This is a genomic window from Magnetococcus sp. PR-3, from assembly GCF_036689865.1.
GTDB lineage: Bacteria > Pseudomonadota > Magnetococcia > Magnetococcales > Magnetococcaceae > Magnetococcus.
Genome location: NZ_JBAHUQ010000018.1, coordinates 1 through 57671, shown reverse-complemented (window position 1 = coordinate 57671; position 57671 = coordinate 1). Strand labels below are relative to the sequence as shown.

General features: G+C 49.6%; 32 protein-coding genes. 19 read left to right on the top strand and 13 right to left on the bottom strand.

Annotation, left to right across the window (positions count from 1 at the left end; genetic code table 11):
• Positions 1-307 precede the first annotated feature (307 nt).
• From V5T57_RS11705 to V5T57_RS11695, 3 genes are read right to left on the bottom strand one after another with little or no spacing between them, the layout of a single operon-like run.
• Positions 308-1258 carry a hydrogen peroxide-inducible genes activator gene (locus V5T57_RS11705; protein WP_332891403.1) on the bottom strand — a complete coding sequence of 317 codons (951 nt, stop codon included), beginning with the start codon at positions 1256-1258 and terminating at the stop codon, positions 308-310.
• The gene (locus V5T57_RS11700) at positions 1255-1647 is read right to left on the bottom strand and encodes a hypothetical protein (protein WP_332891402.1); all 393 of its coding nucleotides are present in this window, start codon (positions 1645-1647) and stop codon (positions 1255-1257) included. The genes V5T57_RS11705 and V5T57_RS11700 overlap by 4 nt, the downstream gene beginning before the upstream one ends.
• Positions 1625-2566 carry an exopolyphosphatase gene (locus tag V5T57_RS11695; protein WP_332891401.1) on the bottom strand — a complete coding sequence of 314 codons (942 nt, stop codon included), beginning with the start codon at positions 2564-2566 and terminating at the stop codon, positions 1625-1627. Before V5T57_RS11695 ends, V5T57_RS11700 begins: the two co-directional genes overlap by 23 nt.
• A 300-nt stretch (positions 2567-2866) precedes the next feature.
• Here V5T57_RS11695 and V5T57_RS11690 point away from each other — a divergent pair, with 300 nt between their 5' ends.
• From V5T57_RS11690 to V5T57_RS11675, 4 genes are all read left to right on the top strand, one after another.
• Positions 2867-3976, top strand: a complete 1110-nt coding sequence (locus V5T57_RS11690; protein WP_332891400.1) for a DUF3179 domain-containing protein — start codon at positions 2867-2869, stop codon at positions 3974-3976.
• 96 nt (positions 3977-4072) lie between these two features.
• Complete coding sequence (gene modA, locus V5T57_RS11685) at positions 4073-4840, top strand: molybdate ABC transporter substrate-binding protein (protein WP_332891399.1); 768 nt, start codon at positions 4073-4075, stop codon at positions 4838-4840.
• Positions 4837-7032, top strand: coding sequence for a sensor histidine kinase (locus tag V5T57_RS11680; RefSeq protein ID WP_332891398.1), 2196 nt, complete (start codon positions 4837-4839; stop codon positions 7030-7032). The genes modA and V5T57_RS11680 overlap by 4 nt, the downstream gene beginning before the upstream one ends.
• Positions 7033-7044: 12 nt before the next feature.
• Positions 7045-7926 carry a radical SAM protein gene (locus V5T57_RS11675; RefSeq protein ID WP_332891397.1) on the top strand — a complete coding sequence of 294 codons (882 nt, stop codon included), beginning with the start codon at positions 7045-7047 and terminating at the stop codon, positions 7924-7926.
• Here the strand turns inward: V5T57_RS11675 and V5T57_RS11670 are convergent.
• A complete protein-coding gene (locus V5T57_RS11670; protein ID WP_332891396.1) occupies positions 7923-8786 on the bottom strand; it encodes an alpha/beta fold hydrolase in 864 nt (287 codons plus the stop codon). The two genes, V5T57_RS11675 and V5T57_RS11670, sit on opposite strands and share 4 nt — an antisense overlap.
• 943 nt (positions 8787-9729) lie before the next feature.
• On the opposite strand from V5T57_RS11670, the gene leuA reads away from it, so the two are divergent.
• From leuA to V5T57_RS11655, 3 genes are all read left to right on the top strand, one after another.
• A complete protein-coding gene (gene leuA / locus V5T57_RS11665) occupies positions 9730-11397 on the top strand; it encodes a 2-isopropylmalate synthase (protein WP_332891395.1) in 1668 nt (555 codons plus the stop codon).
• A 795-nt stretch (positions 11398-12192) separates the two neighbouring features.
• Positions 12193-13533 (top strand): M48 family metalloprotease, encoded by a 1341-nt coding sequence (locus tag V5T57_RS11660; RefSeq protein ID WP_332891394.1) that lies wholly within the window; start codon positions 12193-12195, stop codon positions 13531-13533.
• On the top strand, positions 13533-14207 hold the full coding sequence (locus V5T57_RS11655; protein ID WP_332891393.1) for a pseudouridine synthase family protein: 675 nt from the start codon (positions 13533-13535) through the stop codon (positions 14205-14207). Before V5T57_RS11660 ends, V5T57_RS11655 begins: the two co-directional genes overlap by 1 nt.
• Here the strand turns inward: V5T57_RS11655 and V5T57_RS11650 are convergent.
• Entirely contained in the window at positions 14182-16206 is a 2025-nt protein-coding gene (locus V5T57_RS11650; protein ID WP_332891392.1) for an ATP-binding protein, read from the bottom strand. The two genes, V5T57_RS11655 and V5T57_RS11650, sit on opposite strands and share 26 nt — an antisense overlap.
• A gap of 321 nt (positions 16207-16527) precedes the next feature.
• On the opposite strand from V5T57_RS11650, the gene V5T57_RS11645 reads away from it, so the two are divergent.
• The 3 genes from V5T57_RS11645 to arsJ all read left to right on the top strand — a co-directional run bounded on the left by V5T57_RS11645 (position 16528) and on the right by arsJ (position 19669).
• A complete protein-coding gene (locus V5T57_RS11645) occupies positions 16528-16890 on the top strand; it encodes a metalloregulator ArsR/SmtB family transcription factor (protein WP_332891391.1) in 363 nt (120 codons plus the stop codon).
• Positions 16891-17234: 344 nt separating this feature from the next.
• Positions 17235-18236: an ArsJ-associated glyceraldehyde-3-phosphate dehydrogenase gene (locus V5T57_RS11640; protein WP_332891390.1), complete on the top strand. Its 1002-nt coding sequence runs from the start codon at positions 17235-17237 to the stop codon at positions 18234-18236.
• A 221-nt stretch (positions 18237-18457) separates the two neighbouring features.
• Positions 18458-19669 (top strand): organoarsenical effux MFS transporter ArsJ, encoded by a 1212-nt coding sequence (gene arsJ / locus V5T57_RS11635; protein ID WP_332891389.1) that lies wholly within the window; start codon positions 18458-18460, stop codon positions 19667-19669.
• Here arsJ and V5T57_RS11630 read toward each other — a convergent pair.
• Positions 19648-23064, bottom strand: coding sequence for a bifunctional diguanylate cyclase/phosphodiesterase (locus tag V5T57_RS11630; protein WP_332891388.1), 3417 nt, complete (start codon positions 23062-23064; stop codon positions 19648-19650). The two genes, arsJ and V5T57_RS11630, sit on opposite strands and share 22 nt — an antisense overlap.
• Positions 23065-23468: 404 nt before the next feature.
• Positions 23469-25532, bottom strand: a complete 2064-nt coding sequence (locus tag V5T57_RS11625) for a sensor domain-containing diguanylate cyclase (protein ID WP_332891387.1) — start codon at positions 25530-25532, stop codon at positions 23469-23471.
• Between the two features lie 762 nt (positions 25533-26294).
• On the opposite strand from V5T57_RS11625, the gene V5T57_RS11620 reads away from it, so the two are divergent.
• The 9 genes from V5T57_RS11620 (at position 26295) to pelG (ending at position 41745) form a co-directional block, all read left to right on the top strand.
• Complete coding sequence (locus tag V5T57_RS11620) at positions 26295-27167, top strand: glycoside hydrolase family 191 protein (RefSeq protein ID WP_332891386.1); 873 nt, start codon at positions 26295-26297, stop codon at positions 27165-27167.
• Positions 27164-29545, top strand: a complete 2382-nt coding sequence (locus V5T57_RS11615; protein ID WP_332891385.1) for a polysaccharide deacetylase family protein — start codon at positions 27164-27166, stop codon at positions 29543-29545. The genes V5T57_RS11620 and V5T57_RS11615 overlap by 4 nt, the downstream gene beginning before the upstream one ends.
• Complete coding sequence (locus V5T57_RS11610; RefSeq protein ID WP_332891384.1) at positions 29542-32247, top strand: tetratricopeptide repeat protein; 2706 nt, start codon at positions 29542-29544, stop codon at positions 32245-32247. Before V5T57_RS11615 ends, V5T57_RS11610 begins: the two co-directional genes overlap by 4 nt.
• Positions 32244-35096 carry a tetratricopeptide repeat protein gene (locus V5T57_RS11605; RefSeq protein WP_332891383.1) on the top strand — a complete coding sequence of 951 codons (2853 nt, stop codon included), beginning with the start codon at positions 32244-32246 and terminating at the stop codon, positions 35094-35096. The genes V5T57_RS11610 and V5T57_RS11605 overlap by 4 nt, the downstream gene beginning before the upstream one ends.
• A gap of 136 nt (positions 35097-35232) precedes the next feature.
• Positions 35233-35784 carry a CsgG/HfaB family protein gene (locus tag V5T57_RS11600; RefSeq protein WP_332891382.1) on the top strand — a complete coding sequence of 184 codons (552 nt, stop codon included), beginning with the start codon at positions 35233-35235 and terminating at the stop codon, positions 35782-35784.
• Positions 35785-35801: 17 nt separating this feature from the next.
• A complete protein-coding gene (locus V5T57_RS11595) occupies positions 35802-37334 on the top strand; it encodes a GAF domain-containing protein (RefSeq protein WP_332891381.1) in 1533 nt (510 codons plus the stop codon).
• A complete protein-coding gene (locus V5T57_RS11590; RefSeq protein WP_332891380.1) occupies positions 37331-38518 on the top strand; it encodes a tetratricopeptide repeat protein in 1188 nt (395 codons plus the stop codon). The genes V5T57_RS11595 and V5T57_RS11590 overlap by 4 nt, the downstream gene beginning before the upstream one ends.
• Positions 38515-40359, top strand: a complete 1845-nt coding sequence (pelF, locus tag V5T57_RS11585) for a GT4 family glycosyltransferase PelF (protein WP_332891379.1) — start codon at positions 38515-38517, stop codon at positions 40357-40359. Before V5T57_RS11590 ends, pelF begins: the two co-directional genes overlap by 4 nt.
• 3 nt (positions 40360-40362) lie before the next feature.
• Positions 40363-41745 (top strand): exopolysaccharide Pel transporter PelG, encoded by a 1383-nt coding sequence (gene pelG / locus V5T57_RS11580; protein ID WP_332891378.1) that lies wholly within the window; start codon positions 40363-40365, stop codon positions 41743-41745.
• A gap of 216 nt (positions 41746-41961) precedes the next feature.
• On the opposite strand, the gene V5T57_RS11575 is transcribed toward pelG, so the two are convergent.
• The 6 genes from V5T57_RS11575 to V5T57_RS11550 all read right to left on the bottom strand — a co-directional run.
• On the bottom strand, positions 41962-44262 hold the full coding sequence (locus tag V5T57_RS11575) for a hypothetical protein (RefSeq protein WP_332891377.1): 2301 nt from the start codon (positions 44260-44262) through the stop codon (positions 41962-41964).
• Positions 44263-44325: 63 nt separating this feature from the next.
• Complete coding sequence (locus tag V5T57_RS11570; RefSeq protein WP_332891376.1) at positions 44326-45099, bottom strand: glycosyltransferase family protein; 774 nt, start codon at positions 45097-45099, stop codon at positions 44326-44328.
• A 58-nt stretch (positions 45100-45157) separates the two neighbouring features.
• Positions 45158-48343 (bottom strand): tetratricopeptide repeat protein, encoded by a 3186-nt coding sequence (locus V5T57_RS11565; protein ID WP_332891375.1) that lies wholly within the window; start codon positions 48341-48343, stop codon positions 45158-45160.
• A 41-nt stretch (positions 48344-48384) separates the two neighbouring features.
• Positions 48385-49716: an HlyD family type I secretion periplasmic adaptor subunit gene (locus V5T57_RS11560; protein WP_332891374.1), complete on the bottom strand. Its 1332-nt coding sequence runs from the start codon at positions 49714-49716 to the stop codon at positions 48385-48387.
• Positions 49716-51542 (bottom strand): ATP-binding cassette domain-containing protein, encoded by a 1827-nt coding sequence (locus V5T57_RS11555; RefSeq protein ID WP_332891373.1) that lies wholly within the window; start codon positions 51540-51542, stop codon positions 49716-49718. Before V5T57_RS11555 ends, V5T57_RS11560 begins: the two co-directional genes overlap by 1 nt.
• A 771-nt stretch (positions 51543-52313) precedes the next feature.
• Positions 52314-57671 (bottom strand): beta strand repeat-containing protein (locus V5T57_RS11550; RefSeq protein WP_332891372.1); only part of this gene is annotated, 5358 nt, incomplete at its 5' end.

Below are 57671 nucleotides of genomic sequence, written 5' to 3'. Positions count from 1 at the left end.
TACCTTGAAAATCACAAGGCTCAAACCACACAGCCAAACAACGGGGAAAAATAGATTAAATACCTTTTAACAATCCTCATTTGAGCAAGTTTTACCGACCTTCAGACCTCACCTTTTATGCCATAGGGCTTACAACGATAGCTCCAGGGCCTTTTATTCATCATTGTCCACAGAATAAAAAAGGATCCTCACCAGGCTTAAGATCACCGATCTTGCCCGGGTAGTGCGCCAAAACAGCGCAGACACACGCGGCTCGACCCGACTATGTATAAGGCGGCAAACAGTAACAGCCTTTTGTGATGGATGCTTAGAGCTCTTTCATTTGCTTTGGCATACCAGCCTGGAGCGCTTGAACTACCTGTTCAAAAATTTCTGGGTTGGGGAAGGACTCTCGCCAAGCCAAAGCCACCCGCCGCACAGGGGCAGGATCTTTAAAATAAGCATAGCGCAGCGCCGAGCGGCTCTGTTCTGGACAGTTCATCGCACTACAAACCATGGTGGTAATAGAGCCCAGCGGTAACACCGTAATACCCACACCTGAAGCAACCATATGCCGAATGGTCTCCAGTGAACTCCCTTCAATAATATTGTGCATGCCTGTCACCGTATCGGCTACCTGATGGCAAGCAGGGCAGATTTCCAAAACTTGATCACGAAAGCAGTGCCCTTTTCCCAACAACAACAACTGCTCAGAGGCCAGATCATTTCCATCCAGATCATTACGATCCACCCAGCCATGATCAGCAGGCACCCCAACGACAAAAGGCTCATCATAGATCGGCTGGGTAACAATACCTGGTTCATCATAGGGCAAGGCGATGACCATTGCATCCAGCTCCCCCCGTTTCAGCTTTTCTGACAAAACCGCTGTAAAGTTCTCTTCCAACAGTAGCGTCAGATCAGGGGCTTGCCGATGAAGCTCCGGTACAAAGCCAGGGAACAGATAAGGAGCGATGGTAAAGATAGCACCTAAGCGCAAAGAGCCCTTTAGAGGATCGGCATCCTCTCCCCGTGCGGTTTGACGAATATGCTCCACCGCCTCAAGGGCCTGTTTAATCCGTACCAGGACCCGCTCCCCTTCAGGGGTTACCCGCACCTCATGTTTAAAGCGCTCAAATAAGATCACCTCAAGCTCCTCTTCCAGGTTGCGTACGGCAACACTGAGAGAGGGTTGGCTGACGTGACAGCGCTTGGCTGCACGACTAAAATTACCCTCTTGGGCAACCGCGAGCACATAACGTAGCTGATTAAGATTCATCGCCCCTCACTTTCCAAGCTCTGCATACCCCATGCACCACCCCCACACCACGGCACCCATACGACCCCTTGCAGGATATCCACCCCACTCACATCCTCAAGCTGCCATTCCCACATCCCTGCCAACTGCACATGCTCTAAAAATGCGGATAGATGGCTGGACGGCAAAGCCTCAAAGGGAATGATCATACCATCCAACCCATGAGGCTCCAGGCGTTGCACCACAGCGCCACTTTTTTCTAAAGCTGCGCAGACTTGAGGAACCAACCGTGACAATTCACCGCCTGGTGACCAGACCTGTAAATGACAAACGCCGACCCTAAGGTCGGCGTTTGTCGGTGCATCTGCAGGTAGATTAGTGTGCGGATCAACCATCGCTAATAATGGCATCCAGCAACTCTTTTTGAACCCGCATATAATCTTCATTAGGAACCTGACAGGTTCCTGCAGCATGGTGACCACCCCCACCATACTTCAAACACAGCTCACCAATATTGGTTTTGGAACTGCGGTTGAAAATGGATTTACCCAAAGCAAACACCGTATTTTTACGATCTTTACCCCACAAAACGTGCATGGAGATGTTGCACTGAGGATAGAGCGCATAAACGATGAAGCGGTTACCTGCATGAATGGTTTCATCCATACGCAGATCAAGGATCGCCAAATTTTCTTTAATTTTGGTACGCATCTGAATTTGGGTTTTGAACAGTGTTTCCTGTTCAAAGTAAAGATCAACCCGCTCTTTAACATCCGGCAGCGCCAAAATTTCTTCGATCGTATGGTTACGGCAATAATCGATCAACTGCATCATCAACTCATAGTTGGAGATGCGGAAATGACGAAAACGGCCAAGCCCAGTCCGAGCGTCCATTAAGAAGTTCATCAACGCCCAACCGTCGGCAAACAGAACTTCCTCTTCATTGTACTGGGCAGAGTCAGCTTTATCGACCTCAACCATCATATCATCAGAAATGGTCGGGAACTTCTCTTTGCCACCATAGTAGTCATAGACTACACGGGCTGCAGAGGGCGCTGCACCATCAATGATCATATTTTCAGGCAAACCATTACCCTGGTTCACACGCACAGTTTCACTGTGGTGGTGATCAAAGCAGAGGTGGCAGCCAGGTACATATGGCAAGTTGGTCGTGATATCCCGTTCGGTGATATGGATGGTACCATCCTGCATATCCTTGGGATGTACAAACTTGATGTCATCGATCATATCCAGCTCTTTGAAGAGCACGGCACAGACCAGACCATCAAAATCACTACGGGTTACAAGGCGGAATTTATCGGATGCCATTCTTTAAAGTCCCTCAAAATCAAGGCTGCCCTGGTTCTCATTCAGACGCACGGCAGATTAAACAACAGTACGCCACAAGCCCCCACAGACCAACCCATTGGCAAAACGGTGACATGACATATCTTCACCGGATGAACTTAACCCAACCAGCAAGCTTGGGTAAAGCCCTAAATGGGGGAATTAACCGGTATTTAGCCTTTAAAAGACGCTTTTACAGATCATCTTCCCCATGTAGGTGTGAACCATTCATCGACTAAAAGGTTCAAAACAGTAATCGGATCTATAGGTGGGGAGGATAAGATGAAACGCTTAGCTCAGCTCTTAACTCTATTCTTGACACTACTGACACACCCCCTTTGGGGTAGCCCGTTCGGCGCTGACTGGTCACAGACAGATTTTTCAAAAAAAAACGTAGACCTTGCACAAATTCAATCTGGCGGCCCCGGTAAAGATGGTATTCCAGCCATCGACCACCCCCACTTTGTATCCCCCGACCAAGCCCGTCAGTGGCTGCATGACAAAGAACCCGTCATTGCCCTGGTGCTGGGTGATGATGCCCGAGCCTACCCTCTACAAATTTTAATCTGGCATGAAATCGTCAATGACGTGGTGCAAGGCCAGCCGGTTATGGTCACCTTCTGTCCGTTATGTAATGCGGCCATGAGTTTTAAACGCACCCTTAAGAATAAGGTCTATGATTTTGGTGTCAGTGGCCTGCTGCGACACAGTGATATGGTGATGTACGATCGCCAAACCCATAGTTGGTGGCAGCAATTTACAGGTACTGGAATTGTCGGCACCCATACAGGGACACAACTGCACACGCTGCCTAGCCCCATTATCAGCTTTGCCCATTTTTATAAAGCACACCCTGAAGGCAAAGTGCTCTCTCGCCAGACTGGTCATTCTCGTCAATATGGCCATAACCCATACCGAGGCTATGACCGGATCGGCAACGATCCCTTTCTGTTAGAAGGCGATGCCGACCCTAGACTGCCAGCCATGGAGCGGGTTCTTGGCTTAAGTGACGGACAACAGATGCACCGCATCTACCCTTTTCAATTCCTTCAAGAACACCCCCTTTTTCAGGATCAATTTCAGGAAACACCCTTGGTAATTTTCAGCCGTATGGGCACACTCTCTGCGCTGGATGCCGGTAAAATCCACCAAGGTCGCGAAATTTTACAAGCGGCAGCCTATGATCGTCGCCTAAAAGATCACGGCACCTTAGATTTTATCCAGCACCAGGGGGAGATTTTAGATAAGCAGACACGCTCCCACTGGAATCTCTTAGGACAAGCTGTTTCTGGGCCTCTTCGTGGTCAACGGCTCTCACAAAAGGATCAAGGCGTTCACTTTGCTTTTGCATGGTTGGTGTTCCGACCAAGCTCTGAGATCAAACAACCCTGACATTCTCATTCACACCCTCTGCACAATGGGCTATGATCAGTTCATGACAGATATCACTTTAGGCGCACAGCCTCCGTGGCGAGGGGGAGTAGAGCAATGAAGGGAAGCAAACCACTATGGGTCCTCATATGGATTCTCATAACCGCCTATCCCTTTTCGGCACCTGCTGAACCCCTTACACTTGCGGTGGCCAACTCTACTTGCAATCTTTTTCACGCTCTCTCCAGCCACTATTCACCCCAACACCCCATTACGATCCTGTGCAAATCTTCAGGGCGGTTGGCAAAAGGCTTGGATGGGGATGCCATTCATGCTGACTACTATCTATCGGCCAACAAAAAATGGATGGACTTTATGGTGTCACAGCAACTGGTGACCCCGGCAACCCGGCATATACCGTGGAGTAACCGCCTCGTCGTTGCCTCATCCCAAAAAGATCGCATCGAACTGAACACCCTTGAGGATCTGGATTCACCAAAAATCCATACCATTTTAATTGGTGACCCCAGCACAGCACCTTTTGGACGGTATGCCAAGCAGGCCTTAAAACAGAGTGGTATTTGGAACCAGGTTCGCGCCAAAGTTATCACCCGAAAGCATATTACTCTGCTGGCTGATGATTTGGCGGAATCATCCGAAGGCACAGTGGGCATCCTGTTTTCAACCAACTTAAGCAAACACCATAAAGAGATACATTCCATCTCTGCGGAGCGTCACACCCCTATTCGCTATCATGGTGCCATACTGACACAAAGCCGCAACAAGAGTGAGGCAAAGCGCTTCATCACCTTTTTGCAGAGCCAAACTGCACAAGCAGTCATGACCAAATTTGGATTCATCCCTCTGCACCCGGAATCTCCATGACTGGCCTAAAATCCTACCGGAATCTTCCGCTCTATTGGCAACTTTTAGCCCCCATGTTGTTGGTCATCACCCTATGGTTTGGCAACACGGTCCATGCTCTCATGGGGCTAGAAGAAGCTCAAACACGACTTAAAGGCCTCTATGCCGATGAAGTTCATACCGTTATTGCGGTTGAACAACTTCAAATGCGCATTACCCGCATGCACCTTTCACTACTCAAGCATCTCACCAGTGAAAGCGCCACTAAGATGGCTCAGTTGGAAATGTCTCTGGACACCAATACCCAGAAGTTACAAAAGATGCTTTTGGACCTTGAGTACACCGTTTCCAATACCCACCCAGCTCATGAGATTAATCTGGAAAAAATGCGTAATGCCTACCAGTGGTATTTAACCTCTCTGGCCCGGGTGTTGGATCTGAGCGCTGACTTTGAAAAAGAGCAGGCGCTGCGCCTTTTGGAAGATGAGACAGGGCCTGCATTGGAGGCTGTCAACCAACAGACGATGAACCTGGCTCATCTGGAAGAGGGCCATATGGCAGGGGGCTTTGAAGAAGCTCTTAATCTAGAACAAGACAGTTTTTTCACCACATTTGTGGTGAGTATTTTCATGGCACTACTCTCCTGGTTGATCATCTGGCTCACATCACGCAGCACCTCTATGCGGCTCAGCCAGTTGGTCGGTAGTGCAGAATCCTTAGGACAAGGCAACCTAAACACCCGCATAGAAAGCGATACCCAGGATGAAATCGGTCGCCTTGGTCAAAGTTTGAATACCATGGCCATCAAGCTGGAAGAGGCCATGACCGAAGAGCATTTGGCCTCGGTCGCGGTACAGCAAGCCAACCAAAAGTTGCGCATGGCACAAGACCGGTTGGAAGAGCGGGTTAAAACTCGGACCGAAAGTTTGACCCAAAGTGAGCAACGACTCCTCTCTGAAGTCACCATCCGTTCAGCCCTAAACACCTTACTTGAGCGCTCTTTCTCGGCAAATACCATTCAGGAATTAATGGAGGTCTGCCTAGAGACCTTGCTTGCCCAACCCTTTTTAGGTCTCGCCCACCAAGGTGGCTTTTTCCTTATTCATCCTGAAAAGCGCCACCTTGAGCTGCGTTGCGCGGTTGATTTCCCGCAGCCTTTGACAGATATGTGCCGGATGGATGAAGAGCAGCCGTGCATATGCCATAAAGTACTGAGTGACGGAAAAGTACGCTTTGACCGTTTACAACAGCCCCTACGTTCAGATGAAACATCCGATATTCTTGAATTTTACGCCGTACCAGTTTTGGTTGAGGGTGGCATGTCCGGCGTCATCATTCTTATGGCAGAACAACACGGGGCCAACCGCATAGAAACGATTGATTTTCTTCAATCAACAGCACGGGTAATTGCGACAGCCCTTAAACGTCTCTCTTTGCAAAGTTTAATGCTGCAACAGGAAAAACTGGTCTCCCTTGGTGAGATGGTTGCAGGTGTCGCCCATGAGGTAAACACCCCGGTAGGCATTGGTGTAACTGCATCTTCTGAGCTGGCGGATACCACCCGCCAATTTAAGCAGCTGCTGCAGAAAGAGGGCATCAGCCAAGAAGAGCTCGAAGACTATTTGAATACAGTGGATGGCTTTAGTCGACTCATTCAGGAGAGCATGCAACGCGCGGCTACCTTGGTACGTAGTTTTAAAATGGTTTCGGTGGATCAATCCAGCGAAGAACGCCGTCATTTTAAATTAAAACAGCATATTGAGGCCGTCACCACCAGCCTGCAGCACCAACTAAAAAGTGCACAGGTACAGATCCAACTCACCTGCCCTGAGCAGCTGGAACTTAATAGCTTTCCAGGCGCTTACGCACAAATATTCACCAACCTTATTCAAAATTCCATTGTGCATGGCTTTGTGCAACAAACCAATCAGTCTGGGTTGATTGATATTGAGATTTCACAACAAGGCATGATGCTTCAGCTGCTCTATCGGGATAATGGGTGCGGCATTGACCCGATAGCACGACAGAAGATTTTTGAGCCCTTTTTCACCACCCAGCGGAATCGGGGTGGTAGCGGTTTAGGCATGCACATTGTCTTTAACCTCATTACTGGCCGTCTGGAAGGGACCATCGTCTGTGAGGAGCCAACCACACATGGCGCTCAATTCCGGATTAATTTACCTCTCCTTGAAACACCACCTCTGAGCGATTAAAGATGCCCCACCATGCTTAGTTATGAACAGCCGTTGTACCGTCCCCCTTCAGAAGGGGATAACCTGATTTTGCAGGCCACCATTGGTTGCAGTTACAATCGCTGTACATTTTGCAGCATGTACCACCACAAAACATTCCGGGCCAAACCGCTGGATCACATGCTCGCTGAGATCGACCAAGCAGCTTTAGATTGGACAGATGCCCGCCGTATTTTTTTAGCCGATGGGGATGCCCTGGTTCTGCCGACAGACCATTTAGAACATATTCTCGATCATTTAATCTTACGTTTCCCCCGCTTACAGCGGGTTAGCAGCTATGCACTACCTTCAAATTTAAGCAAAAAAAGTGTTGAGGAACTCACACGATTAGCGGACAAAAAATTAAACCTGCTCTATTACGGTATTGAAAGTGGTGATACAGAAATTCTCAAGATTATTCAGAAAGGGACCTCGCCCCAAAGCATGGTGCGTGGGTTATGGAAGGCGCATGAGGCGGGCATGAAGGTTTCGGCCACAGTCATTCTTGGCCTGGGCGGATCACAACGTTGGCAACAGCATATAACCCATACAGCAGAGCTGATTAATCAAGCTCCTCTGAACTACCTCTCTACATTGCAGCTACATCTCGACCCTGCGGTGGAACAACAGTTTTTGAATAGCTTTAAAACCCCCTTTAACTTTCAAGAAGATACCGCAATCTTGAAAGAGCTTGCCTTGCTTTTAGAAGGGATCACCGCTCCCCCCAGACGCTTGATCTTTCGCTCCAACCATGCCTCCAACGCTTTAGCTCTTGCAGGCAACCTGCCGGACCATCGCGAAAAGTTACTGGCTCAGATTCATCAGGCTTTGGATCATACAGAAATGCTGAGACCCACCTGGATGCGTAGCCTTTAGCCACCCTGGAGTTGCTGATTAAACCGCTGTAGCTGTGCCACAAATTGCTCAGGCTGATCGGCATGCACCCAATGGTCGGCCGCAGAGATCTCAACCCCTTCAATACACGGGTTACAGGCGACCATAGCATCAAACGTATCACGTGGCAGGTAGCGTGAACTCTGCCCACGCATCAGCAAGGTCGGCCGGTTTAACGCTTCAATTTGATCCCAACGGGCACGATCTGTAGACCGGGCAACACTGGCCACAATACCGGGCTTATAGAAGCGCCAATCAGCCTCCCCCGATGCGTGTTCAATTAAGTTGGAATAGAGATAGGGACCCAAGGTTTCAACCTTTTCCCAGCCAGCGGCTAAAGCCTGATGTGGAAACTCCGTCTCAAAATAGAGTTTAGCGGCCTCTTTACTCTCAAAAGGAGTAGGGACCATCTCCAACAACTGTACTGTCCGATCAGCTGCCCCACTATGGCCACCTGGACCAATATCCACGATCACTAAGCCTTGTAGTCGTTCAGGATAGAGATGCGCAAAGGTCATGGCGACCCGCCCTCCCAGACTGTGCCCGACCAAAACGATTTTCTGCCAATCTAAGGCATCCAGCAGCGCCTTAAGATCTTCGGCATAATCTTCCAACGCATAACCATCCCTTGGTTTAAATGAGCGCCCATGCCCACGCTGATCATAGGTTAAAATCTGCCGATCTGACTGCAGGGCACGCACAATTTTGCGCCAGTTATTACCTGACCCCATCAAACCATGTAAAAACACCCAACGGTTTTGGGTGTTTTCCCCAGCAACTTGATGATGAAAAGAGGATAAAACATCCATAAGCACCCCACCCTTAACAAGAAGAAAAGCCATGCAGATCATACCTGCTTACAGGTAAGAGGCTCTAGCGTAAAAAAAGGTTTTGCATCTTTCATGAACCAAGCTGAAGTAATTAAGAGTGCTCTGTTCATACAGTCATGAAAGATCAAAATTTTTAATAAGACGAACCTGAAACATATTGGCATGATACATAAAAAAAACACCCTTACTTTTGCAGCCTTAACGATACCGGTACTGACTCAATCATCCCGCATCCTGTGTGTTAAGCAGCCTATGTTGACCCTAAACAGGAGCACAAACATGACTTCTTTTAACACCTCCCCACCCCCAAAAGCGTCATGGGCACCCCCCCTTATACAAACAACGGACAATAATCGGTTAATTCTCCATACGCTGGTTATCCTCCTCCTCTCAAGCTCACTGCAGCTTGCGACATGGGTCTTCCTTAGCCCGCTTCCTCAGCATCCGTTAGCCCCACCCCCTGATCTAGGCCACATAAGCTACCAAGGCTAACCCCCCTACAAAAAACAAGCTTTAGCATGTTTTTTGCTTTACAAAATCACACCATCCCTTTTAGGGTATGTAGACCGTTTTCGTATTCTTTTTTTAAGAAGCTTGTGATGATGTCACACATCTACGCATATATCGCTTCTCAAGCGAACTCCCCCAGGCCCGCCCTACTATGGCGCCACGGCCTACCCCTGCTGCTGCCGTAAGGCAGATACGCACGCATCACCCCAAGGTCGGTACCTACCTAAAATGGTACACCCCCAATGCGTTACAAAAACCTGCCAACAGGAGGGCAAGGTGAACACCATGTGCATCCGTTTTTATTCCGATTTGCGTCTAACCCCAAATCAGCTAGGCCCGCGACTAGCGTAGTTTACGCACGGCCTCAACTTTACGCGACGCCCAGAACTGGGCCATAAATCGGATAAAACACCACTTGGTGAATGAACATTTTAGGAGCAGCACCATGACCATGCCCTTTAATAAATATACAGCTTACCCCCCTATTGATCTCCCCAACCGTCAGTGGCCCACACGCACCCTGCAACAGGCACCAACTTGGTGCAGCGTCGATTTGCGTGATGGTAACCAAGCCTTGGCCAACCCTATGGGACCAGAGGCCAAACGACGCATGTTTGATTTGTTGGTGAAGATTGGCTTTAAGGAAATTGAAATTGGTTTTCCCTCAGCCTCACGGGACGATTTCCAGTTTTTGCGGGATTTAATTGAACAAAACGCCATTCCGGACGATGTCACCGTACAGATGTTGGTGCAGTCCCGTGCCCATTTGATTGAGCGTACTTTTGAGGCTCTCCAGGGCGCCAAACGGGCCATTGTGCATCTCTACACCCCCACCTCAACGTTGCAGCGTCGGGTTGTGTTCAATAAAAGCCAGCAAGAGATTATAGATGTTGCTGTCGAAGGTACCCGCATGATCAAAGAGCACGCTCAACGCTGCTCGGATACAGAGATAGTGTTGGAGTTTTCTCCAGAGAGCTTCACCGGCACAGAGTTGGATTTTGCCTTGCGCATTAGTGAAGCGGTCCAGGATGCATGGCAACCGACACCTGATAATCCGTTAATCCTTAACCTTCCCGCCACGGTAGAGATGTCGACACCCAACATCTATGCCGATCAAATCGAGTGGGTACGTAACCACCTTAAGGATCCAGATAGTGTGGTCATCAGCCTGCATGCCCACAATGACCGTGGCACAGCCGTGGCGGCCACCGAGCTGGCCATGTTAGCGGGTGCAGGTCGTGTAGAGGGCACCTTGTTTGGTAATGGGGAACGCACAGGTAACACCGATATTGTAGCTGTTGCCATGAACCTGCATAGCCAAGGGATCGATCCAGAATTGGATTTTTCCGACATGCCTAACATCATCCAAACCAGCGAAAGCTGCACCGGTATGGATGTACCCCCGCGTCAACCTTATGCGGGAGAGCTGGTCTTTACAGCCTTTTCTGGCAGCCACCAAGATGCTATCCGCAAAGGATTACATATCCATAAAGAGGAACAAGCCAGTCAATGGACGGTTCCCTACTTGCCCATTGATCCAGAAGATCTTGGACGCCACTACGAACCGGTTATCCGTATCAATAGTCAATCGGGCAAAGGGGGTATGGCTTTTGTTATGGAGGAGCGTTGTGGCATCCATATGCCTAAATCCATGCAGGTTGAGTTCAGCCGCGTGGTGCAGAGCATGGCTGATGAAATGGGCCGTGAGCTTGAACCTGAAGAGATCGAGCGTGCGTTCTTCCAAAACTTTGTCATGCAAGAGACCCCCTATCAATTGGGACAGGTCGAACATCGGGAAGAGTCTGAGGAAGTTCATCATCTCCATGTTGACCTTACCCATGATCAGCAAACACAAACCTTACAGGCACAAGGTACAGGGCCCATGAGTGCCTTGGTCAACGCCTTGGAAGCCAGCTATGGTCATGCTATCCGCATTCATGACTACCACCAGCATGCCCGAACTGCAGGCCGGGATTCTGAAGCCGTGAGTTTTGTACAGATTACCATTGATGGATCAGACCCTATTTTTGGTGTTGGCGTACATACCGACAGTAGCCGCTCTGCATTGGAAGCTGTTTTATGTAGCATCAACCGTGCATTAGCCAGTCACTAAGCGTTGTTAAGGCGGGTCACCAATCGGTGACCCGCCCCCCCTTCTTTATCAATTCCTTACCGTCACACCCCTGCTCTACCCCAAGATCCCCCCCTAGAAACTTGGCCTGTTAATGCTCAAGACATCTCGCATAAACACATGTGTCTAGCCTTCCATCTCAATCGTTCATCTATGGGTATAAAAACAAGCCGTTTCTCCACCTCTATTTTCAGAAGAAGCCAGATGATTATCACCAATGCAACCCTATGATAGACCATAATTTACTAGGTGGTCTTGCTGTCGGTGCCCCCCTTATAGGTAGATCATCACGACACGTGGTTAGCGCTTACACACCATGCCCCCTTATTTAAACCCAGCAGACTCAAAGACAGCATGGTTTTAGCCCAATTCAGCCAACCTAGAACACACGTCTTTCTTGGTGGCTTCATAACCGCAAACGAACACAACGACCCTTTCATAATCATAAAGGTATCGTGGCTTTGCGACAGAGTAGCGGGAGAGATCATGAATAACGATGAATAGGTACCAACAGATTGTGGGCCATCCATCGTGAGATGAATGTTGTGACCAAGCTATGGAGCTGTTAGAACCTCTGAATCCTAAAGAGGTATGGCACAACCTGCACCAGCCCTACACCACCCTGCGTTATCCCCCCCTATTTTACCGCAACCCCCTGCACTGTATGCGTCACCCAAACATGAGATACAGCAGCCGTGTTGATGCTTCTCCTATCTCAGCAAACCCGTTAGAATAGCCTGACTCAATGTCCAGCGTGCGATCATGAGGAGCAAACAGATGTCCAGCCGTCAACACCTCTATAGCCGACGTAAAGCCATGCAACTCATGGCAATGACCACAGCGGGAATAGCGACACCGCCCCTACTCAGCGGCTGTTCCGTTAATCCTGTCACCGGCGAAAAACAACTGATGTTGATGAGCGAATCGCAAGAGTTGGCGCTTGATCGAAAACATGCACCTCAGCAATTTTCTAATGATTATGGCTCGATCCAAAATAAGGCATTAAACCACTATATCGCCGAAGTGGGTGGGGCCATGGCCAGCACCACACACCGCCCCAAAGTGCCCTATAATTACCGTGCCGTTAATGCCACCCACGTTAACGCCTACACATTCCCCGCAGGCAGCATGGCCATCACACGGGGGATTCTTCTAGAGATGGAAAATGAGTCTGAACTGGCCGGACTTTTAGGCCATGAACTGGGACATGTTAACGCACGCCATGCGGCTCAGCGTCAGACCCGCAGCCTTTTTACCAAGCTGGCACTGGCCGGAGCTGGCATGGCCAGCAGCCACTACAACAAAACAGCAGGTATGCTGGTGAGTTCACTGGGCGGGATTGCTTCTAAGGCTTTGCTGGCCAGTTATAGCCGAGATGACGAACGTCAGGCAGACGCACTGGGCATGCAATATATGGCACGCAGTGGGCATAACCCTGAAGGCATGGTTGGCCTAATGGAGCTTCTGAGTGAAAAGTCCAAGCATAAACCCAATGCTCTGGAAACGATGTTCTCAACCCACCCCATGAGCCGGGCACGCATGGCAACAGCCAAGCGCCGATTTACAAACAGTTATCGCACCCATGGCGATGCCCCCTTGCACCGCACCCGTTATATGGACCACACCGCCTCAGTCCGTGCCCAAAGGCAAACCATTGAGCTGATTCAAAAGGCCGATGAAGCCTTAGGGAAAAAGCAGGTAAAAACAGCAGAGCGCTATTTAAGGTCTGCCCTTAAAAAAGATGAAGATGACTATACGGCCCTTCTTAAAATGGCCAAAGTACAACTGGCCAAAGGCAACAAACAAGATGCTAAACATTTTGCCGACTTGGCCAAACAGGCCTATCCCCAAGAGGCACAAGCCCTTCATGTAGCAGCTATTGTCAACTTAACCCAGGGTAATCCTGCTGCCGCACGTAGCGATCTACAAGCCTATGAACAGCGCCTACCGGGTAATCCACAAACGCTCTTTTTGCATGCTCAAGCCTTAGATGATATGAACCAAAAACGTTCCGCATCACGCTACTATCTGGACTATCTTCGTACCACTCGCCAGGGGGCTTATGCCCAACACGCCCAACAGCGCTTGCTGCAGTGGGGCGTGTTAAAACCACGCTAATGAACCGGTTTAGTGAAGCAACCCTGCATGATCAGATTTTATATCTCGACCCAAACCTGCTGGTGATTAACAAACCCAACCGCATGCCGATCTACCCTGGCCCTGGTGGGGGTGAGACATTAGCTGACTATCTGCCATTACTGCGATTTGGCGCACGCAAAAACCCTGCAGCGGTTCATCGTTTGGATGCGGCTACCAGTGGATGTCTTATTTTAGGCCGCAGCAAAGGGGTGCGTCGGACCCTAAGCAATCTGTTTGGGGAGGGGTTGGTTGAAAAACTGTACTGGGCTGTGGTGCAAAACCGACCCATGCATACGCAAGGGATGATCGAACTCCCTCTTAAAGATGTTGGCTGGCCTGGCCGACCTCGAGTGAAAGTAAGGTCATCAGGTAAAATGGGCCGTACGCTTTTTCAGGAACTGGGTTACTTTAACCAACAGAGTTTACTGGCACTTATGCCCTGTAACGGGCGCACCCATCAACTGAGGGTGCATTGTGCTGCAATGGGGTGCCCTATTGTGGGTGACCCCATTTATGGAGGTGCTCACAGAGATGGTCCAGACATGCACCTTCATGCCCGCCGTATTCTGTTGCAAGGGGAGGTTCCGCACTCTTTTATCGCCCCTGCCCCCCAACACTTTATCGAGTTTATGGCACAGATGACCCCTCTTTAGCGGAGGATACACTCATCTCTAAATAGCGCTCAATCATCTCTAACAATTTCTGCTTTTTAATGGGCTTGGTTAGGTGGGCATTACAACCAGCTTCCAGACTTAGCTGTTCATCCCCAACCAAAGCATGGGCACTTAAAGCCAAAATAGGAATGGCGGGATACTGCGCTTGTGACTGCCAACGACGAATAGCACGTGTTGCAGAGTAGCCATCCAAAACCGGCATTTGCAGATCCATTAAGATCAAACTGTAATAATCAGGCGCCTTCTCCTTCACCCGATCAACCGCCTCCTGACCATTCACAACCATCTCTAACGGATAATCTGTACGTTTTAAATAGTTCTCTACAAGCAGACGGTTATCTTCAGAATCATCCACCAAAAGAATACGTCCTTGCTTTGGCGTACCCTCAGTATCTGAAACCTCTATGTGATCTTGAACAGGGGCTAAAACCGTGGGGGCCGGGATGATACAATTAAAACAGCTCCCCTCTCCGGGTATACTCTTTAGCGTAATAGAACCTTCCATGGCCTCTAAGAGTTCGCGGCAGATCGCCAACCCCAGACCACTGCCACCATGGCGGCGGGCAATGCTACCATCTTCTTGGGTAAACCGCTGAAATACGGCCTCTTGCCTATCCTGCTCAATACCTGGCCCTGTATCTTCTACGGTTAGAAGCAGTTTCTGTTCTTCAGACTGTCGTAAGACAACAGTGATCGACCCATGCGCCGTAAATTTAATGGCATTACCCACTAAGTTAACCAACACCTGTCGAATTCTCGGCCCATCCCCCACACACCATTGAGGAATATCCGGAGCAAAATCACGGTTTATTTCCAGCCCCTTCTCTGAAGAGGCTACCGAGAGATAATCCAAAGTTTCATTAAAGAGCTCAACGGGGTTGAATGGCACATGGTTAAGCGCCATCTCGCCAGCTTCGATACGGCTTAAATCCAAGATGGTATCAATCAACTCCAACAGCGCGCCACCCGAACGCTGCATCATTTTGACATAACGCAGCTGCTCCGCATTAATACCACTCTCTTGAAGCAGATCGCCCATCCCGACCACGACATTCATCGGTGTACGGATTTCATGACTCATAGCCGCCAGAAAGTTGGACTTGGCTTCACTGGCATGATCGGCTTGTTTTTTAGCCGCAATAAGCTCTTGCTCTGCTTGGCGCCGCATATCAACCATATAGGAAAAAGCATCCGACAGCTGCCCAAGCTCCCCATAATATCCACGGGGCAAAACAACCTCAAATGAACCCTTTGCCACCTCTTTTGCGGCTTCACTCAGCTGCTTAACAGGTATGACAATACGTTGAATCAAGATCCAGGTTGCCATCAAAAAAACCAGGATCAAACCCGACACAACAAGCAGCATTTGTAGACTCATAGAGTCAATATAGCGGCTTAAACTCGCATCGCGCTCCGTCAGCTCGTGCTGCTCATGCTCCATCACTTGATCAATAGCATGGACAAACTGATGCCGCACCACCTCAAACCGATCATCCAAGGCCAATATTTTTTTTGATTCACGCTCATCGATAGAGAGCATTAAGAGTGCTTGTGAAATGGAGACCAGCTTAACACCTTGCTTCTGCACCTCTTCCAGTAAGGATTGCTCATCGGGGAAAAAACGATGAACTAAGGCAGCATAGCGTCCTAAGGCATCAATAAAATATTGATGTGCCTCCTGCAGCTCTTCAGTTTCATGATCGACACGCCCCATATGTTCCTGACGTTCAATCTCATTACGAATACGTTTACTTAACACATGTTTCAGTAACATCAAGCGATTAGTTGCCCCGAACAAGGTCTCCCCTGACGCCCTAAGGGTATAGATCTCCAGAACAACCGGTGTTGTCTGCTGCTCCAGAGCTTTCCAACGTAATCGTACCTGATCACTCATTTGTAAGAGAAAAAAGGCAAGCAGAAGAATGCATAGAATAAGCAAACCATGCAGTACGATCACTTGAGTTCGAACAGAAGCCATACAGCCACCCTTTGGCACGCCATTAGTTCCGTAAAAATACGCAATTCATTTCTAAAAGCACCGATTTTTTCGCCGCTTAAGCTTTTGCCTACATAGAGACATTGTGCCTGCATAAGTGGCAAGTTACAAACCCTTTAAAGCCCATTATCTGATCATAATTATGCATGGAACACCCCCATTATCACCCAGAAAAATCCATCATTATCAACTCTCTATGATAGGGGGCATCAAAAATAGGACGGTTTTCATCTGCGTCAACCTGCCTATAATAGGCCTTGTTCCACTGGCAACCGCCTTAACCTAATGTAAGATGTCGCGTCCATGCTAACACCTCAGCTTTTTTTAAAATCACTGGTAGATGAAACCCGTTTCCGCTGCCTGCTTCTGCTCTTGACCGAAGGTGAACTTTGCGTCTGTGAACTTAGCCATGCTGTCGATGCAATCCAGCCTAAGATCTCGCGCAACTTGGCCCTTCTGCGCCAAAATGGCGTAGTCGCCAGTCGCCGCAATGGTCAGTGGATCTTCTACAGCCTGCACCCAGAGCTGCCTCGTTGGGCCGTAGAGATGCTGCAAGCGGCCCACCATGGCTGTAATGGCCAGAGCTTGCTGGATCAAGATCGCAGCCGGCTGGGGGGCATGGATAAACGTCCTAAACGCCCCCAAGAGATTCCTGCTTTTGCCTAACACACAAAAGATCGGCTAGAGACACCTATTTTTTAAGAGGGTGAACAAAGAAGGTGACAACCATCTCTATATGGGTGGCTCACGGACTTCGTTCGCCCTTTTTCATGCCTGTTGGTCAATCCTTCCACCCACTTCAAGTATAGTTGCGTATACGTATACTTTGGTATACACTTTCTACGGTTGTGATCACGCCTACCATGCCGTGATAAAGATATGGCAACTTAAGCATAGTGGCAGGGCAGACACCTTATCTCTGGTCAAAGCCACACCCTAAACAGCAAATGACATCGATATAACGACCTGTTTTTAATTATAATTATGAATGGGTTAACAAGGGGAAGATCATGAGCATTACCATTGGTATCAATGGCTTTGGTCGTATGGGGCGTTTGGGCCTGCGTGCGGGTTGGGATATGCCTGAGGTAAAATGGGGCCATATCAATGAAATCAGTACCGATGCCACAGGCTCAGCACACCTCCTCCAGTTTGACTCCGTACATGGTACATGGACACATACGTGCACAGCAGAGGGTCAGACTATTTGCATTGGGGAACAATCCATCCCCTACAGCCAGTCTGCAACGATTGAAGGCGCGGATTGGTCAGGCTGCGATCTTGTAATCGAAGCGACCGGGAAGCATCATAAAAAACCTGAATCCCTGCAGGCCTATTTTGAGCAAGGGGTCAAAAAAGTATTGGTGGCAGCACCAACAGAAGGTGCGCTCAACCTGGTTTATGGCATTAACGACCATCTGTACAAGGCAGATCAACACCACCTTGTTACCGCGGCCTCTTGTACAACCAACTGCTTGGCACCTGTGGTTAAAGTGCTGCATGAAAAAGTGGGTATTCGTCATGGTACCATGACCACCATCCATGACATTACCAATACACAGACCATCATTGATAAAGGGCATAAGGACCTGCGCCGTGCCCGCGCGTGTGGCAACTCCTTAATCCCCACCAGCACGGGCTCTGCCAAAGCGATCACCAAAATTTTCCCGGAACTCACCGGCAAACTTAATGGCTTGGCCGTTCGTGTTCCGCTCTTAAACGCATCCTTAACCGATTGTGTTTTTGAGATGTCTCGGGATGTCACTGAAGCTGAGATTAACGCCCTGTTTAAAGAGGCCTCGGAGAGCTATCTAAAGGATATCTTAGGCTATGAAGAGCGGCCTTTAGTCTCTGTGGATTATTTGAATGATGCCCGCTCATCCATTATTGATGCCCCTTCCACCATGGTTATCAACGGGACTCAACTTAAGGTTTTGGCTTGGTATGATAACGAGTGGGGCTACGTTAATCGCATGATGGAACTGGCCCATAAAATGGCTCAGGATCTCTAATCACTCGGTTTTCCAATCATACGTGTAGAGGGCCGCACCCTTTTGCGGCCCGCCCTACCCATGATGATGTGGTTCAGACTCTTTTTAAGATATGCGTACCTTGAACGTAGGTATGAAGGTTAAGATGGCCTACCTCCATCATCAACCAAACAAAGCGCTGTGTTTTTCATACATCCGCGTTGCCCCCATTAAAAACGATCAACTGTAACAGGCAAGCCACCATGTCCCCTTCCATTCGCAACTATCTGGTTATCACCGGCGGTTACTGGGCGTTTACCCTGACCGATGGTGCCATCCGTATGTTGGTGGTTTTGCATTTTCATAGCCTGGGTTACAGCACACTGGAGATCGCCAGTCTTTTTTTGTTCTATGAGTTTTTTGGCATTGTCACCAATCTTGTTGGTGGCTGGCTGGCCGCACGTATTGGCTTAAACAAAACCATGCACATGGGTATGGCCATGCAGGTCATCGCACTGGCCATGCTCACTGTCTCAGAAAGCTGGCTGACGGTTCCTTATGTCATGGCTGCCCAAGCACTATCTGGCATTGCCAAAGATCTCAACAAAATGTCAGCCAAGGCCTCTGTTAAAACCATTGTCCAAGATGACAAACAGAGCACTCTGTTTAAGTGGGTTGCTCTGTTAACAGGCTCTAAAAATGCCTTAAAAGGAGCGGGGTTTTTTCTTGGGGCACTGCTGTTGGAACAGTTGGCTTTTCGAGGTAGCTTGATCACCTTGGCAACCAGCTTACTGTTGGTACTCTTGCTGACATGGTGGCTACTGCCACATGAGATGGGCATTGCTAAAACAAAAGCCAAATTTAGCCAAGTATTTTCCAACAAACCGGCCATTAACCGACTTTCTGCCGCCCGCTTTTTTCTGTTTGGCTCTCGAGATGTTTGGTTTGTCGTGGCCCTGCCCGTTTATTTAACCCAGGTTTTGGATTGGCATCATACAGAGGTTGGGGGCTTTATGGCCTTATGGGTCATCGGATATGGCCTGGTACAAGCACTGGCCCCAAAATTGATCAACAGTAGCCACCCTGGGCCAAAGAGTGCCCTGGTTTGGGTTGCCATACTGGCACTGCTACCCGCCATTATTGTAGGAGGCATGGAACAAGGCTGGTCGGCTACCACAACCATCACCATTGGGTTGATCCTATTTGGTGCCGTTTTTGCCATCAACTCTGCCCTACACTCCTACCTGATTTTGGCCTATGCCGACCACGATAAAGTAGCGATGAATGTGGGTTTTTACTATATGGCCAATGCCGGTGGACGGCTGGCTGGCACCGTGCTCTCTGGGTGGGTTTATCTGGAAAAAGGTCTACAGGGGTGTTTGTGGGTATCCACACTGTTCTTACTGGCCGCGGCCGTGATTTCGCTCACACTACCCAAACTACCAACAACACCTCAAGCGGCACCTTCCTCATAACGCTTAAGGAACTCTTTCAAAGCCTCAATAGGCATAGGCTTGGCAATAAAGAACCCTTGTCCTGTCTCACAGTTCAACTGTTTTAGAAAGTCCATCTGTTGCTGCGTCTCAATCCCTTCAGCAACCACTTTCATACCCAAACTTTCACCCAAGTTGCAGACCGCATGAACAATGGCAGCATCTTCTGAATCAACTTCCAGATCTCGCACAAAAGATTGATCCACTTTAAGTGCATCCACCGGGAAGCGCTTTAGGTAAGAGAGGGAAGAGTAACCTGTTCCAAAGTCATCGATGGAAAGAGTCAAGCCCAAACCTTTTAAAATACTCATGGTATTGATGGCTTCATCCACATTCCCCATCACCATGCTCTCGGTTACTTCAAGCTCCAATTGCGCGGCATCAATCCCTGTTTCATCCATAACCCGCAACACAACCTGAGCTAAGTCCTCTTGCTGGAACTGCTTGGCCGATAGATTAACGGCCACACGGAGTGGATGCTCTCGATGTTTATTAAGCGCGACGGCATCCGCACATGCTTGTTGTAAGATCCAGCGCCCCAGTGGAACAATTAAACCAGTCTCCTCCGTTAGGGGAATGAACTCTGCGGGAGAGACCATACCACCGTCAGAGTGGGGCCAGCGAATGAGTGCCTCTATCCCTTCAACCCGCCCTGTCGCAAGCTCCAACTTTGGTTGATAAAAGAGCTTAAACTTCTCTTCATGAACAGCCCGTCGTAATTCTGTCTCTAAACGGACCTGTTCCGCACTGTGCCGGTTCATCTCTTCTGAATAAAAACGGAAGGTGCCACGCCCACCCTCTTTTGCCTTACCCAATGCCCGTTCCGCACATTGGATCATTCCGTTCAGACTCTCCGCATTTTGAGGATAGATAGAGATCCCTAGACTCCCCCCCAAAAACACCTCTTGCCCTTCAATCTCATAAGGCTCCTCCAATAAAGCAACGGTACGACGCGCCACAATCGCTGCATCTTCAGCCGCACGCAGTTCGGCTAAAATAATGGAGAACTCATCCCCCCCCAGTCTTGAGATGGTGTCAGAGTCACGCTCTTGCCGGTTCTCTCGACGCGCAATCAAATCCGTTTTGCGCACCAACTGCTCTAAGCGTTTGGCCACTTCAGCCAGCAGCTTATCCCCAACAGTAAAGCCAAAGGAGTCGTTAATTTGCTTAAAGCGGTCCAGATTAATCAGTACCAGTGCCACACTTTTATCATGGCGATCTGCCACCATAAACTCGTGCTCTAAACGGTTTCGGAAAAGAGCCCGGTTGGGTAATCCGGTTAATTGATCGTAGTGAGAGAGCCGCTCGAGCTCCTCCTCTGTTGCTTTTTGTTCCGTCAGATCTTGGAACATCGCAACATAGTTCAGCACCGTTCCTTCATTATCCAAGATACGGTCTATGCTTAAATACTTCGGGTAGATCGAACCATCAGAACGGCGATCCCAAACCTCACCTTCCCAATGGTTATGATCAACCAGACCTTGCCACATGCGCCCATAAAAAGCGGCATCATGCCGGCCCGATTTACCGACAGCAGGATCCTGCCCCAACACCTGAGCTTTACTAAACCCTGTCAACTCTTCATAGGCAGGGTTTACATCCATTATCTTGTTATCAGCATTGGTAATGACGATGGCCTGTCTGGCTTTAGCAATGATCTGATTAACCAAAAACAGTTTGGCTTGGGTACCTTGGTGTTCAGAGGACTCCTGGGTAAGGGCTTGGTTTGCCTGGGTCAAGTCGGCGGTACGTTCTGCGACTTCCTGCTCTAAATGCTCATTGGCCTTTTTAAGCGCGGCTTGCAGCCAGTATTGCTGGCGCAGATCGTGGCAAATACCGGTGAAAAAGTCTTCACCACCATAGCGAAAATGGCTGACAGAGAGCTGAATAGGCAGGGCCTCACCTTGTTTATTGCAAGCTTCGACTTCGCGGCTACTCCCCACAACACGATCGCCACCTTCTCTTAAAAAGCGCAGAATATACCCATCATGCTCTGCAGCTAACTGCGCCCCCATCAGTATGGAAACATTCTGCCCCAACACCTCTTCAGATTCATAGCCAAACAGCTTGACGGCACCTTGATTATAGCGCTCAACCACCCCTTGACTGTTAATGATCAAAATTCCATCAACAGCTGAATCAAAAACTGAGTTTAGGCGCTTTTCTTCCTCTTCCAACGCTTGTGTACGGGCTTCAATACCACGCCGCATCTCGACAAAAGTTTCCGCCATCCGCCCCACTTCGTCACCCCGAGGGGATAACTTCAGCGGGCGGGACTCTCCTTGACCATAGTGGAACATCACTTCAGCAAGGTGGCGTAACGGGCTGGTGACAGAGCGGGCAAACAGCACCACACCAACCATCGCTAACATCATCAAACCCAAAGTCACAAAAAGATTGCGCCGCGGCATCTCCTGGAAGGGTCCCAAAATCTGCTCACGAGAAACCGAGTAGATAAGCCCTAACTCCTGCCCCTTGCCCAGCTCAAACCAGGACATATGGGTCAGTTTATCTCCCTCTTCAAAAGAGCTGACACGATCGCCATCCATAACGGTCTGTAGCGATGAGATGTTTTTTGCCCATTCTGAAAACTCACTCCCAAGACGCCAAGAGTGACCAAGCTCTTTACCAAACTGCTTCGCTTTATCTGGATGGTACAAATAGCTGAGCTGGTCTGGCTCAACCAGATACAGCTGACCTTGCCAGGGGAAATCACGGCTGAACTGATCCAGCGCTGGACCTACATGTTTATTAATGACTAAAAGCGCTTCAGATTGACCGTCATAGTAAACCGGAGTGGCGATCCGCAAGGTAGGCATGTGAGGTTTGACGACCTTGCCATGCTCACGGTTAAGATCAAGGGATGAAAAATGGATCTGTCCCTGCTTAAGCGCCAACGTCTGTTTGACGTAGTCTCGATGCCCTTTGGATTGCAGCTGATTTTGGGGAATAACAACCGGCTGTTTCTCTTGCATCTCCACCCGGACCCACTCTTTTCCTTCCGGAGAAGAACCGATCAGACGGATCTGAAAGGTGTCTGGATGACGCAACATGAACTCTTGGAACAATTTGGCCAGACGGATACGTAAAACCTGCTCACGACTGCCATCCAGAGGATCTGCACCATGGGCTTTTTTGGCACGCAGCATGCCCCGAACGGCGGGTGCGGATGCTAAGAACAGCACCTCATTGGTAGACTCCTCATACCCCCGTGTAAAACCACGAACCTTACCATGCATCTGCAACGTCAAATCGTCAAACGCACGCTCAACCAAAAGTTGCTGAATCTGTTGATGAGAAAACCAGCCTGAAATGATGGCGATAACCACCACTAAAACACTAAAAAAGAAAACCAGTTTATGGGTTAAGCTTTTCATCCAGTGAACTTTCTTACCATAACTTACATAAAAATCACGCCCCAAGCACAGGCGCCATAAACCGGAACAGACTCTTAGATTTTAATCGGATTGGAAGAGACGCCACTACAGCACAAACATGTGACCTAAAAAATATTTGTAACTTTTGCAGGTTAACCGTTTTTTTCCTGTTATGGAATCACAGTAACAATTTGTGAGATCTTGGCAATAGGATCAAACATTCTTGAAAGGTCATAAAAGACATTTAAACAGACCCTTTACTAAAAAAAGAGTGTGCCACACCATCAACTAAGCCACTAAACTTGTGGACTATTCTTAACGGATGTGGACAACGGTTACTTCAGCCTCTGGGCTTATGGCCATCTCCTACCAACCAGTCAAACCATGCCTTATACAGCGTACCATCATCTACGCGCAGAAGCCTGAAGATACTCTGTAAGCCACTGCCGCCCCTGAGGGGTAACAACCAGTACGCCACGCCCCTCACTCTCAATAACATGGTCTAAAACTTTTTGGGCCGTTTGTATCAGTGAAGGGGCCTCGACCTCATCCTGTAGCTGCACAACACTCATGGCCAGTTTAATGTGGCCCACACCATCAAGAATGCGATTTCCCAGTTCCAGCTCCAACCGCTCTGCCAGCAGAGCCATTTCTTTAAGCTCTGTTGCTGGGGAGAGGATTAAAAACTGATCTTCTTGCCAGCGCCCAATCATATCCACTTCTCGTAGCAGTTCAGATAAGAGATTGGCCAACCCTTTAACCCGTGCTTCTAACGAATGTGGGCTCTCTTGCCCGCTAGCTTGGGATGGATCTGAAAGATGCACCAAAAGCAGACTCAAGGGTTGATGGTAGCGCCGACTACGTGCCATCTCCCGCCCGGCGAGGGAAACCATTTCACTCGCGGTATAAAGCCCGGTCAGCGCATCCGTACAGACCTGCCGAGCATACAGCTTGGCTTTTTCCGCATGTAATTGAGACTCTATCTGCATCTCAATCAACTTTTCGGTTCGGTGCTCCAGCTCACGGGTCATGGTATTGAAGGTATCAGTTAAACTATCCACCTCAACCACCCCAACACGACTCAGAGGCGCCCCCCCCAACCGACGGCCAAAATTACGTGCTTGATTGGCCAACTGCTGCAAAGGTTGGGTAATAATGCCAGATAGTTTTAGGGATTTCCGGCTTAAGTAGAGGAAAAATAGAACATAAAAAAGAACCACCCCCACCCCCGCCAGCAAGCCAATACGTTGGGCAAGGGCATCCAACCGATGTTGGGCACTAAGCAGGACCGATTCATCCACCAACGTCACCAACTTCCAGCCGGTTTCAGGGACCTTTTGGTGAGCCAGCAGAAAACGACTACCTTTGGTTGCCAGCACCCCCTGCTCGGCCTCCCCCCCTAACAGTTTATGAAACTGCTCCTGCACATAAGGGTCAGGGTGTTTAAGAATATTATAGGCTTCAGGGCGCAGTACTGTACGTTCCACCGTCTCTTTATAGACGTGTTCTTTGAGCTCTTTAAGCCCAAGAATCTCCTCAATACGCGGGGGCATTGCCAAAATGGTACCGCGTTCATCCAGCAAGAATGCACTGCCCGACCAGGGCAGTTTTAATGAGAGCACATGATCCACAAAATTACGAATGGTCACATCCAGCCCCGTGACCCCTTCCATTAAGTCTCCATTATAAATGGGCACAACACAGGAGACCATCCACCCCTGTCCAGCAGGATCTAAATAGGTATTGGTCCAGACAGGTTTGCGCTGAGGATTATGTTTGGGATCGGCCAGATAGTAGAAGTTGTACACTTCCATATCCAGTGATGCGCCATATTGCCCAGGGGCATCTACCATAAAGGGGTAGAGACGGTTCATATTATCGTGGGTATTGAGATAGGCTTGTGCCACCAAAGGGTGTGTATTCACGACCTTTTTCAACATAGGGTCTAACCATTCGGATGCACGGGCTTTGGCTTTTTGCTGGGCATCCATCACCTCACCACTGGAGTAGTAGAGGCTGCTACCCCCATTATCCTTACGTTTATGGTAAGCACCGTTGGTATGGGTCGCAAACTCAGGCTCTCCATAAGGCAAGGCGAGCCCCTGCCAAGGGGCCATTTGAAAAAAACGACTATGCTGATCCTGTAATAACAGCGCTGTCCGGCTGATCTCAGCCAAGCGCTGATTCAGATTTTGCGCTTCACGTTGGATAAAGCCATGCATATTGGTTAAAGCTGTCTGCCTAAGCGCCTCACCATTATGCTGAGAGAGATAACTGGTAATACCGAAGTATAAGAGCAACAGCACCAGATCAATGGCCAAAATAGGCACCAAGGCTGATGTTAAGTAATGATGATGAACAATACGCTTTAAGGTAAACGGGGGTGTCAACTTCCACCCAAAGAACAGTTTGGAAGTAGGGTTTTGGATCTGTTGGGAATCCTGCTCTATTTTGTTTTCCGTTTGCATACGACCACTACCCACAATTTTGTCAGTCCGAGTTGTCAGCTTGTCACAGCGTATCTTAAAGCCGTTAAAAGAGGCTTTGAGAAAGGATAAGAGAAACCTCCCCCCGCTCTGTTCATAAAACAGAGCGAAACTTGCTCATTATGACATCATCAAACATATTGTAGAAAAAGGATACCGATTTAATCCCCAAATAGGGGATGTTCTCGATGGGCTCTGTCACCATAGAATTTTCTGCCGATTAATGATCAACAAACCACACCGAGACCCTTTTGCAGCAAAACAAAACTATCCATTTATTAACACAGCACTTAAAATAAAACTCGCCCCGAAAGTCCGGTACGCTTCCTTAAATATACCTGGCAACATAGCACCAAGATCTACCCACATTTTCTTGTGATTTTTCGTTATATTTCCTCAAAATATCAATATTTTAGGTCAAAATGAATGTTTTTCTTCCATTTGACACTCGAGTTGTTTATGAACTGTCATGAGCATCAACATTTTTGGCGGGTATCGTCAAAACCAAGCCCAAGAGAGGGCAACCAGAAAAACAGAGGGAAAAAGAGGAAGATACCAGACAATAAGTTATTGTATAGTTAGAAGTTAACCCAAAAATCAGACCAGCTTAAAAGATCGCCGGGGTCACATAAAGTGATACCCAGCATGTCATGTGCATAAGCACCAAAGAGATGGATTGCTACCGTGCCCCTTTTTTTCACCATAGATCCGACAAAAAGAGTACAAAAAAATGCTGTGTACTCGATGGCACGGTTCGACACGGGCATGTTCAAATGGATACCACTCTTTGTCTTTAGCTGGCTGTTATACCTCTCCCCACTCCCTTCCTATGCCTCCGGCTTACAGTACCGTATTGACAGCTGGGCGGTCTATTATGCGAACAAAGCATCTACCCAAGATTTTAATGATTATGAGTTAGTGGTTTTAGATAGCACCTTTCATCCCCCCATCCCCCCCCTTTTAGAGCAAGACAAAACATTATTAGGTTATTTAAGTTTAGGCGAAGTGGGTCAACACCGAGACTATTTTGCGAAGGTCAAGGAAGAAGATATTCTCCTACAGGAGAATGCCTACTGGAAAGGCAGCTACTTTGTTGATGTTCGAAGTCCTCTTTGGACCAAACGGGTTCTGGAAACCTTAATTCCAGACATTCTTCAACAAGGGTTCCAAGGCATTTTTATTGACACGCTAGACAACCCGCCTTACCTGGAACAGCAAAACCCTAAACAGTTTAAAGGCATGGCTCAAGCAGCCATTAACTTAATCCATGCCATTCGTCTGCACTATCCCGATATGCTTATTATGGTCAATCGTGGCTATGCCATCTTACCCAAAATACAGTCAACCATTGATATGGTGTTGGGAGAGGCGGTCTATACTAAGTTTGATTTTCAAGATAAGCGCTACGTACATGTACCCAATACCATCTATAACGCCCAGGTAAATATCTTAAAAAAGGCCAAAAAGGGCGCACCCCATTTACAGGTTTTTACGCTGGATTACTGGGACCCCAAAGATAAAGCAGGTCTGGCCAGCATAGCGAAAGAGCAGAAAAAAAATGGCTTTACCCCTTATATTGCCACACATCTGCTGGATCAATTGGTGCCACAGCCATGATCCTTTATCGCCTGATTTTGCTTCTCTCTCTTTTAAGCTGGGCAGTGCCAGCAGCACTATCCGCGGCGACCTTTGAACCAGAGAACCGTATTATTCTGGCCTTCTACAATGGGGAAAATGAAGAGGGATATACGCTAGCCCCTGTACATCAGAATGCCGAGATGCCTCTCAATAATTTAGGATTAACCATTCGCCATCTACCGGCACAAGGTAAACTTCCCGCTTTAAGTGAGATGGGCAATGTTCGAGGCATCCTGATCTGGTTTGACTATTTACAACTGGATGATCCTGTTCCTTTTATCCAGTGGTGTATCCGTGCCATGCGGGCCGGTAAACGGTTGGTACATATGGGGCCCATTGTTTTAAATGTGGATAAAAAAGAAAAACTAGTTCCAGTACGCTTACTGAAAACCTTCTGGAACCTATTGGGGTTAGATACAGATCAAGACTGGCTAAGCAACACCCACAACCTGGAGCTAACCTACCATGATCGAACCATCGTCCCTTACGAAAGAGACTACCAAGGTGGGTTAGCTGAATATCAGCCTGTTTATAAAGTACGTAAAGATGTACGCCCGATCCTGACCGCCCAACCAAAGTTTGGGGAGCAGCGCCCCCACATTTTGGCTGCTGTGAGTAAAAATGGTGGCTTTGTGGCCGAAAAATATGCCTTTTTCCACAGCCATGAAGAAGAAATTTTCCGCCAGTGGCATATCAACCCCTTCCGTTTTTTCCGTGATGCTTTTGCCACCCACGACATCCCCAAGCCAGACAACACGACCCTTTCGGGCCGTCGCATCTACTATAGCCATATCGATGGCGATGCCTGGCGTAGTGAAACCCGCGTTAAAAAGTATCAAAAAAAAGGGTTACGCTATGTGAGTGATGTCATTTTGGAAGAGGTGGTTAAAGGATATCCAGACCTTCCACTCACCATCGCCCCGGTGGTTGCAGATCTGGATCCATCCTGGTTTGGACGCCCTAAATTCATCAAAAACGCCCGAGAAATCTTCTCCTACGATCATATTGAGGCTGGAAGCCACACTTATAGCCACCCTCTGCAGTGGAGTTTTTTCGAAAAACCAGACCCCGAAGCAGAACTACCCTACCTGCATCTTTATCCTAAAAAAGAGCAGACAGATATGATGGACTATCTTCTACGTTCTGTGGGGTTACGTAAAAATGCGGCCATTGCAACACCTGACTCACAAGGGTGGAAGCAGGTGGCTGAAAAAGCGTTAAAGAAAAAAAAGGCCGATGAAAAACGCAAAGTTACCAAGCTTTTTTCACACTATAGCCGTCCTAGAGCCTTTGCGGTTAAACCCTTTGACTTGCAGTTAGAAATGCAGGGTAGTTTTGATTTTATTAACACTCTCTTACCCGGAAAAAAACGAACTGAAGTTCTGCAATGGTCAGGGAATTGCGTGCCCTTTGAAGCCGCTGTACGGGCAACCCGTGAAGCAGGAGTGCGTAACCTAAACGGTGGAGATACCCGGTTTGATCCGGAGTTTCCCTCTGTCGCCTGGGTAAGCCCTTTTGGGCGCTATGTCGGCAAAGAGACCCAAGTTTACGCCTCATCTAGTAATGAGAATACCTACACCGATCTATGGACCGACCGTTTTTTTGGTTTTATGCATCTGGTGGAAACGATGAAGAATACTGAGACGCCAAAGCGTCTCCAACCTATGAATATTTATTACCACATGTACAGCGGGGAACGCGTTGCCAGTGTTAATGCACTGTTGCACAACCTAAACTATGCCCGCAGTCGCCCCTTAGCCCCAGTGACCACCAGCCAATTTGCCGCCATAACTGATGGTGCCATGGTCGCCAAGCTGTACCGCAAGCACCCTGATGTTTGGCGCATAGAAAACCATGGTGATTTGGGTTCCATACGCTTTGATGATGCCAGCTTAAAACGTGTTGACCTGGCCAACTCAACGGGTGTTTTAGGCTACCGTCATCACCAGGGCAGCCTCTACGTCTCTTTAGACCGAGCGGTTGCTAAACCTGTTATTTCCATCGGGGATAACCTGACCCCCCATAAATTAGGGGATTCCACAAAGCCCTATTTAATTGAAGCCCGTTGGTGGGTCTCACACCTAAAGCGTAAAGGCCCTAACCAATTGGGTTTTAAAGCTCAGGGTTTTGGTGATGGCGAAATGCAATGGAAAATGGCCACCCCTGGCCAGTACGACATCACCATGACGACACCTGAACAAAGCTGGAATGATCAGCTCCAAATCAAGACCGATAGCGAGGGTGTTTTAAACTTCACCTTACCGGCCATGGCCATTCATGGGGTTGAGATCTCCATTGAAAAAGCAGAGCAACGACATCCTGCTCAACGTCCTCCGCGTAGGCGGGAGGCCCCATGATCCGCTACCTCATGACCATGCTGCTTTTGGTATCTATGGGTGCTTCTTTGGCCGTATTAATGCTGCCAAACGATGAAGTACTTGCTCTTATGTACTTAAAAGACAAGGAGTTTGATACCGCACAGGGCTATTTTGAATCCTTTATGGATTCTAGCAAAGAGATGCCTGACAGCGCGGTTCTGCCCCTGGCCAAGCTGCACTTACAAAACGGCAAGGTTGATAAAGCTGTAAAACTGCTTGAGAAGTTCCTGATCCGTCGCCCGGATAGTTTAGAGGCTCAAAAGCTGCTCAATACCTACTATCAATATGCACAACGTCCCACGGAATATCTGCGTAACTTGGAAGATATTGTCAAAAAGACACCGGATAAAGATGCACTGGGACGTCTATCACGCCTCTACAACCAACGTGGCATGCATGATAGCCAAATAGAAGTACTCTACCAGCTCATCAAATTTTTTCCGGAAGACACCAGAAACTATGATGACCTAACCCGTATGTTAGCCTCCAAAAAACGCTATGATGAAGCGGTTGAGGTCATGCTGCGGTTACGCAAAGAGAAGAATAATTTTTTAAAAGAGAGTGAAAAAGAGCTACTGCTGGATTTAATGATGCTCTCAGACCGTCCGCAACAGGCTATTAAGCTTGCCAGGGGCTGGCTTAAAAAAAGCTTTGATCCCGTCCGTGCATTGCGATTTACCGATCAATTTCATTACGGCGTCGGTTTTCGCACAGCCTGGGCTTTTATTGGCCCCTACACCAAACAGGTGTCGTTGGATGCCAACCTACTGGCTAAGTGGACTGAACTGGCCACCGCTATGGGGGCCAGCCAGCAGGCCTACCCCATTTTAAAAGCCCTTTATCAGAATAAAAGTCTGGATCAAAAACTGATCCCCCAACTTTCTGAGCTGGCACTTTTACAAAAAGAGATTCCCTACGCCTTTGATGTGGCACTCTCTCTTCCAGAAAATGCCCTTCCTGAGTGGCTTGCCGTCAATTTAATGACCTCAGCGATGGATCTGAAACGGCAGGATTTGGCCACTCGGTTGCATAATCATCTGAGTGAAGCCTTTTTGCAGAGACACCCTGTGCTGGCCGGTGAGTTTGCTATGGCTCTGGACCGTCCAGACGAAGCTGAAAGATGGGTCATCCTGGCGAAGAAGAGCACCACTTTAAAGGTTGATCGTAAACTTCGCTTAGCGGCATTGATGATGCGTGTAGGGCAACATGCTGAAGCCTTGCAGCGGATCCGAATTCTGGCACCAGATCCACGCACACCGCCATGGTTACTCTATGATTTAGCGGGTTTTATACTCAGAACAAAAGGGGATAAACAAGGGCTGGAGATGTTTGAGCTCCTCAGGGTTAAACGCAAGGAGCCTGAGGTCCAAGCCGCGTGGGCATTAATGGCCATCAGTCAAGATAAGTATCTGCCTGAGGTCAGCCAGTGGTTTAAAGCCCATGTTAAAAGTTTAGCCAGCAACTTGGTTGCAGATCTTACTTTTTTGGCCATTGACCGTCAAAAAGGTGAACTCGGCGTGATCGGTGCCGAGCAACTGTATGCGCTAGACCCCATTCGTGAAAACCACCTGACCGTGGTCAGGGCAAGGCTGGCCAACAAAGAGATCAGCAGAGCTCTAAAAAAGATGCAACCCCTACTACCGGCTCAGAATGAGGCTGAAGAAGGGTTACATGGTCAGATCCTCATGGCCGCTTGGGCCGCTGGCGATAAGAGTGTACAAAAACCACTGTCAGCCTACTTAACACGGCGCATGGCGGATACAAGCCTGAGCACAGAGGACCGTAAAGCATTAGCTTTTATGGCATTAGAAGTGGGCAACCGCAATGATGCCATTCGCACATTCATGACATTCAGTGCCCAAGAGGGACCAGACAGCCCTACCATGGCCTCACTCCGCTATGTTTGGGGTCCAAGACCCAAGCGGGAAGATATTGAATGGATGGCCGAACAGGCCAATAAAGGGGACGAAAAAGCATTACCTGGGTGGGTTCGTCATCTGGTAGAATCAGGAGCTGCTGATATTGCGCTACGCATTGCAGCACCACGGACCCCGGCGGCGGGAACGGACCCCGCCTTTACCGATGCCTATCTCCTAGCCCTGGCAACGTTGAATAAAACTCAACGTATGGGTGAGGTGATCCGCCGGGAAGCGGATGTGGCCCAAACCATGAAACGATTACACCAATTGGCACGCCGGGCAGAGCTGGAAAATCTACCTGGTGATGCAGCCTACTGTTTCCGCCTTGTTCTGGATATTGATCCACTGGACAAAAAGGCTCTGAAACGATTGGGTTACATGGCCTTTTTTGATGGTAAATGGGAAGTGGTCGAAAAACACCTAGGCCGCTTTCTTGCCCACTATGATGGTGATTTTGAGACCAGCTTCTATCTTGCTGAAGTCTACTACTCCATGAACCGCCGGGAACAGGCTAAGCCTTTTTACATGCGGTCTTTGGATAAGATTGCAGACATGAAGGAAAAACCTTTTTCCATTCGCATGACACAAACCCGTATTCATCAGCGGATGGGTGAAAATGAACGGGCACTACGGGAGTATGAAGGGCTGATTAAAGAGCAGCCTGATAACCAGTTCTTAAGAGCAGATTATGTGGAGTTACTATTAGGCACCGGACATGTTCGGGAAGCACGTAATATTATGAGGGAGATGGGCGTACGATGAAGTCGCCTGCACACAAGCGTGGGTTTGGCCTGCTTAATCGCATGGCTGGACTATTTGTCGGGATCTGCATGACCGGTTTACCCCTGGTCTCGCAATCAGCCCCCCATGCCTTGAGTGAAGTGATCCCCCATAAACGCCCCAACGGCCCCAAGCAGCTAAGCTGGAACAGCCCGATCAAACAACACAACAGCCCACTTTTTGTCGATGAACGCCGCTCAGATATTATCCAGCTGCCTGATGATTCACTGGACCACGTACTGAGCAAGCCTACGTTCAATATTCCTGAAGGTGGGCTTCAAATCATTGCACTGGTCGATGAACGTCCAGGCTTACGTACCGATTTTCCCACGGCTATCCCCTCCTACTACTCCTGGATTCAGGAGATGCTCCAACAACCGGTACAAACTGTGGAGATGTATACCGTGGACGAGGCCGGGCACCTCAGCCTGCCCCAAGCACAACCAGATAGCCTGGCAGATGAACGTCCCGTTGGTGGCCAACTGGTGGCCAGTTTATCCACCAGAAGTGCCACCTCATCACGCACGATGAGTCGGTTTACTCCTCCGCCACGGGGCATGCAGCGCCCCACGCCTCAACCTTTAAATGCAGACATTCCTGTTATTGAAATGCTTCCCATGGATGAGCCCATCATTGAGATGGTCCCCATGGCAGAAGCCACGGATAACCGTCCAGAAGCCTACTTATACCCCAGGCAGCAACGTTCAGAACAAACCAAGTTCTCTGAACCCCAGAGCATACAAGTTGTGGAGATGGTGCAGCTTGCCCAGGTGCAAGACACCCCCTCCATCACGTTACCCAGCCCTGAACCAGCACCTCTGTTTAATAGCCCAAGAACGGCAAACACACGCCCCCTTCCTCCTATAAAGCTACCGGAAGAGGAGCCCCCTCTCACACCGATGAGTTTGGGCATTCCCCTACAGCCCATGATGCCAGCCCGCCGGGGAGGTCCACCTGTAGAGCCGACTAAGCGTAGTGTCCCTACACGACCAGAGGCACCACAAACCTCAAGCCCTACAGAGCCCCCCTCTGATGTACAGCGCTCACAGGCACGGGAGAATATATCTCTGATGAGCCACGATGAGCCGCTACCCGGCCAAGCCAGCACAACCGTGCAAGATGCCCCTATGGGCATGCCACCACGACGTCGGGAAGATCTGAATGGCTCTTTGGCGAGCAACTCAGCGTCACTACAACCTGCTAAGTCTCTAACCACATCCGTACCTACAAGTGGCAACAATGCTTGGTTGGATGATGCCATTGGGGCTATGCCACCACCGCCCGTACCAGCATCTGATCAGGCGGGCCCCTATGGCGCCCTGATCTCTGAAGCTCAAACGACAGGACAGGTGGTCTCTTCAGGTAATATTGAGTCAGAGGATCGCGCTAAGCTGGTCTTAGTTTGGCCAGAACCCATTAATTTTGAGAAAAAAATCAAGGGCCGCGAAACGCTGTTACGGTTTAACACCCACTTCAATCCCAAAGAACTAGACAAGTCCATTGCAGACCTAAAAGGGTGGTTGAGCGATGTCCGTTATGGCTATGACACCCTTTTGGTTCGCGCCACCATGGCAGGAACCGGGTTTAATGTTGTGGCCGATGGTCGCAGCCTCATTATTTCCATGACCCGCCCACCCCCAGAGCCTGAACGGGATGAACGACGTGCCCAGACTGAATCACGTCTGCGCTATTTGCAAACCAAAGCCATGCGCGAGGATAAGGCGCTCTATTCCGCCAAAGCACGCATGACAGGCCTGCTCTCCGAAGATATGCAGAACATTGAATTTTTGGCCGAGCAAGGCAACTTGGAACAGGATCTTGGTCGTTGGCGGCGGGCGGTTGCACTCTATGATCGTGGACTAGAACAAGCCCCAGGTGAATTTAATATTGTCTACGCCAAAGCTAACCAGATCTATACCCATACAAACTGGGCAGATGTGGGGCAAACCTTTAAGAATTCCACCAACAACAATGAGCGTCAGGTCAGCAGTACCGCCCGGTATCACCACACATTCCGTCACCATTGGGATGCAACGTTAAAGGTGGAGCATGGCTCCATTGCCATTAGCAACCTGGTTCGAGGCGATGGTTCAACCACCACACGCGCCGAAGAGGACTGGTGGAGCGAAGGGGTAACCTTAGGCTATGACTATGATAATGGTGACCGTGCTGAGCTCGGCCTACACCATACCGATAAAGGTGTAACGGGGGCCTCCGCCAAACATATTTGGACAACCCCCTTTAGCAGCCGCACCACCTTAGAAGCCACCTATCGGGAGATGTATACCGGTCTGGCTGTGGCCGTGGCGGATGGTGGACACCGCAGTAAGCTGGAGTTAAGCCGTCTGGATTTTTGGCCCAACAGCTGGCGTTCTATTTTAACCGCAGGTGTTAACCACTACGGCATTAATGAAGATGAAAATGCGGCGGAATCCGTCACCTTATCCGCCTCTTTCCGCTATGACCTGTTGCAACGCCCCAATCAAGAAGTCTCTTATACTGTTGAAAAAGAGATGGTGGACAATCTCGCGGAGCGCTACACAGCAGGCGGCGCCCCCTATTTCTTACTGCCTCTTGAAGATCGAGAGACCCATAGCATTAATTTTGGTTGGTTTGAACAGATTACCGACTATCTACGCTATGACGCCGCTGTCGGATACTCCTATGACCGCCTAACCAAAGCCAAAGGACCTGCTTGGCAGTTGGGGTTAACCTATGAACCACTCGCCGATCTTGAAACCGGCATTCGTGCCCAAGGTGCGGTGAGTAGTACACAGGGCACAGTTGGCCGTACAGAAACCATTAACTGGTTTTTGCGCATCCGCTTTTAATGTTGCCCTTTAAATATAAACACATCGACAACCCGTAAGCGGGGAGAGTCTGAAGATGAAAACCAGGGGATGGATGATGAAAAGGCATGGTGCACTTGTACTGCTGCTAAGCATGCTGATGTTAAATGGATGTTGGATGGGAACCGACCGCTCTTTTGTCAAAGAGCAGGAACTGGACCGCCAAATGGTTGTGGCCGTTCTGCCCTTTGAGAACCTGAGCAACAACCCCAATGGGGGTTTGATTATCTCCCAACTGTTTGCCACAGAGCTGTACCACCGTGAGCTGTTTCAACAGATGGAAGAGACCGAGCTACGCCGCCTATTAACACAAAACAAAGTGGATGTAGACCGCTTATCCGATGTCTCCCTAGCCCGTAAAGTGGGCCTTATGCTGGGTGTGGATGCGATCATTTTGGGCAGTGTTTCTGAACTGTCGTATCAACATGGCTTACGTGAGGAACCGGCGGTTGGTTTTAATGTGCAGTTACTGCGTGTTGAAGATGGCAAAGTTTTGTGGCGCGGCAGCCAATCATTAATGGGAAGCGGCTGGCTTCGTCGAGAGAGTTTAATTTATACCGCACAACGGGCCATCGATAATCTGGTGGGGCGTATGGATCGCTGGTACGACCCAGAGCACTGGTATGCGTTGAAAAAGAAGAACAAACAACCCGAAGCAGTTAAGAAGTAAGGCATTGAGCAAAGAAAATGGCTGAGGCTCCAGACAAAAAAAAGGAGAGTGAAGCGCTCTCTGTTCAGGATCGTGCGGATGCAATGACCGCCATTGGCGGGGGGCGCACCATGGGTGGTGTGCGGGTCTCAGCGCTGTTGGAAATTACCATTTTCTTCGCCATTATCTTTGCCATAGATTTTGGCCTGATGGGGGGGGGGCGTTTTGCCGATGTCTCTCCCCACCCATATTGGTTCATCATCATCGTTATCAGTATCCAATATGGTACAACTGAAGGGTTGCTGGCAGCTTTGGCAGCCACCATTGCCCTACGTAGCTGGAACATCCCGGAGCCCAGTTTTAATCAAGAGGTCTTTGATTATGTGCTCCTGCTAATGCGCCAACCGATGATGTGGCTCATGGCCGCGGTTTTAATGGGCGAGTTACGGGTTAGGCAGAAGCGGTTTCAGCAAGAGATGCGTGATGCGCTGATGGAAACCCGCGAACGGGAAGAGCGCATTACCGAAGCCTATAACCGGGTAAACCGCACTAAAGAGATGCTAGAGACCCGTGCAGCGGGCCAAATGCGTACCGTCGTGGGCTCTATTCAGGCGGCCAAAGCGGTGGAGCAACAGGAGCCTGCACTGGTTATGAATGGTGCAGCGGATATCATCCAGCAGGTTCTTAACCCTAAAAAGTTCTCTCTTTTTGGCTTGGATGATGGCGCACTAAAAATGCGTATTAGCCGTGGCTGGGATGGTGATGAATCCTATAAAACCTCATTACCTGAGTCCGGTGCCATCTACCAACGCGTGGTTGGGCAACATCAATTTCTCTCTGTGGTCAAACCTGATGAGCGAGATGCCCTGGATGGTGAAGGGATGCTGGTTGGCCCCCTACTCTCCAAGGAAACCGGCAACGTCTCGGGACTTATGAAGCTTGAAGAACTGGGCTTCATGGACCTTAATGTGAGCACGGTAGAGAACTTTAAGGCCCTGTGTGAGTGGATTGGAACCTCGCTGGATAACGCCAATCGCTATCAGGATGCTAAATCTGACAGCGTGCTGAACCATGAACACCAACTTTTCTCTTTTGGCTTTTTTCCTAAACAGGTTCAGCTCTTTACCAGCCTTGCACAACGTCTAAAGTTTGAAGTTTGCCTGATCATCATCCGTTTGGAAAATGCAGATAACCTTAACCTGGAAGAGCGCCGCAAAATCCCCCCTGTACTTAGTGAAGCCTTGCGTACCGTAATGCGTACCACCGATATGGCGTTTGACTATGAACGCCCAGGTTATGATTTTGCCCTCTTGCTTCCTGCTACCCCGGTAAAAAATCTACACTTTGTTTTAACCAAACTGGATGAAGCCATTGAGACCATGATCAAGCCTGAGGCGCCTCGGGCTAAATTCTCCATCCAGACCCAGATCCTGCACCAGGTGGATGAAGAGAAGCCTAAGGAGACACCTCCTAAGCCAGAATCGTTGCTTGACGGCACCCCACCACCCCCAGCAGCTCAAAACGAAGGGGGCGAGTCGGCACAGCCTGTAACCGCTAAGGCACTATCGTGAGTGCGTCATTGCTCGAGCTGGATGAGTCGGTTACCCCCCAAAAAAAGCGTACCGATGATTGTGAAGATGAAGGGGTTGGCTCCAAGGTTCCGCTACACAACGCCATACTCATGGCGTTGGCTGTACTGAGCTGCTTGATCGAACTGTGGCTTTTTTACCGTATGGCCATGGCAGAGGCCAACCTGGAGGCTCTGCCATGGACAGAAGTGGTTGGTCTACACCTAGCCTGGATGACTGTTCTTTGCATCATCGCCTACAGACCCATCACACGGGGGTGCGGCAAAGGCTTATATGTTCTATTGATTACCACCACAGGTACGCTCGGCTTTGTGGGGGCCTTAGGCACAGCGGTCACCATGATCCTCTATTGGGAATATGCCCGCCATACGACCTCTTTTGACGAATGGTATGCGGCACTGTTCCCTGAAGAAGAGATGAGTGAAGCCCGTATGCTTTCGGAAAAACTGGAAGCCAGTGGCGGTGGTGCTGAAGGCATGATGACCCCGTTCAATGATATTCTAAAATATGGTACCCAACGCCAAAAGCAGAGCATGATCGCCTTAATCAGCCGTAATTTTAAACCGGCATTCGCCCCCGTCCTACAACAGGCGTTGAATGATCCTGACAACTCCATACGGGTACAGGCTGCTACAGCCACAACCTTTGTCGAAAACGGCTTTCTCAAACGCAGTATGGAGCTCGAAGAGCTGCATAGCCATGACCCAGACGATCAAGAGATCTTGCTCGACCTTGCCAGTCACTATGATGACTATGCCTATACAGGTATTTTAGATCTTGAACGGGAACGGCAAAACAGAGACAAAGCTATTGAACTCTATCAGCTTTACCTATCCGCAGACCGGAGTAATGCTCGGGTGCAAAATGCTTTAGGGCGCAACCTGCTCAAGAATGAACGGTTTGAAGAGGCCAGAGACTTCTTGGAAGGCCTGCTTAATGAAGGGGAAGCGGCGAAATCGCTCTATCTATGGTATATGGAGTGCCTGTTCCAGCTTAAAGATTTTGCGGCTTTAGGCCAAGCTGCTGATAGTCTGGTTAGAAAATATTCTGAGAACGCATTTCCACCGCACATCATGGAGACCGTGCTGTTATGGCAGGCCGGTCAAACAGAAGAACCCCAACCCCTTTTGCCTAAGCCCACGACCATGGATGAGGGCCACGCATGAGTGACAAGCCGGCCTTGGTTAACGCCCCACCGGATGCAGATGGATATGTGGCGGATATCTGCTTAATTGTGGAAGGCACCTACCCCTATGTCGCAGGAGGGGTGTCGGGTTGGGCACATGATCTGATCACCACCCAAAGTAACCATACATTCCATCTTCTGGCTATTTTACCCCAAGGGGCCGATCTAACCATGCGCTATGAGATGCCCCCCAATGTAACGGGCATCTCCCACGTATGGCTGGCCCCGGATGGTAAACATAACCTCCCCTGGTTTAAGGGGAAAAAAATCTGTGATGCTCTACAGCCTGAGGTGGCGCGTTTTCAGAGTGTCGGCGGGTTGGAGTCCATGCGCCGCCTGTTGCAAATCATTGACCCTTTGCGGAAAAAACTCTGCCGGAACAATCTTCTCAATGATAAACATGCCTGGGATATGACCGTTGGTCTTTATAAAGATCTACTGGGTGAAGGCCCTTTTCTGGACTTTTTTTGGACATGGCGCTTTTTAGGGGGAAACCTCTTTACCGCGCTGCTTTGTGAGCTACCCCGGTGCCGCAGCTACCATGCGGTTTCAACAGGCTATGCTGGGCTATTACTGGCCCGCTGCCACCTGGAGTATGACCGACCCGTTATTGTGACGGAGCATGGTATCTATACCAATGAGCGCCGTATTGAGATCACCATGGCGGACTGGCTTTATGACCAGCCCAAGGCAGACCTTCAGGTTGAAAAATTGGAAAAGGATGTCAAAAGCCTGTGGATTGATGCCTTTGCAGCCTACTCTCTTACCTGTTATGAGGCGTGTGAAGAGATTTTAACCCTCTACGGTGGCAACCAAAAATTCCAATTGGCCGATGGGGCCAATCCTGAGCGCATGCGCATTATCCCCAACGGTATTCACTGGCAATCCTTTACAGACATCCCCACCAATCGCGGTGAACGCCCCCCCACTGTGGCGCTCATTGGTCGCGTGGTACCCATTAAAGATGTCAAAAGCTTCATCCGTGCATGCGGCATTTTACGGAAAACCGTGCCCCATGCCATCTCCTACGTCATGGGCCCAACGGAAGAAGATCAAGAGTACTTTGACGAGTGCGAAGATATTATTAGCCACCAGGGTCTGGAGGATATGATCACCTTTACAGGCCGGGTTAATCTCAAGGAGTGGATGGGCAAAATTGATGTTCTGGTTCTTACCTCGATCAGTGAAGGGCAGCCCCTGGTTATTTTAGAAGCGGGTTCTGCTGGGGTGCCCTCTGTAACCACCGATGTGGGGGGGTGCCGGGAAATGATTGAAGGCATGGCCGATGAAGAGCCTCCACTGGGTCCTGGGGGTGAGGTGACCGAAGTCTCTAACCCAGCAGCCACCGCCCGTGCCATGGCCCGCCTGTTAACCGACTCGGCTTGGTATGAACAGTGCGCCACCGCCATTAAAGAGCGGGTTATCCGTTATTATGCGCAGGAGGACTTGGCCAAAGCCTATGCTGAGATCTATGACAAACTGGTTGTCATGGACAATGTACAGCGCCATGGTGCCGATCATTTCTCAGAGATAGTTACGTCAGAAAACCAAGGGGCATCCTCAACAGAGCCACCTGACGATGAAGATCAAAACGAAACTTCTGAGCCTCTTACAACAGAAAAGCCAGCCCCTTCAACTTCTGCCTCCCCAGAGGCAACCCCCTCCCCTGATCACGCTGAAGCAGACCCAGCAGATCCTGGTTCAGAACAGGCGAAGGCACAAATGACCAAGGATGGAACAAGCGCCATGACTACGCGAGAGGACGCTGACACACAGCATGCCGATCCGGCGACCTCTCCCAATCCGGCGGTAAAGGTGTAACCCATGGCTGGTATTGGATTTGTCTTACGTAACCTAACCTATAAAGACAACCTTATGGGGTTGTTGGCGGGTTTTGGCTATTCCGCTTTGGTGGCCACGGGACCTTGGCTGTTTACCATTCTCTCCCTCACAGGCTCGATGGCCTTGGGATCTCTGTTTACCACGTTTGAGCAGCAATCGACCTTTCGTATTATTGTTATTTATAACTTTGCCTTCTCTTTGGTCCTTTCTGGCCCCATCGTCATGGTCATTACCCGCTATGTAGCTGACCTGATCTTTACCCGCGAAGTCCAGCATGTGCCAGGTACGCTTTTGGGTGGGCTTATTTTGCTCTTTACCATTCAGGCACCACTGGCAATTGGCTTTTATTTCTTTTTTGCCGACCTTGAAGTCAGTAACCGTATTCATGGACTGACCAACTATTTTCTGATTACCGGGATCTGGCTGGTCACGGTCTTTATTACGGCCTTGAAAGATTATAAATTTATTATCCGCATTTTCTTAATGGGAATGATCTTAGGCACTTTAACCAACCCCATACTCTCTATGGAGTTTGGGGTGTCAGGTATGCTGTTTGGTTTTAACACCGGTCTGGCCATTATCTTTTTTGCCTTAACCGCACGGGTGTTTGCTGAGTACCCCTATAAAGTGCGGGGGCTCTTTTTATTCATGCCCCACTTTAAGAAATATTGGGATCTGGCCCTTATCGGCCTATTTTTCAATATGGCCGCTTGGATGGATAAGTGGATTATGTGGTTTGCGCCAGAGAGCGAGCAGTTGGTAGGTGGTTTTCCCTCCTACCCCAACTATGACAGTGCCATGTTCTTGGCCTATCTAACCATCGTCCCCTCAATGGCCTCTTTTGTTCTGAGTATGGAGACCAGCTTTTACGAACGCTATTTAAAGTATTATCGGGATATTCAAAAGCATGTGACGTATGAACAGATTATCGCCAACCAAAAAGATCTCATTGGCTCCATCCATACCAGCGGGCGTAACTTTTTTATTTTGCAGGGGGGTATTTCCGTAACGGCCTTGGTTTTGGCCCCTACAATCTTCCAGGCATTTGGGGTGAATTTTTTACAGTTGGGGATGTTTAGACTGGGGGTCTTGGGGGCCTTTTACCATGCCATGCTGCTGTTCTTGAACATCGCCCTATCCTACTTTGACTTCCGGCGTCATGCACTGGCGATTAGTGGTGTTTTTCTGCTAACCAATGGTGGCTTCAGCATTATCTCACTGAACTATGGCTTCCCCTACTACGGTTATGGCTATTTTGCAGCCACAGCATTTACCTTTGGTTTTGCTTTCCTGTTGGTTTTTCATATGTTAAGGAATCTACCCTACCATACCTTCATCAGCTCGAACGATTCGGTTAAAGGATAAGTTTGACGCTAAGAAGAGTGAGCTCAGCTCAGAGCTCTGGCCTGCCTTTAAAGCGTAGAAAAAGAATCGGTTAAACAGACGCTTTGGCCATGCGTTCAGATAACAAGCTTTTTCCCTTATCCAGAACCGCACAAAAACCCATGCTGTTATCGGCTGACTTCACAGATACTTAAAACGCACCTGCCGTCAGGTTGGGATACCGATCTACACCACACACTAAAGCCGACCTGTTAACCTCAGACCCCAAGCGTTATGATCAATAAAGGTCACAGGGGTGTGAATGCTCATGCCGAGTGTCTCACTAACCCGCTTTGCATCTATAAAGTTCGCCACACGATCACCATAAAGCTGTACCGCCCCCCCAACCACGACCTGGGCGAACAGCCGCCAAACCATGGGATCTGAACAGATAGACAGGTCAACCAACAGCAAGGCCAAGGGAGAAACAAGCTCTGTTTGTTGCTGCTCGAGCACATTCATGGTCATGACATGGACAGAGGCATCCCCTTGAGGTGTGATACCCCACTGATGCAACAGAGATAAAGCCTCTGCCTCTTGCGGCCCCTCTGCAACCACCAAGGTGACATCCCGTTTGGGTACACCAAGCTGGGTGAATATTTGATGGATCATCCATGCCAGAGCCGGTTCATTGGCAACCATCATGATCGGCCCCTCTCGCTGCTGCTCGAGTAAGATCGTCGCTTGCAAGTACAGCTCAAACAGACGGGCCTGGGAGAGTGAGGTATGTGCCTTTAGGTGTGGTAACAGGGGATAAAAACCGGTCAAACGTTTAACCACCCCTTTGCTGGCCGCCGAACCAAAGTAAGAGATATGTGCCAATGTATGGGTTTGTGGCCAAAAGATGTCTGCATCCGGTTCGTGCCAGAAAGGCATGATCGAACCACGCCAAGCCACACCAATCTGCTGCATGGTCTCATACACCATAACCTGCCAGCCTAAAGCTTTCAGCAGAGAGAGCCCTTCTCGCTTTGGTGCAGACATTAGGTCATAAAGAACAATACAAGCCTCGTCCCCCGCTGCAAAATGAATCTGCTGCAGCCGCTCCTGTAGCGATGCCCCAACCTCCGATGCGGCGATAAAAAAGAGCTGCCAGTTCTGACTGGACGCATACTTCAACACCTGATCAGCCGGTTGAGCATACAGTGACACGCGTTGTGTTAAATGAGCTCGAGACAAGATTTGCTGATATATTTTTTGTACCGAACGGTCGGCTAAAGCAGGATCAACCACATCGACCTCAACCCCAGCCAAGCCTAAATGCACCGCGTACCACAAAGCATGCTGCCCGATAAGCAAGGCACGTTTGCCCATCCATGGTAAGGCACTGTTATAAAAAACCTGGGCTTCATCCAATGTCGACCCCGGCCAGATATCCTGCCCAAATTGCGGTCCATAAAGGGTGTGCGGAATTTCGGCCCGGTGGGGCTGCGTCTGCTGCGTAGGATCTAACGAGCTGATGACATCAAACAGTGCTGAAACATTCAACCCCACGCCATTGGGACTCTGATAATCATACCGATCCTGAAGGGGAACAACCGTATCCTGAGCAGATGTCAGCAACCCACACTGCTGCAACAACGCCTGCTCTTTCTGGATCAATAAAATCGCCTGCTTTTGAATATACTGATCAACCAACGGATTGGCGGGAACCCGGCGTACTGCAGAGGGGGGAAGACGTTGCTCACCGAGCATAAGCTGTGTTTTCCCGGCCTGCACCACCTCTGGGTCCGGTGAGGTTGTATGTACAAAATGAACAGGTTTGTCCTTTAGCCGTAGCTGTTTTATGGAGCGCCCATCTTCCGTGGGCTGGGCAACAACCTGTTTCAGGCGTCCCCCGTGCACATTCCAACTATCACCATCCAGAGCAATGACCTTCCCTTTCCAGGCGGTGTGCAGATGATAATTAAAAAAATTCTGTTCATACAGAAAATGGTTCTGGATCTGGCACCCTTCCTGGTTAAAACGATCCAGCCAATCCCACATCTTATGGGCAATATAAAACCCGGTATTAAAATAGGTCCACTGGCGGTAAGTCGATGCCCCATGGGGCTCTAATAACGCTTTAAAGGGGGCAATGCGCTGGGTTGTTTCAAACGTATCAACAAACTTCCCCACGGTATCATTATGGTCGGCAATAGCTGCTAAGAAGGGTCCGGTTTGCTGTTGGCATATCTGTTCAACATGCTGCATTAATGGGCCCGTCAGGCAGCAGTCACTATCAATCCAAATTACCGTCTCTGGACGTTGCTGCCCTAGAAACTCTGTAATACGTATTTTTTTCTCAAAATGGTGACAAGCCGGATCCATAGAGGCCGGTAGAGGTAACAACACACCTAGCGCTTCAAAAAAGCGTTTTAATGGAGCGGAGAGTCCAAAATCACAGATATAGAGCTGACTATGAGGAGCATGGGTTCGAAAACTGTGCAGCAGAGAAAAGAGCGGCAACATAAAGTTGCTATCGGCTCCTGTGATAAAAAGCGGCTGTTTTTTGTCCATTTTTCAAACCCTTAACATACCCACCCCGATTGGGCTGGTAAAAAGCTGTGACGCTGTAAACATTCAGGACAGAATACGCCCTTGGCGGGGGATATAGGCTCGGGTACTGCTGGAGCTATTCATAACCTGGGCCAGATCTTCAACCCGATCAACCCGCTTGTACTGTAGTTGCATGTCCCGATCACGCCCATGGAAAATGCGCACATGACCATGCGCCACCGCAGGAAAAATGTAGCGAAAATTATCCTCTGGGGTTAGCACATGGTAGTGAATGGAGCTATGCCATACCGCTTGGCGAAAGCCCGGTTGATCATGTAGCCCCCCATATTTGCCACCAAAAGCCACCATCTGTTCTTGATAGATGTTCAGCCAGTTTTGAAACAGCTGTTTCATGGCGGCATTATTACGGTAAAGAATGACACCGGTATTAAATTCAGGAAATGAGCTCGGAACATCAGGCAGCAGAACAGCAAAGCGGTTGTTACGGTCATTAATATCAAAAAGATGAGAGAGCCTACCTGGAGCGTGGGCAGCCGCCATATCTACCCGTTTTAATAGCTGAAACAAGCTATCAACGGGGGCTGCCACATAGGTATCACTATCTAAAAACAGTACCTCGTCTCCCGCAACTTGCATCATGGCCGTTATTTTATCCACAAAACCAAAGGCCGGTTTTTCAAACAGCATGACCTGATCAAAGAGATCACCTGGCACAGGTTTATCGGTACACAGCACCAACTTTGCATGGTTTAAAAAAGGCCGCAAAGAACGTGCACTATTGATCGCTTCCTGACGATACATCTCTCCAGTTGCGACATAGAGAATGGTACGGTTCACAACGCTCTCCAAAGATCAGCCTTCACGGTTTGTCCAACAGATGGATGTTCCAAAAGCCCTACCAACCCTTTTGGGCCAGTTTATCCCAAGCTGGCTGGGCACGCTGCAGTAACTGGGCACGCACCTTATCGTCCAAGAGACCAGCACCTTGTGTCATCGAACCAGATCTAAAGAAATCTGAATGTTGTGCCTGGTTTCTCATAGCCTCCAGACTGGTCACCTGCTCAATATGATCCAACAGCCCATCGTCATACTCTGCCCCCAGATAATCAAACAGTTGTTGGCAGGTTTGTCGTTTATGTTTAACCAGTCGATCGTAGCGTACGACGTGAATATCACCATAGCGTTGGTAAAAATCAATCACCTGATCCACAGCCTGATTAAAGACCGCAACCGCATTGGCAGCCCACCCCTCTAAACCACCAAAGGGTTTCATAAAGCTTAAATGCAGCTCCTCATTATTCTCTACTTTGGCCAAATGATGGTTATGGTTCCAGGATGAGATGGCAACATCAATGGGATCACGGAAGATAGCGACCATTTTTGGTTGGTCAAAGTCCTGATAATACCCCTGTAGATCATCCAACACTTGATTATCATTGGCCCCGATAATGGGTAGCCCTTCGCCGCTATCACGAATGAGGGATTCCACCATAAAACGGAAGCTGCGCTTGGCTAACAACGGGGAGACGCCCCCCTTGCCTAACCCCCCAATACGGCTATGCATAAGCACATGATGGTGTGCATACTCCAAACACCCCTCTTCCACCATTTTTTTAAGCTGAGCAAAAGCATGTTCAGCCGGACATGAGATCTGAGGGTGTTGATCCAGCAGATATTGCAGCAGGGTTGTGCCACTCTTGGGCGGCCCAAAGCAGAAAAACATCTGCTGGTCCGGCTTAGGTGAGGCGACCTCTAAACTCTGTGTATGCATCGGTGCAGAGGTTTCAGCCTGTGCATGAACCCGATCAAACTGCTGGGTTACCGCATGAGAAACGCGATCCATAACCTCCGGCCAGTCCCCCCGGGTAGATTGCCGGAATAAACGCATACTGGGATACCAGGGAGAGTCGTCCCGGTCCAACAACCAGCGCCAATCGGGGCTATAGGCAATCAATGTCCAGACCGGACACCCCATAGCACCAGCCAGATGCACCACCGAGGTATCCACAGAGATCATCAGATCCAAATTGGCCATCAGCCCAGCCGTCTGAGCAAAGTCGGTCACATGAGGTTCCAAATGAACCATACGATCCCACAAGGGGTTCTGTCGATCATGCGGCGAGTTATTCAGTTGCAATGAGACCCAGGTCACCCCCTCTAAAGCCAGCAAAGGCGCCAACGTTTGTAGTGGGATGGAGCGGGCACGATCCCGTTCGTGGTTGGGGTTACCAGCCCAGACCAAGCCAATTCTCAAGGGGTGTGTACACGCGGCATCTAGGCGTTTTTTCCAAACAGCACGGTCTGCTTCCTGTGCATGTAGGTAGGGTATGCTAGCGGGTATACTCTGCAACTCTGTGGCAAACCCATGGGGTAGATTCATATCCATGCAGTAATAATCGAACTGGCTCAAATCGACATGGGCAGAATCTGTATAAATGTTGTCAATGCCTGGCACCTGCTGAAACAGTTTGGCCAATGGCTGCGAACAGGAGAGCTCCAGACGCTGCACCCCTCGTTTTTTCAACTCGGGTAGATAGCGTATCATCTGCAGTTGGTCACCCAACCCCTGCTCCGGCAAAACCACCAGAGACTTTCCGTTTAGCTCCTGCCCTTCCCATAACGTGCTACGGTTAAGGTTAAGCGCTTTGACCCCTTTGCGAAACAGCTTGGTATGATAACGGGACTGGTAGTTATGAAAACCTTCTCGCAACTGCCCTTGTACCAACTGAATGACACTCAGGTTCATCATAGAGTCGTTATAGTCGGGGTGGTGGGCCAAAATCTCTTCCAGCACCTGTTTGGCACCCTCTACTTCCCCCACATTCAACAACATCATAGCCAGATTATTGGCCACCCGAGGGTTACCAGGATGATGCGCCACATGGGTTCGGCAGACCTCTACCGCCTCTTCTAAGCGATAAAGACGGCGTAACACCCGTCCACCTAAGATAATACCCGCCTCTATCGCAGCAGGATCCAAGCGTAGCGCATGACGACACGCTTGCTCAGCCTCCTCAAAGCGCTCAAGCTCTGACAGACAGTGCCCCCAGTTGGCAAAGGCATCCGGCGAGTGCGGATTTAAAGCCGCCATCCGAGCGAACAACGGCTCTGCTTCAGCCAGTTTACCTTGGGTAAACAGAGTCAGACTAAGGTGAAAGAGCGCATCATTATGGTGCGGTGTTCGATTAAGGATCTCACGCCATATTTGACACGCCTCATCCAACTGACCAAGGGCTTTTAGGCTGGCCCCCATGCCCGACAATGTCTCCAACTGCCCGCCATCTATTTTGGCCACCTGCTCAAGCAGGTTCAGGCATTGCGCATGGGCACCCACTCTATTGAGGGTTAAGCCTAACGCTCTTTGGGTATCTATATCCTCTGGTTTGGCCTGAGCAACTTTGTGATAGAGCGGTAGCGCTTCTGCATGCTGCCCTAGTGCGGTATGGACCTGCGCCAATTTATGCACAAGTGCGATAGCGTTAGGCAGATGGTTCAACCCGTTACGCAGAACCTGCTGGGCATGCTCCCATTGCTTTTGTTCTTGGTAGAATGAGGCAAGGTTCAGGTAGCCCCCTTCTGCCCGGGGGGTGACACGGATCGATTCTAACCAAGCCTGCTCAGCCTGTTTGAGCTCACCCGCTTTATGGTGGATAACCCCCAGATTGAGCAGGGCATCCCCATGATTAGGGTTACACCTTAGAACGTTATGAAAAGTCTGTTTGGCCTGATCAAAAGCGCCTAACCCCATATAGGACAGACCCAAGTGATAGTGATGAAAAGCTTGCTCAGGACGCAGCGCAACCACTTTATTGAGATAAGGCAGCGCCTGTTTATAGTGTTGCTGCTGATAATGAAGAAGCCCCATAAAATGGTTAAGCTCTGCATCCTCAGGCGCTTCTTTCAACAGCTCAGCATATGCTTGCTCTGCGGGTTGCCAAGCACCAGACCGGTGTAGCTCAAGAGCCTGCTGGCGCCGTTGCTCTTGATCAAGCACCGGCGGCTGCGCCGCAGAGGGTACCGGATTTTGCGTCACAGGTTGATGCTTGGAAGCCGCTTTTTTTTGTTTTTTCTTACGTGCCATAGCGCCACAGCCACCTTAACAGTGAAGAAGAACAGAGAGGGTCATCGTTCACGTAAGGCACGACCCTGAGCCAACATAAGCGGCTCGAGGAAATAGTCGACAACCCGGCGTTTACTGGTGCGGATCGCCGTCATCACCTCTACACCAGGGTAGAGTTCATAGCGATATTGACCATTTTCAAAGACACTGCCTGCTGTTTCTAGCCGGACTTTATAGTAGGTCTCTTGGGTGCTTTTATCAGTAAAGGTATCGGCACTAATATGCACTACCTCCGCATCCAAACGTCCATAGCGGATCCCCTCCCGGCTGGCCAAGGTAATATACCCCTGCTGACCCACCTGAACATGACCAATGTCTCCGGGCGATAGGTGCCCCTCAACGATCAGTCGATCATCCATGGGCACAATATCCATCACCGTTTCACCCGCACGAACGACGCCGCCCACGGTATTATTCAAAATCGCTTTTACAATACCGTTAGCAGGGGCACGCAAGACCGTCCGTGCAGCACGGTCATCAAGCTTACGCATACGGTGTTTTAACTCAGAGAGACTTTGACGTGCCTGGTCCGCTTCGGTTTTGGCATTTTCCACAAAGATATTGGCCAAGGTTTTATTACGTCCGGCAATCTGTCTAAGCTTGGATTTTTGACCATTAATACCAGCAACATCTTCATCAATGGTGGACTGTAACGTACGGTCCTCTTTGAGCAAGGCCAAATGGTCCAAACGGCTGGTTAGCTCATCCTTCAACAAGGTTTCACTAATTTTAACCTGTTCACTCAGCAACTTCATACGTTGCCGGTTATTACGCAGACGGGCTCGAATTTCAGTCAGTAGAGACTCATTTTCTTTGTAGTTATTCTCTAGCTCTGACTGCTCCCCTTTTAACCGGGACGTTCGGGCTCTAAACAGTGCCTCTGACTGTTTAACCAGTTTTGGATGGGCCTTGATAAGCTCTGGCGGAAACTTAGGCCGGTCAGCCAATCGAGCTTCCGCTTCATAGCGAACAATATCCAACGTCAAGCCCACAATCCTAGCATTAACCTCTTGCAGATCTGACACATCCGCAATGGACTCCAAATCAATCAAGGCCTGGCCTTTTTTAACATTTTCCCCCTCTTTGACATGGATCTTACGAAGAATGCCCCCTTCCAGGTGCTGAACATGCTTAACCCTAGAGCTTGGCACCACCTCACCTGTGGTAAAGGTCACCACATCCAACGTGCCTAAAAAGGACCAGACAACCGTTCCAACAACAAAGCTGAAAAACAGAGGAATATAGAGCCAAGCCGTCACACCAAGAGCCGCTCCTGGTGCATTTTTTGGATCTAACTCATCTTCTGAAAAGGGGTTATCATTGGGAATAGCCATTATTCACCCCCCTTCTTATCATCACCGCCCACACCGGCATTCCCCTCCGCACTGAGCAGGGGCTCTTGTCCTGAAGCCGCTGTCTGTTTCGTACCGGCAACAATGGATGGTGTGGCCGATATTTTATCTGTCGCACCACCTGCTTTGGATGGCTCTGCCGGTTTGGCAGGTTTAGGCATTTGCCGGCGCGTTAACTCGGGGATCGGTTTGACATCCAGGTTAAGAAGGACATTGGGCACACGAGTAATATTGGGGTCATTGGTAAAGAGGATCATGGTACTGCCCTCCTGGGAGAGCCTGGAGAGAATTTGATAAACCGCCTTCTGCCCTTTTTGGTCCAGACCTTCTGTCGGTTCATCAAAGATCGTCACCCTCGCCCGGCTGGCCAGGGCACGTGCAATGGCCAAACGACGACGAATCCCCAAGGAGAGCTGGTTACCCTGGTTAACAATCTGGGTCTGTAATCCTGCCTCAGAATGATCAATGAACTCTCTAAGCTCAACCATATTGATGATGCGCTCCAACCCCTCTTCATCAATCTCAGGATTATTAACACAGAGGTTATCTGCAATGGATGCATTCATAAATAGGGGTTCTTGAGGCAGATACATAACGTTGGTCCGCCACCAGCTTAGATCCATCTGCCGCAGATCTACCCCATCAATTAACAAATGACCACGAATGGGATGGTAAATCCCCATCAACAGCTTGGCCAATGTTGACTTACCAGCACCATTACTGCCCGTGACGACTAAAGAGTCACCCGCAACCAGTTCCAGGTTCAACGACTCAAACAAAGGTCCCTGCCCGCCTGGGTATGCAAAAGCCATATCTTTAAAGGCGACACGGCCCGTAAAGTTATTAAGCCGTGTGCCTGTTTTGGGCTCTCTTGCCAGTTTTAGTAACTGGTTAAGCTCCAGTGTCGCTTGACGCCCTTTAGCAATCTCCCCACTGGAGGTTGCAAACTTAATTACAGGTGTCAGTGAACGCATGGCAAGAATGTTAATACCCAACATCATCCCCATGGACATGGTGCCTTCAAAAATCCCATGAGCGGCAATGGTGATGACCCCCACCATTGCAAGCATGGTTAAACCGGTTGTCAGGCGCATTTCTGCTTCTTGAAACTTTTCATGCTCTGCCATCGCTTGCTGGCGCAGTACCCGGTGAACCCGCCACTTATCCATCAATTTATTGTGGTGGTTAAACGCCCGGACATCTTCCAAGCCCCCAACGGCACTACCCATTAACCGGTTACCAAAACTTTTAATACGTGACACCGCTTCTGTCGGTTTACGTATACGGTACTGATGAATCAAACCATAGATAAAGACAAACACCGCCAAACAGCTCACCCAAATACCTGCACGTGGTTCCAGAATATAGAGCACACCAATAAAGAGAAAAGAGAAAGGTAGATCAAATACTGTGACAAGCATGCGGGTACCAAATGCTTTTTGCACATCATCCAGGTGCCGCATCACCTGCATTTTAACCCCATCGTCCAATCCATCCAGCTGTTGAGCTTGCGCATTAACCACAGCATCAAAAGCCGAATCGGCCACAAAAGCATCCGGCGCAGCGCTAACGGAGCGGGCCAAACGCATCTGTAATCGTTGAAAGACATTTTCCAGGATCAACACCATGGCGATACCCGCCATCAAGGTATAGAGGGTCTCCTCCACACCAAAGGTGGTATACCGCTTCATCACATTCATAGCATAGAAGGTGACACCCAAAGCCAAGAAGTTCACCATAAACGAGGCGAACAAAAGATTCATAAACACCACAGGTCGACGTAACAGACGACGTAGCAACTCCTGCATAACTGCACCTTCATTCCTGACCCATCAGGTCCAAACACACGGTATGAGCATCCGGGGCTTACCTGCCCTTATGGGATCTACAAGAACCCAATACTCTTATAAGTTCCCAGCAACGCCAAAGAGTTTCCCTTACGCGCTTTGCATCATGTTATTCAACGCTTCAAACAAATCAAATCATTGTAATCTCAATAGCCTTTAAATGCATGGGGCAACATAACCTCAAACCTAAGGGGGAACACCCACCCCGACCCTATTTAACCTTCATTCAACGGCCACCACAGCATTCATCACACCGCACAACGCTCTTCAACCCATTGGCACCTAAACACGTCCAACGCTCTAATAACAAACCCGATCGACCCCCTGACAACCCATCAACATAAAAAACCGTTCCCCGTAACGATCAAGCACCTACGGACCACCCTACTCTAATCTAAGAGGGATACCCGCCCCTAGCCAATCTATCCAACAGACACCACAGCATCTTTACTCTTCATTTCATCTATTTGCACAATAGAGGACAAACCCTATTCAACCCACTTAATCAAACACACACCTTTGATACCACACCCGACAAAGCAGTCCATAAAATGGAATCTGGACCAGATTTCCCCCCTTATCGCGCCAATATAACATCTCTACAGATCAACCTTTTGCCCCCTAAAACGGCTTAACCCCATGGTGACCTAAGCAAATGCAATCACTTTAATGAAACGGCAAAAAAAAAGGCCAACCCGTGAGGGTTGGCCTTTTGATTGGAGCGTGAGTGGATTAGGCGAAGTTCATCCAGCCCGAGTTGGTGATATTGGCATCTTCCAATGTCGCCACCAGGGTCAAGTCAACGTTATCCAGCTGGGTGCTGCTTGCACCGCCTGCGGCATCCACATCAGCCAACCAAACATGGGTGTCGGTGGTGGTGGTGTCGTAGACAGCGAACAGAAGCATGTCGCTGGAGTTCGCCGCATCAAAGGTACCGTCACCGGCTGCGTTGATGGCGGTAATGGCTGCACTCTTCATATCATCTTCAGAGGTCGATGCCGCAGCGGCTGTGGTTGTGGACAGAATGTAGATCTCAGTTGAGGAAGATTCACCATCTTCCATCAAGCCGACATCACCATCGCCACTATCAACCGCGGTGTCACCACCAGCAACCAGGTTGGCGTTATCCCAAACAAACTTGTCGGTCACAGCCCAGTCTTTAATGATGTCGACATTACCAAAGGTCACAGCCGCATCATCGAAGACGAAGTAGTCACCAGATCCACCACCTGTCAGCGAGGTAGAGGCATTGTCGTTGTAGTCGATCAAGCGGTCAGCACCGCTACCACCACTCATGGTGTAGCCATCTGTACTACCGGTACCGAAGTTCACCAGCAGATCAGCATAGTCGGTACCGGTCACACTGTTATCCGCATCACTATCCAGATCGAAGGTCATAACCGAACCACTGGAATCGACAGTATCCGTTCCACTGAAGTTCAAGGTGTAGCTTGCATCTTTCAGCGTACTACCACTATCGAAGGTGAAGCCCAGAGAGCTATTACCATCCTTAATCAGTGTCTGACCGGTAGAATCCAGTGTCCACTGGCCAGCATTACCGCTGCCGACACTCAGATAGTCACCAGAACCAAAGTTGATCAGCGTATCCAGACCATCGTTGGAACCGTCATGGTAGAAGACATCTGCCCCACTTCCGCCGTAGATCTTATCATCACCATCACCGGCATTAATCTGGACCGAACCAGTGGTGTAGTAGTTGACGATAAAGTCATCATAAGCGCTACCACTCAGTGAGGTCACACCATCACTTGTACCGTTAATGACCACCTGACCACTTGCACTGTCAATACCGGTGTAGATGCTGCCGCCAGAACCAATCTGGACCTGATCAAAGTTGGCACCACCGGTGACGGTGTAAGAAGCGGTGGTGGAGACAACCTCAAGGATAAGGTTACCCGATCCACCATGGGTCACGTTATCAAAGGTGTAGTTACTGCTGCTGGCACCGGTTACCGTGACAGCTCCTGTTCCAGCAAAGGCTACCGTCTGACCGCTTAGCGAAGAAGCACTTACGGTAATGGCATAGTCGGTTGAAACCCCTGTGCCATCCGATGTTTTAAAGACTTCCCAACCTGTGACAGAGGAGTAGTCGCCAGCCTGACCAATGGTCAGTGAGAGAGTACCACTACCATCAGAGCTGAGGTTGCTGAAGTTCTCAGAGCCACCTGCCGTTGCCAAAGTAATGGTCACATTACCAGCACCGCTCATATCCAGTGTCTGAGCCGTTACCTGGCTGGAACCAATACTCAAGGTACTTGCTGCAGCCACCTTATCGAAGTCGGACAGATCGACACTGGATGTCAGGGTACCGGTACTGTTGTTAACACCCAGGATCAGACTACCACCACCACTTGAAGTGAAGGAGTCAAAGTCGATGCTGGTGCTGTCGTCATCCATGTTAATGGTGACATCCCCAGTACCTGTAAAGTCTACAGTCTTACCGGTTACGTCAGCATCGTAGAGCGACAAGGCTGAAGATGAGCTGATGTTATCTACATACATGCTGGCGCTACCATCGGTATTGGTCAGCAAGCTTTGCAGCGTTGTACCAGCAGAGCTGGAGATCAACTCAATGTTGGTGTTGGTATCCGTCAAGGTCACCGTATCAGCATTGGTAAAGGTGACACCCGAGATCGCTTGGTCTTTGGTCACACTCAAAGCGCCATCGCTGGCATCAATGTATGTGGTCGACGTATCACCTTTTGAGTGCAAGGTAGAGAAGGTTGCAGCCTCAATGTTACTGGAGGTATCTGCAATGGTGATCACATCTGTAGAAGCCACAACCACGGTGTCATCCGTAGCCTGTGCTACCGTCAGCGACAGTACGTTATCTGAAGCATCGACAGAGGTCACACCCAAACCATCCAGGTAAGTGAAGCTACCTGCAATGGCGCTACCTGAATCTTCAACCGAGGTCACCGTAATGGTACCACTGGTATCAGCATCAATCGCTGTTAACTCAGCAACTGTTGCTGCATCGGTCACCGATACATCGTAGGAGCCCGTCACATAGCTGTTGGTGTTAGCGGCCAGAGCAGAAGCCGTATCCTTAACACCCACACCGTAAGTAATGGTACCGCTGGTATCGGCATCAATGGCGGACAACTCTGCCATGGTAACCACATCGGTTACCGAGACATCGTAAGTGCCGGTCACATAGCTGTTGGTGTTGGCCGTCAGTGCCGACACATTATCCTTCAGACCTGTACCGTAAGTGATGGTACCGCTCGTGAGGATATCGATGGCAGAGAGCTCAGCAACCGTTGCTGTATCGGTTACCGACACATCGTAAGAACCGGTCACATAGCTGTTGGTATTGGCTGTCAGAGCAGACACATTGTCTTTCACACCCGCACCGTAGGTGATGGTCCCCGACGTATCAAGATCAATGGCAGAGAGCTGGGCCATGGTTGCTGTATCGGTTACCGACACATCGTAAGAACCCGTCACGTAGCTGTTGGTATTGGTCTCCAAGTTAGCCGCGCTATCTTTCACACCAGCGGCGGTATAGATCATGGATCCCGTCGTATCTCCATCAATAGACGTCAATTGAGCGATACTTGCTGCATCCGTGACCGTAACAATGACCGAACCGTTTACATAGTTGCCAGAGTTCGTTGTCAGCGTTGCTGCGGTATCACTGATCTGGGTGTATACAAGCGACCCTGTGGTATCCGCATCAATATCTGTCAACTGACTCATGGAAGCAACATCACTGACCGTCACATCCACACTACCGGTCACATAGCTGTTGGTGTTGGCCACCAAGTTTGCGGCTGCATCCGTAATCTTGGTGTAGCTCAGTGTACCGGAAGAGAGCTGATCCACCGCTGACAACTGAGACATGCTGGCTGCGTCAGTCACTGTGACATCAACAGAGCCGCTGACATAACCGTTGGTATTGGTCACCAGGGAAGCTGCCGCATCACCAACCGTTGCGTACTTCAAGGATCCGGCGGTAAAGGCATCAATCTGAGTTAACTGAGCAATGGTTGCAGAGTCAGTAACCGTCACATTGCGTGTGCCCGTCACCACTGAACCGTTGTCCGTGACCAAGTTGGAAATTGTATCGTTCACGGTGATGGAGGTACCACCTGTGGCACCAGCCACATAGCCACCGGAATCGATACCGATATTAGCAACCGTATCTTTAATACCAGCCGTGCTGTAGTCCAATGTTCCAGAGGTATCATCATCAACAGCACCCAACTGAGCGATGGAAGCAACATCCGTTACCGTGACATCGTAGCTACCTGTCACATAGCTGTTGGTGTTGGCTACCAGTGCAGAGATGGAGTCTTTGAGGCCTGCACCGTAGGTGATGGTACCTGTCGTTGCAACATCAATGGCCGAGAGCTCTGCAACCGTCGCTGTATCTGTAACCGAGATATCGTAAGAACCGGTCACATAGCTGTTGGTGTTGGCCGCCAATGCTGAAGCCTGATCTTTCAGACCCAGACCGTAGGTCACCGTACCGCTGGTGGCCGTCTCAATGGCGGAGAGCTCTGCAACCGTACCCGCATCCGTGACCGATACATCATAAGAACCTGTGATGTAGCTGTTGGTATTGGCCGCCAGTGCAGAAGCCTGATCTTTCACGCCCAGACCGTAGGTCACCGTACCGCTGGTGGCCGTCTCAATGGCGGAGAGTTCTGCCACCGTACCGGCATCCGTGACCGATACATCATAGGAGCCTGTGATGTAGCTGTTGGTATTGGCCGCCAGCGCTGAAGCTTGGTCTTTTAGACCTGCCCCATACGTGACCGTACCGGTTGTATCGGATTCAATGGCCGAGAGTTCTGCAACCGTACCGGCATCCGTGACCGATACATCGTAAGCTCCGGTTACGTAGCTGTTGGTGTTCGCGGCCAATGCTGAGGCCTGATCCTTCACACCCAGGCCGTAGGTCACCGTACCGGTTGTTACCGCATCAATGGCGGAGAGTTCAGCAACCGTACCCGCATCTGTGACCGATACATCGTAAGCTCCGGTCACATAGCTGTTGGTGTTGGCGGCCAAGGCTGAGGCCTGATCTTTCAGACCCAAGGTGTAGGTAATGGTACCGGTCGTTGCGGTGTCGATGGATGACAATGCGGCAACCGTTGCCATATCGGTGACCGACACATCGTAAGCACCGGTCACATAGCTGTTGGTGTTGGCACCCAGTGCTGAGGCGTTATCCTTCAGGCCCAGACCGTAGGTTACCGTCCCGCTGGTAGCTGTCTCAATGGCGGAGAGCTCTGCCATGGTGCCTGCGTCAGTAACCGACACATCGTAAGAACCGGTTACGTAGCTGTTGGTGTTGGCCGCAAGGGCTGAAGCCTGATCTTTCAGACCCAGACCATAGGTCACCGTTCCGCTGGTGGCCGTTTCAATGGCGGAGAGTTCAGCAACCGTACCGGCATCCGTGACCGATACATCATAGGAGCCTGTGATGTAGCTGTTGGTATTGGCCGCCAGCGCTGAAGCGTTATCTTTCACGCCCAGACCGTAGGTGACCGTACCGGTTGTAACCGCATCAATCGCTGAGAGTTCCGCAACCGTACCGGCATCCGTAACCGATACATCGTAAGCACCGGTTACGTAGCTGTTGGTATTGGCGGCCAGAGCCGAAGCTTGGTCTTTCAGACCGGCCCCATACGTGACCGTACCAGTTGTATCGGATTCAATGGCGGAGAGTTCTGCAACCGTACCCGCATCCGTTACCGATACATCGTAAGCACCGGTTACGAAGCTGTTGGTGTTTGCGGCTAGCGCTGAAGCCTGATCTTTCAGACCCAGGGTGTAGGTAATGGTACCGGTCGTTGCAACATCAATGGCTGACAATGCGGCAACCGTTGCCATATCAGTGACCGACACATCATAAGCGCCTGTCACATAGCTGTTGGTGTTGGCACCCAGTGCAGAAGAGTTGTCCTTAATACCCAGACCGTAGGTCACTGTTCCGCTGGTAGCCGTCTCAATGGCCGAGAGCTCTGCCATGGTGCCTGCGTCAGTAACCGACACATCGTAAGAACCGGTTACGTAGCTGTTGGTGTTGGCACCCAGTGCAGAGGCGTTATCTTTCAG

What these genes read in the sequence shown, in the direction of transcription:
- V5T57_RS11645 (WP_332891391.1), top strand. Translation starts at nt 16,528, where the DNA reads ATGCTAACACCTCAGCTTTTTTTAAAATCACTGGTAGATGAAACCCGT.
- V5T57_RS11600 (WP_332891382.1), top strand. Translation starts at nt 35,233, where the DNA reads ATGGGAACCGACCGCTCTTTTGTCAAAGAGCAGGAACTGGACCGCCAA.
- V5T57_RS11680 (WP_332891398.1), top strand. Translation starts at nt 4,837, where the DNA reads ATGACTGGCCTAAAATCCTACCGGAATCTTCCGCTCTATTGGCAACTT.
- V5T57_RS11615 (WP_332891385.1), top strand. Translation starts at nt 27,164, where the DNA reads ATGATCCTTTATCGCCTGATTTTGCTTCTCTCTCTTTTAAGCTGGGCA.
- V5T57_RS11705 (WP_332891403.1), bottom strand. Translation starts at nt 1,258, where the DNA reads ATGAATCTTAATCAGCTACGTTATGTGCTCGCGGTTGCCCAAGAGGGT.
- V5T57_RS11640 (WP_332891390.1), top strand. Translation starts at nt 17,235, where the DNA reads ATGAGCATTACCATTGGTATCAATGGCTTTGGTCGTATGGGGCGTTTG.
- V5T57_RS11555 (WP_332891373.1), bottom strand. Translation starts at nt 51,542, where the DNA reads ATGCAGGAGTTGCTACGTCGTCTGTTACGTCGACCTGTGGTGTTTATG.
- V5T57_RS11625 (WP_332891387.1), bottom strand. Translation starts at nt 25,532, where the DNA reads ATGCAAACGGAAAACAAAATAGAGCAGGATTCCCAACAGATCCAAAAC.
- V5T57_RS11605 (WP_332891383.1), top strand. Translation starts at nt 32,244, where the DNA reads ATGAAGTCGCCTGCACACAAGCGTGGGTTTGGCCTGCTTAATCGCATG.
- leuA (WP_332891395.1), top strand. Translation starts at nt 9,730, where the DNA reads ATGACCATGCCCTTTAATAAATATACAGCTTACCCCCCTATTGATCTC.
- V5T57_RS11670 (WP_332891396.1), bottom strand. Translation starts at nt 8,786, where the DNA reads ATGGCTTTTCTTCTTGTTAAGGGTGGGGTGCTTATGGATGTTTTATCC.
- V5T57_RS11700 (WP_332891402.1), bottom strand. Translation starts at nt 1,647, where the DNA reads ATGCCATTATTAGCGATGGTTGATCCGCACACTAATCTACCTGCAGAT.
- modA (WP_332891399.1), top strand. Translation starts at nt 4,073, where the DNA reads ATGAAGGGAAGCAAACCACTATGGGTCCTCATATGGATTCTCATAACC.
- V5T57_RS11575 (WP_332891377.1), bottom strand. Translation starts at nt 44,262, where the DNA reads ATGGACAAAAAACAGCCGCTTTTTATCACAGGAGCCGATAGCAACTTT.
- V5T57_RS11630 (WP_332891388.1), bottom strand. Translation starts at nt 23,064, where the DNA reads ATGAAAAGCTTAACCCATAAACTGGTTTTCTTTTTTAGTGTTTTAGTG.
- V5T57_RS11695 (WP_332891401.1), bottom strand. Translation starts at nt 2,566, where the DNA reads ATGGCATCCGATAAATTCCGCCTTGTAACCCGTAGTGATTTTGATGGT.
- V5T57_RS11650 (WP_332891392.1), bottom strand. Translation starts at nt 16,206, where the DNA reads ATGGCTTCTGTTCGAACTCAAGTGATCGTACTGCATGGTTTGCTTATT.
- arsJ (WP_332891389.1), top strand. Translation starts at nt 18,458, where the DNA reads ATGTCCCCTTCCATTCGCAACTATCTGGTTATCACCGGCGGTTACTGG.
- V5T57_RS11560 (WP_332891374.1), bottom strand. Translation starts at nt 49,716, where the DNA reads ATGGCTATTCCCAATGATAACCCCTTTTCAGAAGATGAGTTAGATCCA.
- V5T57_RS11690 (WP_332891400.1), top strand. Translation starts at nt 2,867, where the DNA reads ATGAAACGCTTAGCTCAGCTCTTAACTCTATTCTTGACACTACTGACA.
- V5T57_RS11675 (WP_332891397.1), top strand. Translation starts at nt 7,045, where the DNA reads ATGCTTAGTTATGAACAGCCGTTGTACCGTCCCCCTTCAGAAGGGGAT.
- pelG (WP_332891378.1), top strand. Translation starts at nt 40,363, where the DNA reads ATGGCTGGTATTGGATTTGTCTTACGTAACCTAACCTATAAAGACAAC.
- pelF (WP_332891379.1), top strand. Translation starts at nt 38,515, where the DNA reads ATGAGTGACAAGCCGGCCTTGGTTAACGCCCCACCGGATGCAGATGGA.
- V5T57_RS11565 (WP_332891375.1), bottom strand. Translation starts at nt 48,343, where the DNA reads ATGGCACGTAAGAAAAAACAAAAAAAAGCGGCTTCCAAGCATCAACCT.
- V5T57_RS11655 (WP_332891393.1), top strand. Translation starts at nt 13,533, where the DNA reads ATGAACCGGTTTAGTGAAGCAACCCTGCATGATCAGATTTTATATCTC.
- V5T57_RS11620 (WP_332891386.1), top strand. Translation starts at nt 26,295, where the DNA reads ATGGCACGGTTCGACACGGGCATGTTCAAATGGATACCACTCTTTGTC.
- V5T57_RS11660 (WP_332891394.1), top strand. Translation starts at nt 12,193, where the DNA reads ATGTCCAGCCGTCAACACCTCTATAGCCGACGTAAAGCCATGCAACTC.
- V5T57_RS11595 (WP_332891381.1), top strand. Translation starts at nt 35,802, where the DNA reads ATGGCTGAGGCTCCAGACAAAAAAAAGGAGAGTGAAGCGCTCTCTGTT.
- V5T57_RS11610 (WP_332891384.1), top strand. Translation starts at nt 29,542, where the DNA reads ATGATCCGCTACCTCATGACCATGCTGCTTTTGGTATCTATGGGTGCT.